A 57,671-nucleotide genomic window follows, 5' to 3' on the forward strand; every position below is an offset into this window, starting at 1 on the left:
CAAAAGAAGAGATTCTGAATATCATTGGAGAGGCTGGCGTAGTAGGTATGGGTGGAGCAGGTTTCCCTACCAGAGTGAAGCTTTCACCAAAAGAGCCAGACAAGATTGATTATATCATTGCAAACTGTGCGGAATGTGAGCCGTATATTACTGCCGATTACAGAAGAATGCTGGAGAATCCGGAACTTCTGGTAGAAGGTATGCGTGTGATCCTGAAGCTTTTTGACAATGCGAAAGGTTTATTTGCAATCGAAGATAACAAACCGGACTGTATCGCAAAATTAAAAGAGCTGACTAAGGACGAGCCTCGTATGGAAGTCAGAGAGATGATGACCAAGTACCCACAGGGCGCAGAACGTCAGCTGATTTTTGCAAATACAGGACGTGCGATCAATTCTACCATGCTTCCGGCAGATGCTGGATGTGTAGTAGACAACGTAGAGACCATCATCAGCATTTACAATGCAGTAGTAAAAGGCATTCCTTCTATGGAACGTGTCGTTACTGTAACAGGGGATGGAGTTGCAAATCCTGGTAACTACAAAGTACTCTTCGGAACCAACCAGAACGAACTGATCGAAGCCGCCGGCGGACTCAAAGAAGGCTGTGAAAAAGTTATTTCAGGTGGACCGATGATGGGATTTGCGATGTATACGACAGATACACCGATCACCAAGACATCTTCATCTATTCTTTGCATGTCAAAAGATGAAGTATCAGCCTGTGAACCGACAGCATGTATCAACTGCGGACGGTGCGTTGACGCCTGTCCAAGCCGCATTATTCCGTCAAGACTGGCTGATTTTGCAGAACGCCATGACGAAGAAGCGTTCCTCAAATTCAATGGTCTTGAATGTGTAGAATGTGGATCCTGCAGTTATGTATGTCCGGCTAAGAGACAACTGAAGCAGGCAATCGGATCGATGAGAAAAACCGCACTTGCCAACAAAAAGAAAAAATAGAATAGAGAGGAAGAGGTGAACAAAAGTGAGTGAACAGTTAAAAGTATCATCTTCACCACATATCCGTTCTAAAGAGACAACCGGCAATATCATGCTGTGGGTTATCATCGCTCTGTTACCGGCAACTTTCTTTGGGATTTACAACTTCCGTGACACACATGCATGGCTGCTTGTTATTGTGACAACAGCAGCAGCAGTTCTTACGGAGTACATTTACGAAAAACTGATGCATAAAAAGATTACGATCAAGGATTTCAGTGCCGCAGTTACAGGACTTCTGCTTGCACTCAACCTTCCGCCGACAGCCCCAATCTGGATGGGAATCATCGGAAGTGTATTCGCGATCCTGGTTGTAAAGCAGCTCTTTGGCGGATTGGGACAGAACTTCATGAACCCTGCACTTGGAGCAAGATGTTTCCTTCTTATTTCCTTCACAGGAAGAATGACAAGCTTCGTATATGACGGCGTATCCGGTGCAACACCACTGGCAACGATCCGTGCTAATATCGAAGCAGGAAATGCAGCACTTGACGGTGTGAACAGCATGGACATGCTGATCGGAAATATTGCCGGAACCATCGGTGAGACATCCGTTATCGCAATCGTGATCGGAGCGATCATCCTGATCCTCAAAGGAATCATTGATCTTCGTATCCCGGGTACATATATTGTGACATTTGCGCTTTTCATCGGAATCTTCGGTGGATTTGTAGATGGAATTGGATTCTTCAATGTTCAGTACATGACAGCAGAACTCTGCGGTGGTGGTCTGATGCTTGGAGCATGGTTTATGGCAACCGATTATGTAACTTCCCCGATCACCAAAAAAGGGCAGATCGTATATGGTATCCTTCTTGGATGTCTGACTGGTCTGTTCCGTCTGTTCGGTGGTTCAGCAGAAGGTGTATCTTATGCGATCATCTTCAGTAACCTTCTTGTACCGCTGATCGAGAGAGTTACTCTTCCAAAGCCTTTCGGTAAAGGAGGAGAAAAATAATGAATAAGATTATCAAAAATACACTGATCCTTGCAGCAATCACCGTTGTATCCGGTCTGGTACTTGGAGCTGCTTACGAAGTGACAAAAGGTCCAATCGCACAGACACAGGCAAAGCAGAAACAGGAAGCCTGTCAGGCCGTTTATCCGGAAGCAGATTCCTTTGAGGCAATGGACGTAGATCAGAAAGCTGCCAAAGAAGCAATCAAAAAGATGGGAACGAATGCAACAGTAGATGAAGTCTATTCTGCTGTTATGGATGGAAGCGAAGCTGGTTATGTTATAACAGTAACCGACAAAGATGGTTACGGCGGAGATATCCAGATCACAGTCGGTATCATGAGTGACGGTACGGTAAATGGCATTTCTTTCCTTTCCATCAGCGAGACAGCAGGTCTTGGTATGCGTGCGAAAGAACCAAGCTTTTACAATCAGTTTGCAGGACAGCAGGCTGAAAAATTCTATGTATCCAAAGACGGCGGAGACGGACAGCCGATCGATGCTTTGAGTGGTGCAACCATCACTTCCCGTGCAGTCACAGGAGCTGTCAACACAGCACTTGGATATTACCAGACAGCGTTAGGAGGTAGTGGAAATGAATAAATGTACAGAAAGACTTTATAACGGTCTTGTAAAAGAAAACCCGACCTTTGTTATGATGCTTGGTATGTGTCCGACACTGGCGGTTACAACATCCGCAATCAACGGTATTGGTATGGGACTTTCTACCACAGTGGTATTGATTTTCTCAAACCTTTTGATTTCCATGCTGCGTAAGATCATTCCGGATTCGGTTCGTATGCCGGCATTTATCGTAGTCGTAGCAACACTTGTTACCGTGGTACAGTTCCTTCTGGAAGGTTTTGTACCTAGTCTTTATGCATCACTTGGTGTATATATTCCTCTGATCGTAGTTAACTGTATCATCCTTGGACGTGCAGAAGCATATGCATCAAAGAACCCGGTCCTTCCATCTGTATTTGATGGTATTGGTATGGGACTTGGATTCACACTTGGTCTTACCTGCATCGGTATCGTCAGAGAGCTGATTGGTTCCGGAAAATTATTCGGATTTCAGGTTATGCCTGATATCTACGAACCTGTTACTATTTTCATCCTTGCTCCTGGTGCATTCCTTGTTCTTGCATTCCTTGTTGCGGCACGTAACAAGATCATGAAGAAACTGGAAGCAAAAGGAAAGAAAGTTGTCAAAGCGCAGGGATGCTGTGAAGGCGGATGTGCTTCATGCGGCGGATGCGACGGACACGTGTTCCCGACAGGTCAGGAAAAGGAATAGGAGGGAGATAAGAGATGAAAGAATTACTTATTATAGCAGTTGGTTCGGCGCTTGTTAACAACGTCGTACTCAGCCAGTTCCTCGGTATCTGTCCTTTCCTTGGTGTTTCTAAGAAAATTGAGACAGCAGCCGGTATGGGCGGCGCAGTTGTTTTCGTTATTACAATCGCATCTTTCATTACCGGTGCGATCTACCAGTTCATCTTACATCCGACAGGATTTGAGTATCTGCAGACCATCGTATTTATCCTGGTTATCGCAGCACTCGTTCAGTTTGTAGAAATGTTCCTCAAGAAGGTTATGCCTCCGCTTTATAATGCACTTGGTGTATATCTCCCGTTGATCACAACAAACTGTGCAGTACTTGGTGTATCACTGAACTGTGTAACAAAAGGATATAACATTCTTGAAGGTGTTGTATACGGATTCTCCACAGCAGTCGGATTCACGATCGCGATCGTGATCATGGCTGGTATCCGTGAGAAGATCGAATACAACGATATCAGTGAGTCTTTCCAGGGAACTCCGATCGTACTGCTTACAGCAGCACTGATGTCCATCGCGTTCTTTGGATTCTCAGGAATCATTTAACAGAAGGAGGACCGTGTTATGAGTATAACAGGAGTATTGATTGCTGCACTTATCGTAGGCGGTACCGGCGTATTCATCGGTGTCTTCCTTGGAATTGCAGGCAAGAAATTTGCAGTTGAAGTAGATGAAAAAGAAGAAGCGATTCTCGCAGAACTTCCGGGTAACAACTGTGGTGGATGTGGATATGCCGGATGTTCCGGTCTTGCAGCAGCTATCGCAAAAGGAGAAGCTCCGGTAGGACAGTGCCCGGTCGGCGGTGCTCCGGTAGCAGCAAAGATCGCAGCGATCATGGGCGAAGAAGCCGGTGAAAGCGTACACGAAGTTGCATTTGTAAAATGTGCAGGAACCTGCGAAAAAGCAAAACAGGCATATGATTATACAGGAATTACAGATTGCCAGATGGCAGCCATGATGCAGAATGGCGGACCAAAAGGATGTTCTTTCGGATGTCTTGGTTTCGGAAGCTGCGTAAAGGCATGTCTGTTCGATGCGATCCATATCGTAGACGGAATTGCAGTAGTTGACAAAGAAGCATGTAAAGCCTGTGGTAAATGTATCGCCACTTGTCCAAAACATCTGATCGAGCTTGTACCTTATGAACAGAAGCATCTCGTACAGTGCAGCTCAAAAGATAAAGGAAAAGACGTTATGAGCGTATGTTCCGTAGGATGTATCGGATGTAAGATGTGTGAAAAAGTATGTGAATCTGATGCAGTACATGTAGTAGATAACATCGCACACATTGATCCGGAAAAATGTACAAACTGTGGAAAATGTGCGGAGAAATGTCCGAAGAAGATCATTAAGTAAATAAATAATGAAAAAAAGGATCCGGATGCTGTTTCGGAGCCTGAGAACAAGTTTTTCTTAGGCTTCTGCAAATGCATCCGGATCCTTTTTTTATTGAGTTCATTCGACTGCGGAAGGATGAAAGGATGGAAAGAGAAAGTTAGGAAAATTTAATTTTTAGAATATCGTGGGGTATGTTATAATAGAAAAAATGGAGAAGGAAAAGAAAATTTATTGGTTGACGGTTAGGTGGAAAATCATCCAAAATAGAAATGAAAATAGAAACAAAATACGACATTGCATCATCTGTAAATATTGGCGCAGAGTATGACAAGGGCGTGAAGAAACTCTTTAAGAGCAAAGAGATCATTGTGCCGATTATGGAGATGGTGATTCCAGAATTTGAAGGGTGTTCTCAGGAAGAGATCTTGAATTGTCTGGACCTTGCATCGATTACATCAGATGAGGTTGTCAGTGATGCTCCAGTTTCGGAGACGGATGAATATCGGATACGGGGCGAAGATGCAGGGATATTTGATTATCTTAATCAGATATTTGTGGGAAATATAGAAGAAATAGAGACATATTCACATATTGAATGGGAAGAGGAATTTAAGGAGGATGTGGCTATGACGATGACGGGATTTAGTGATGTGTTGATTAGACGAGGAAGAGAAGAAGGAAGAAAAGAGGGAAGAGAAGAAGGTAGAATAGAAGGGCGAGAGATAGGACAGGAGGAGACAACGGTTAAATTTATCTGGAGTTTACATGAAATGAAATGCACAGATGAAATGATTTCGGAAGCAGTAAAAAGACCGATTGATTATGTGCAGGATATTTTGAAAAAAGATGCACCTCAATAAGAAAGTTGGGAACACTTTTGTGAAAAATAGATTAATAGCAGGAATAAAGATGCTTTTACAGGACTTATGGAATATCCGCATTGCGATTCTTCTATTTGCAATTTATTTTGTTATAGGAAGAAAGTTTTTATACAGTCTGTGTCCAATGGTGATCATGACGGGATTTCCTTGTCCGGGATGCGGGCTTACAAGAGCGATGTTTATGGTGCTGCGAGGGGACTTTGCCGGGGCATGGAAAATGCATCCGTTTATTTATGGTGTGATTATTCTGGTGGGATGGTTTGGCATGCGGAGATACATACAGAGAAAAGAAACGAAGAGTCTTGGGAAATGGGTGATTCTTCTGTGCGTAGGACTGATTCTATATTATGTGTACCGAATGGTAAGGTATTTTCCGGGAGATGCTCCGATGAGTTATTACTATGGAAGCGTGGGATACCGAGTGTGGGAGATAATTAGAAGTGGAAGAAATTATTTATAGTAGAGTATATAAAAGTGCCGCGAAGTCATCAAAACGATGATGAAGCGGCACTTTTTTGGATTAATCATAAAAACAAATGTCGCTTATCTTCCACTTAAGCGACTTTCTTTTTTACCCAGTATTTTTCTACAACATATGTAATGTTATCATTTTTAACATATTTCGTCAAGTTAGGCATAACGGATTTAGGTGCTTTAACTGTAAAACTTTATCAAAATATCGCAACTTTTTTACTATTTTGACACCCTAATCATATACGGAATGTTCTACCGGTTCGGTCTGATCGATGTACCGGACGAGGTTAAGGAGAATATGAGGAAAAATGATCGAAGCAATAAAAAACAGAAGAAGCATCAGAAAATATAAGAACAAAGCTGTGGACAAGGATGAGTCATTCATTCCGAGACGAAGAGGTGGAATTTAGAAATTTATTTTAGGATATAATTATTACTAAAAGATAATATTGAAAACAATCTTGGATAAGTGATAAAATCGTTTGGAGGCACAAAATGAAAAAGTATGCGATACCATTGTTGTAATTGAAGTGAGCCTGTTGAAGGAAGAAAGAATAAAAATATCTAAAATAATTGATTTGATATGATACTAAAAAGGAAGGTGATTAAAAATCAAGTTGTACAAAAAAATAATAATTCAAGATTTTAATCAACCAGTAATGTGGCTGATTCCGGCAATCATTTTTAGTGCTTGTCTTGTATTTTTTATTAGTTGGGTGTATAAGAAAGGTTCTCAAAAGCAGGAAAAGGATAATGGAATTAATAAAAAATATAGAATTGCGTGGATATTATTTATTGCCTATATTATTGTTACCTTTCAGACTGTCTTTTTTTCAAGAGAAGCGGGGAGCAGGAAAGAAATTAGTTTAGTGTTATTTGAAACATGGGGACATTCTTTCCATATGCATGCTATGTTTATTGAGAATATTATTATGTTTATTCCTTTTGGTGTATTGTTACCAATAGTTTTTAAACAAGTCAGAAGCGGTTGGAAATGTGTGCTGATTGGTTTTTTATGTTCCTGTGGTATAGAGATCACACAGCATATTACGCAGAGAGGATATTTACAATTGGATGATGTGGTAACAAATACAGTTGGGATGTTTATCGGATGGGCGATATGGAAGATCGTATGCAAGTGTCTCAGAACATGTCTGAGTGAAAAGTGCTGATATTATCCAGAAATAATTTCCTGGAATTTCAATATTCGATTTGCGGGGAGTACAGAGCATTCTGGATAATTGCGGCAGATATTTATGATGAGGAGCCCTTTTGATGTGATAGAACATCAGTGTCTGATTGAGAAGGTAAGTTCGTGATGTTATATCTGCTGGGAAGCTCTTCCTGCGCTAATCCTAGCGCAGGAAGCCTCTCAGCATTTTTTCTTTCCAGAACCGGTACTTCTGATACCGTATCGGCAGATCCATCCAGGTTTTCTTATCGACTATGCTTCTCTGATGTGTGAAGCATTCAAATCCTTCTTTTCCATGATAGCATCCCATTCCGCTTTCTCCGACACCGCCGAACGGCATCTGGCTGGTGGCGAGGTGGATGATGGTATCGTTGATGCAGCCGCCGCCAAAATGGCATCTGGCAAGGACTTTCTTTTTGGCAGCAGGATCTTCGGTGAAAAGATAGAGTGCAAGCGGGTGTGGATGGGATTTGACCTGCCGGATTGCATCATTCAGGTCAGAATAGGTAAGTACCGGAAGAATCGGTCCGAAAATTTCTTCGCCCATGACCGGATCGTCCCAGGTGACATCTTTTAGGATGGTCGGGGCAATGCGCAGGGTAGACGGATCGGACTCACCTCCACAGACTAGCTTGTCGGCAGCAATCAGGTTCTGCAGCCGGTGAAAATGTTTTTCGTTGATGATTTTCCCATAATCCGGATTTTGAAGAGGCTGTTTGCCAAACTGCCGGTGGATTTCTTTTTCCAGTGCCTGAAGCAGCCGGTCACGAATAGAAGCATCGCAGAGGATATAATCCGGGGCAACGCAGGTCTGTCCGCAGTTGAGGTATTTTCCGAATACGATCCGCCTTGCGGTGAGAGAAATTTTCGCCGTGGAATCCACGATGCACGGGCTTTTCCCACCAAGCTCCAGAGTGACGGGAGTCAGGTATTCGGCAGCATGACGAAGGACTTCTTTTCCAACCGTTTTTCCTCCGGTGAAAAAGATTTTGTCAAAACGCTGGTTTAAGAGCGCCTGATTTTCTTCCCGGCCTCCGGTGATCATCGTTGCATATTTCGGCGGATAACATTCCTTGAGGATCTGGCTCAGAATCTGACTGGTGTGTGGAGCGTAAGCGCTTGGCTTCAGGATGACGGTATTTCCGGCGGCGAGCGCATCGATCAGCGGTTCTAAAGTGAGGAGTACCGGGTAATTCCAGGGACTCATGATCAGTACGGTTCCGTAGGGGGATGGCGATTGAAAGCTTTTGGCGGCGAAGTGTGCCAGCGGAGTAGGGACGGTTTTACAGCGCATCAGCTTTGGTAAATGCCTTTGCATCCAGGTAAGCTCGGAAAGTGTCAGACCGATTTCGCACATATAGCTTTCCATCCGGCTTTTTCCAAGATCCGTTTTTAGTGCTGTATACAGATCTTGTTCATGGCGTTTGAGTGCAAGTTTTAGCTGTTCTAATTGTTTTAATCGAAAAGAAAGCGGAAGTGTTGCGCCGGTTGCAAAAAAATCACGCTGCGTGGAAATCCGCTGTCTGATTGTCTGTTCATCCATGTGTTTTAACCTCCCAGGTATCTGGATATTTAAGTTTCGATTCCTGTTTTCCAAATTGTGTTTATATTCTTGAAGAGTCTTTTATACTGAAAATAATGTATATTTCTTTTATGATAACGAAAATAAGAGAATTCTTCAACGGTGTGAGTGGCGAAAATGGAAAGAATGTGATAAAATATTTTTGTTTGCAGCAGCAGACTTACATAATTTTATCAAGACAGGAGCTTTAATATATATGGGATACGAGCGTTTGGAAAAGAGTTTAATCGATCTGGTAAAGGAAGAGCAGGCAAAGCTCGGATATCGGAAAGAGATGATCCGGCTTTATTATCCGCTCAGTTCACTGAATCATTTTATGGAGACGAATGCAGATTCGGAAGAAATGCAGGAGCTCCTTGCAGCTTTTCCGAAAGCAGCAGAAGATATTTTCGGGGAAGTCGGGATTACACATGCAAAGGACCGTTTTTGCTTTGCTTTATCGGAAAAAGCATCGGAATATGTGCATGAAAATATGAAACCGAATGAATTTATCAAAGAGCTGGTGGAACTTGTCGCAAAGCATGGCTGCACGATGGAAGATATCGAAGTATTGTTCCGTTCTCATTCAGACAAGATCGTGGCAGAACCTATGGACAATGGAGAATTTGACCGGATGATCCGGTTTGAAGAGGGAGAAGACAAGTATTATTATTGCTTTAAAGATGAAGGATGCCATATTATTTATCATCGTTTCCTGCCGGAAGATTATGCAGATTTTGACTTTTAAATCGAACATTGCGGGAATTGCATAGCAATGAAGCAATCCGGTTACATCAGTGAGTGGCAAAATTTACTTTTGACACTCACATCATTAAATTGAATAAAAATAGATACAGATTTTGGCTTTAAACCAGATAAGAAAATAAGAAATCGAGGTAACACCAATGAAAATCGGAATATATGATTCAGGGATCGGCGGACTTTCTGTGCTTCACCGCGCACTGAAAAAGATGCCGGAAGCAGAATTTATATATTATGCGGATACAAAGCATGTTCCATACGGAGAAAAGACGAGGGAACAGATCAAAGGATATGTAGAAGAGGTTCTGAATTTCCTGATCGCGAAGGAGGTTGATGCAATCGTAATCGCCTGTAATACGGCAACCAGCGTGGCAACGAAAGAATTCAGAGGCGAATTTGCCGTACCGATCGTCGGTATGGAACCGGCAGTCAAGCGCGCGCTCAAGCTATATCAGGATATGCAGAAACGGATTCTGGTAACAGCAACACCGGTTACGATAGCCGGAGAAAAATTACACAGCCTTCTGGAACGGGTTGACACAGAACACGAAGTAGATCTGGCTCCGCTTCCAAAACTGGTCCGCTTTGCCGAAGCCGGAAGATTCCAGGACCCGGAAGTAGATGAATACCTGAAAAACAGCCTTCAGAGCTATACACTCAACCAGTATGCTGCAGTCGTACTTGGCTGTACTCACTTCAACTACTTCAAACAATCCTTCCGCAAAATCTTCCCGGGAGAAATCCACTTTGTAGACGGCAACGAAGGCACCCTCCGCCAGCTAAAAAGAGTTCTCCCCGAACAAACCACCCCAGGAGAACCCAGCAAAGTCACCTATTACTTCTCCGGAGAACCTGCTGATGATGAGGGTATGAAGAAAATCCAGGCATGTATGACGCAGTTAGATAAAGTATATGAGATCAAGTAAATACTGATATCGAATAAAATCCACCCCATTCCTATCTTGTGCAATGGAGATGAGACTCAAGAATCGTGGAAGCCTTTGCTGAACACGATTCTCGCCCTAAGAGGCTCATCGGAATGCTTTGCACAACTTGGAATGGGGTGGATTTTATTCTTCTCTGGTGGTGTCACAACCTATCTTATTGTACTTCCTGAATCCCAGTAATATCACTATCTATCATCATCGAATAATTGGTATAATACACGACAAACCCAGGCTTGCTTCCATTTGGTTTCTTGACATGTTTTTTCTCTACATAGTCAACCTCCACCTTTTCAGCCCCGGAATTCTTCGAGTAATGCGCAGCAAGTCTGGCTGCCTCTTCAAAGGTCCGGTCCGGAAGTTCTTCCCCGTTCGTCTTCACGATGACATGGGAACCCGGTGCCTTTTTCGCATGGAACCACCAGTCCCCGCCATTTGCAAAATGGAAGGTGAGTTCTTCGTTCTGAAGATTATTTTTTCCAACATACATATGGAAACCGTCTGAAGAAATATAGTGGAACGGTTTGCTTGTGATCTTCACCTTTTTGGCGGACTGCTTTCTGCGGATAAATCCACTTTCGATCAGTTCTTCCTTGATCTGGATCAGGTCATCCTCGCTTCGTGCAATATCCAGGGATTTGCTGACGGACTCCAGATAATCAATCTCATCTTTCGTTTCTTTAATCAGTTCTGAAAGAGCCTCGAAAGTACGTTTCTGTTTATTATACCGGTCAAAATATTTCTTTGCATTTTCCTGTGGTGTTTTCTGCGGATCCAGCGGAATTTTGATCATTTCGTTAGTATAATAATTGAGTGCTTCCAGTTCTTTTGCACCTTCTTCGAGATTGTAACCGTAGGTGTGGATCAGTTCTCCGTATACCTTGTATTTATCGCGGCTTTCCGTATCGCGAAGCTGCTTTAACTGCAGGTCGTATTTCTTGCGGTTACGTTCCAGTGCTGTCTGAACCACACGGCGCAGATCCGAAGATTTCTGGCGGATCCTGGTGATCAGATCACGGGAAGAATAATAAGTCCGGATCACTTCGGAAATCGAATCATAAGATTTTATCTGATAGTTGGAAAAGTGGGTGAGCAGAAGAGATGAGAACTCTTTCGGCTCATTTCCATCGTAATAAATAGCAGGAGAGAATTTGCTTTCTGTCACCTGCTCCATAAAATAGGTAAACTGCCGGTACAGATGCGCCAGCAGATCACCGGACATCTCCGATGCCGGAACAGAAGAGTCGATTCCTGCCAGATAGCAGATCTCTTCGGCGACAACCGGACTGATTCCGGTAAAACTGTTGTAGATCGCTTTTCCGACCGGCATTGGTTTGGATAGAAGTTCCTGTGTGAAATTTTCCTCCGGTATGCCAAGTGGATTTTCTTTTTTCATAGTATCCGGGATAAAATATTCTCTTCCCGGAAGAACCTCACGCACAGAACTCATCTGCGCGGAAACATGCTTGATACTGTCGATGATCATTCCTTTTTCATTACAGAAAATAATATTGCTGTGCTTGCCCATAATCTCAACGATCAGGGATTTGCGGCACAGATCTCCAAGTTCATCCAGGTGCTCGATCTCGAAGCGGATGATCCGTTCCAGGGAAGGCTGAGAAATGCCTACGATGCGGCCATTTGCAATATGTTTTCTCAGAAGCATACAGAAATTCGGCGCAGTCATCGGACTTGGTTTGTTATCTCTGGACAGATAAATCAGCGGCAGGGATGCACTTGCGGAGATGACCAGTCTTACCTGCCCTTTTGCAGGTTTGATCGTGAGAAGCAGTTCATCATTTTCCGGCTGTGCAATCTTGGCGATCCGTCCGTTCAGGATGGTATCATTTAATTCTTTTACGATATTTGCGATTGTAATTCCATCAAAAGCCATTTTAAAAATTCACCTCATATTTATCCGGGAATATGCCAGGGCACATTCTTTTTTCAATGGGCTCATTATAGCATAGAGAGGCATGCATAGACAAGTGAAAATGCCCTGTCACCCGGTTGACGAGTAAGTGTAAATGAACTATAATAATCGATAGTAAAACGGCCCTTAAAAGGTCAGTAAGAAGAGGGAAAATCAAATGATAAAAAGTATGACAGGCTTTGGACGGTGTGAGATCGCCGAAGCAGACCGCAAATTTACCGTAGAGATGAAGGGGGTTAATCACCGTTACCTGGATGTGAATATCCGTATGCCAAAGAAGCTTAACTTCTTTGAGTCCGCGATCCGCAACCTGCTCAAGCAGTATGTGCAGAGAGGAAAGATTGATATTTTCATCGGGTATGAAGATATGACAGAAAGCCAGATGACTTTGAAATATAACCAGAAGCTGGCAGAAGAATATATGGCAAGCTTTAAGCAGATGGAAGAACAGTTTGGGCTTGACAATGATGTGCGGGTATCCACACTTGCACGCTGCCCGGAAGTCCTTACGATGGAAGAACAGTCTGTGGATGAGGAAGAACTGTGGAGTGGTCTTGAAAAAGCAATGAAAGGCGCATGCGAACAGTTTGTACAGACCAAGACTACAGAAGGTGAGAACCTGAAAAAGGATATCATTGGCAAGCTGGATGGAATGCTGGAAGTTGTTGCCAGGGTTGAAGAGCGATCTCCGCAGATCGTTGCTGAATACCGGGAGAAGCTGGAAACGAAAGTGAAGGAGCTTCTTGGGGACACCCAGATCGACGAAGGACGGATCGCGGCTGAGGTTGTGATCTTCTCTGACAAGATCTGTACAGATGAAGAAGTGGTAAGGCTGAAAAGCCATATCAAGCATATGAAGGAAACTTTGGAACAGACAGAGGGAATCGGACGCAAGCTTGATTTCATTGCGCAGGAGATGAACCGTGAGGCGAACACGATCTTATCCAAGGCAAATGATCTGGAAGTATCCAATTATGCGATTGATCTGAAGACTGAGATTGAAAAAGTCCGTGAGCAGATTCAAAATATTGAATAAAGCTTTGAAAAATGTAAAAAGATGTGTTAAAATAACATTTCAATGTCTGAGTATGCAGGAGAACTGATTATGAGAGAAAAAAAAGGAATCCTTATTGTAGTATCCGGATTTTCCGGAGCCGGTAAGGGAACACTGATGAAAAAGCTGATGCAGGACTATGATAATTATGCATTATCGATCTCTGCAACCACGCGACAGCCTCGTGTCGGGGAAGAAGATGGAAGAGAGTATTTTTTCAGAACCAAAGAAGAATTTGAAAAAATGATTGCGCGTGATGAGCTTATAGAGTATGCTAGATATGTAGAAAATTACTATGGAACTCCGAAGCAGTATGTTATGGAGCAGTTAGAGGCAGGCAAGGATGTGATCCTTGAGATTGAGATCCAGGGTGCGTTGAAAGTGAAAGAGAAGTATCCGGATACCCTGCTAATGTTCGTGACTCCGCCGAGTGCGCAGGTACTGAAAGACAGACTGGTAGGACGGGGAACCGAGACCGCAGAAGTGATCGATTCGAGAATGAAGCGGGCAGTAGAAGAATCACAGGGCGTAGAGAAGTACGATTATCTTGTGATCAATGATGACCTGGAGCGCTGCGCAAAAGAGATGCACAGCATTATTCAGGGTGAGCATGACCGGGTAAGCCGGAATGCTGACTTTATAGATGATATCAGAAAAGAACTAAAGGAACTGTAGGAAAGGAGCAGAATTTATGTTACATCCATCATATACCGATTTGATGAAAGTAGTAAATCAGGACGTGGAAGAAGGCGCAACTAAGATTGTCAACAGCCGTTATTCTATCGTTCTTGCAACAGCAAAGAGAGCGAGACAGATCATTGACGGCGAGATGCCGCTTGTTCCTGTTAAGGACGGCGAAAAGCCGCTTTCTATTGCAATTGATGAGCTGAACAGTGGAAAGATCAAAATTATTGCAGAAGATGCAGATAAATAAAAGAAGTTCGATACCCTGCAGCTGTCTGCGGGGTATTCTTATGATAGGGGATTTTATTTTCCGGTGAAGATGATTTCCCCTGCCGCCCAGAAATTATGCTTGAGGAGAAATTTATTTTATGAATATATTATTCATTTCATTAGGCTGTGACAAGAACCTTGTGGATTCGGAGGTCATGCTTGGGATTCTTGCAAAGGACGGTCACCAGATGGTGGACGATGAGACAATGGCAGATGTCATTATCATTAACACCTGCTGCTTTATCCATGACGCAAAGGAAGAGAGTATCCAGAATATTCTTGAGATGGCAGATCTGAAGAAGACCGGTAGATTAAAAGCCCTGATCGTAACAGGCTGTCTTGCACAGAGATACAAAGAAGAGATCATTCAGGAAATCCCGGAGGTTGATGCGGTTCTCGGAACGACTTCTTATGAAGAGATCGCACACGTGATCGATGGAGTTTTAAGCGACAGTCCGATGGAGCGCGGAGATGTGCGCCTGACTATGAAGGATGTGGATTATCTCCCGGTGACAGACACGCACCGTATGGTGACGACCGGCGGACATTTCGCTTATCTGAAGATTGCAGAAGGTTGTGACAAGCACTGTACTTACTGTATTATCCCGAAGGTACGAGGAGATTTCCGGAGTGTGCCGATGGAGCATCTGCTGGAGGAAGCGCAGAATCTGGTAGACGGAGGGGTGAAGGAGCTGATCCTGGTAGCACAGGAGACCACCATGTACGGAACCGATCTGTACGGGGAGAAGCGGCTTCCACAGCTTTTGAGAGCGCTTTGCAAGATCAGCGGACTTCGCTGGATCCGTATTTTATACTGCTATCCGGAGGAAATCACGGATGAGCTGATTCAGGTGATCAAGGAGGAACCAAAGATTTGCCATTATCTGGATCTCCCGATCCAGCATGCAAGCGATGGTATCCTGAAGAGAATGGGAAGACGGACTTCCAGAGCGCAGCTCATCGAGACCATTGAGAAGCTTCGACGTGAGATTCCGGATATCGCACTTCGCACAACTTTGATCACTGGATTCCCGGGAGAGACACAGGAACAGCATGAAGAGCTGATGGATTTTGTGGATCAGATGGAATTCGACAGACTTGGCGTATTTACCTACTCACCGGAAGAGGATACTCCTGCAGCATCTATGCCGGATCAGATCCCGGAAGAAGTCAAAGAGGAACGTCAGGCAGAGCTCATGGAACTTCAGCAGGATATCGTATTTGACCAGGCAGAAGACCGGATTGGGGAAGAGCTGCTTGTGATGATCGAAGGCAAGGTGGCAGATGAGAATGCCTATGTGGGAAGAACCTACCGGGATGCGCCGAATGTAGACGGACTTATTTTTGTGAACACATCGGAAGAACTGATGTCGGGAGATTTTGCAAGGGTAAAAGTGACCGGATCGGCAGATTATGATTTGATAGGAGAGTTATTATGAATTTACCAAATAAGTTAACGATTTTACGAGTGATTTTAATTCCGTTTTTTGTAGTGTTTATGTTATTTGATATTACCGGAGCAGCAGATAAGTGGATCGCACTTGTGATCTTCTGTGTTGCCAGCCTGACGGATATGCTGGATGGGAAAATCGCCAGAAAGTACAATCTGGTAACGAACTTCGGCAAATTTATGGATCCGCTTGCAGACAAGCTGCTGGTATGTACCGCGCTGATCTGTCTGACATCTATGAACAGACTGAATGTCATTGTTGTTCTGGTGATCATTGCCAGAGAATTTATCATCAGCGGATTCCGTCTGGTTGCTTCTGACAATGGAATCGTCATTGCGGCAAGCTACTGGGGCAAATTCAAAACCGTATCGCAGATGGCACTGATCATTGTGCTGATCATGGATCTGGGCGGTGTGTGGAATGTTGTAGGAACAGTCCTTACATGGGTAGCACTGTTCCTGACCGTCGTTTCACTGATCGATTATATTGCAAAGAACAAACAGGTATTAACACAGGGAGGCATGTAAAATGGTTGTAGAGCTGATTTCTGTCGGCACTGAAATTTTACTTGGCAACATTGTGAATACAAACGCAGCATACCTAGCAGAGAAATGTGCTCTGCTAGGTTGTTCTTTATATCACCAGACTGTTGTCGGTGACAATGAAGAGCGTATGGAAGAAGCAATCCGCCAGGCAATTGAGCGCGCTGATATCGTAATTCTGACAGGGGGACTTGGACCTACCAAGGATGATCTGACAAAAGAAGTAACTGCAAAGGTATTTGGCAGAAAACTTTATATGGATGAACATTCCAAAGCACGGATCCAGGATTATTTTGAAAAGATAAAGAGTAAAAAAGTAACGGAAAATAACTGGAAGCAGGCGTTGGTTCCGGAAGGCGCGATCGTGATCGACAATCTGAACGGAACGGCACCTGGACTGATCCTTGAGGATAAAGAGCGCGGCAAAGCAGCAATCCTGATCCCTGGGCCTCCGAATGAGATGAAGCCGATGTTTGAACACGACATTGCACCGTACCTCAATAAAAAGCAGCCGGAGGGAATCTATTCCCATATGGTAAAAGTGTGCGGGATCGGGGAAAGCAGGGCAGAGACCATGGTTGCTGATCTGATGGATGCACAGACCAATCCGACGCTTGCGCCTTATGCAAAGACAGGAGAGGTACATTTTCGTGTGACTGCAAGAGCATGCTCTGAAGAAGCGGCAGAAAAACTGATGGAGCCGATGATCGAAGAGATGAAGAAGCGTTTTGGTGATGCTGTTTATACGACCGAAGAGAATGTGACACTGGAAGAGTCAGTGATCCGTCTTCTGGAAGAGAAGAAGATGACTGTGACAACGGCAGAATCCTGTACAGGAGGAAAGCTTTCCGGCAGACTTCTGAATGTGTCAGGAGCTTCCGGCGTGTACAATGAAGGATATATTACTTATGCGAATGCATCGAAAGAAAAGATCCTTGGTGTGAAGCATGAGACACTGGAAACCTACGGGGCAGTCAGTGAACAGACAGCAGCAGAGATGGCGCTTGGGGCAGCAAAGGCGGCAGGTGCGGATGCGGCACTTAGTGTAACCGGAATCGCAGGACCTGGTGGCGGTACAGCGGAAAAACCGGTCGGACTTGTGTATATCGGATGTGCGGTAAAAGGAGAGGTAACGGTAAGAGAGTACCGTTTTACCGGCAATCGTGAGAAGAACCGGGACTATGCGGTTGCACGTGCGATCACGCTCTTGCGGGAAGAACTTTTAAAGAGGGCGTAAGAGAGAAAACCAGTTCATTCTGGAAAAGATGAGGTACAGAAAAATGATCATAAAAAGACTATATAGCAGTCAGGAGGTTGTGGAAGGTCTGCATCTGGTATGGGATGTATTTATCAGAGAAAACGCCAATTCCTGTACGCAGCGGGGAATTGAGGAATTTGCCCACTTTATCAAGATGGAGAATTTTATGCCTCTTGTCGAAAGCGGAGAGATGATCGTCTTTGGCGCGGTAGAAGGACAGGATCTTGGCGGTGTCGGAGCCGTGCGGAGGGATGGACATATTTCCCTTCTGTTTATCCGCCCGGATTTGCGGAGAAAAGGGATTGCGAAGGCTCTTGTTGGTGAAATGTGCAGATACTGTACGATGCAGTTTGCCCTGATGCGTATGACGGTCAATGCATCGGTTGTGAGTACGGAAGCTTATCACCATATGGGATTCCGGGATCTGGCACCGGTTCAGGAAAAGAACGGGATCCGTTTTGTTCCGATGGATTTGATGATATCACCGGCAAATGTAAGATCTTCCTATAATGGAAAGAAACATACGGGACTTTTTATCGGGATCGCAGTTATCGTACTTATTTTTCTGATATTCCTGGGACTGCTTTTCGGAAAAATCATCAGCAATTTTGCGAGTGGTGAAGGAAAACAGGAGGATTCGTCACAGATTTTTGAATATAACCCGGATGAGGACGGAGAAATTGACGATATCTTTGGCAGTAATGGAAATGAAGAGGATAATAAGGACAGCAGTTCTGAAGAAGCACAGGGAATCGAGGCAATTGAAGGCTACGAGGCAGAAAATCTGCCGTATACGATCACGGAGGAAAATTACACTTATTTTTCCAATGGAAATAAAGGCGAATATCCGATGCAGTTTGATGTCAAATATCCGCAGATCACAGGTGTGGAAGGTGAAAATATTGACAAGATCAATGAAATGCTGAAGGACTGTGCGATGAGTACGGTCAATACCTTATATCTGGCTCCGAGTGATTCTATGAAAGAGAAAATGTTGGAGGAATCGAACCCGTTTTTAGGGAGTCTTGTAACGTACAAGGTTTCTTATGCAGGAGAAGATTTTATCAGCGTAGCATTCAATGATATTTATTATGCAGGAAATACTTCTGCGCAGTATTGTGACCTCCGTACCCGCAACATCCGTATTTCTGACGCAAAGCAGTTTGAAGTGGCAGATATCGTGGATCTAAGCGATGCATTTATGCACGATTGGATGAAAAAGATGAAGGGTGAAGCACCATCGGCAGAGGTGTTAAGCAATGTGAAATTAAATGATTTCCGACAGATTTTAAATGGGGAAATCCTGGAGAACCGGTACTTTGATGCATTCTTTGTAGATAAGGATGGAATTGAGATCGGAATTACTTACCATTACCCGGGAGATGGGAAAAAATCATCTGCGGAGAGTGGATGGATCACAGCGCCGTTTACTATGAAAGAAATAATTGAATATAAAACAGATAGTGAGTTCTGGAATCTTGTACAAAGTAACAATTGACGAATGTCGAAAATTGTGCGAAAATAAATACATATGGTGTTAAAACAATCACAAACGCCTTATAAAAGAAAAACAGATGTATTTGAAAGGAGTTTTAACATGATTTATTCACATGAAGTAGAAATGATGTGTCCGGTAGCTCAGGGTGCAAACCACGGACCAGCTCCAATTCCGGAAGAAGCAAAATGGGTAAAGGCTAAAGAAATCAAAGATATTTCCGGTCTTACACATGGTGTCGGCTGGTGTGCTCCACAGCAGGGTGCATGCAAACTTACTTTGAACGTTAAAGATGGTATTATTCAGGAAGCACTTGTGGAGACTATCGGATGTTCAGGAATGACTCATTCCGCAGCTATGGCTTCAGAAATTCTTCCAGGAAAGACTATTTTGGAAGCACTTAACACAGACCTTGTCTGTGATGCAATTAATACAGCAATGAGAGAACTTTTCTTACAGATCGTATACGGAAGAACTCAGAGTGCATTCTCAGAAGAAGGACTTCCGATCGGTGCAGGACTTGAAGACCTTGGTAAAGGACTTCGTTCACAGGTTGGTACAATGTACGGAACTCTCGCAAAAGGACCACGTTACCTGGAAATGGCAGAAGGTTATGTAACAGGAATCGCTCTTGATGACCATGATGAAATCATCGGATACCAGTTCGTAAGTCTTGGAAAATTCACAGACTTTGTCAAAGCAGGCGATACTCCGAACGAAGCTTGGGAAAAAGCTAAAGGACAGTACGGACGTGTAGCTGATGCCGTTAAGATCATTGATCCGCGTAAAAACTAATTACATACATAAGTAATTAACGGGTTATATAGGCAACAATATTTTCAGGAGGACAATTAAATGGCTTTATTTGAATCATATGAGAGAAGAATTGATAAAATCAATGAAGTTTTAAACAGCTATGGCATTGCTTCACTCGAAGAAGCTGAAAAGATCACAAAGGATGCCGGACTGGATGTATACAACCAGATCAAAGGTATTCAGCCAATCTGTTTTGAAAACGCATGCTGGGCTTACATCACAGGTGCAGCAATCGCAATCAAAAAAGGATGTACAAGAGCAGCAGATGCTGCAGCAGCAATCGGAGAAGGACTTCAGGCTTTCTGTATTCCGGGATCTGTAGCAGATCAGAGAAAAGTAGGTCTGGGACATGGTAACCTTGGAAAGATGCTTCTTGAAGAAACAACAGACTGCTTCTGCTTCCTTGCAGGACATGAATCATTCGCAGCTGCTGAAGGTGCAATCGGTATCGCTGAAAAAGCAAACAAAGTTCGTCAGAAACCTCTTCGTGTTATCCTGAACGGTCTTGGAAAAGATGCTGCAAAGATCATTTCAAGAATTAACGGATTCACATATGTTCAGACAGACTATGACTATTATACAGGAGAACTGAAAGAAGTTCAGAGAATCGCTTACTCTGACGGACTCCGTTCTAAAGTAAACTGCTACGGTGCAAATGATGTACGTGAAGGTGTAGCTATCATGTGGAAAGAAGGCGTTGACGTTTCTATCACAGGTAACTCTACAAACCCGACACGTTTCCAGCATCCGGTTGCAGGTACATACAAGAAAGAATGCGTAGAAGCAGGAAAGAAATACTTCTCAGTTGCTTCAGGTGGTGGTACAGGACGTACACTTCACCCGGACAACATGGCAGCAGGACCGGCTTCTTACGGTATGACAGATACACTCGGACGTATGCACTCTGATGCACAGTTCGCAGGATCTTCATCTGTACCGGCTCACGTAGAAATGATGGGTCTTATCGGTGCAGGTAACAACCCGATGGTCGGAATGACAGTCGCTGTTGCTGTAAGTATCGAGGAAGCTCACAAAGCTGGTAAATTCTAAGAAAACCGCGTAAAATAAGGGCTTGTGAATGCAGTAGATGGTAGTAAAAAGTAGGAAAATGTAGTTAACTCATACATTACTCATACATTAGTCCTACACCTTACTCATACACTATACGAACTAACAATTTACTGTATTTTCAGTATTTCATTATGCAACCATTGTGGGTCACGCTTAGTATAGACTTTTTCAGTAATGTCGTATATTTCGTGACCCACCATTTTTTTAATAGCATATTCATCTACACCAGCATTTTTACACATCGTTATAAAAGTATTTCTACCGTCGTGAGCTCTGTGATCTGGATTCAATTCTAAAGCATCAACAAGTGCTTCTATTCTACGTCTATACTTATCATATGTTAGCATTAAATTAGATCTTGCTGTATTCGTATCAGTACAATTAAATAAGTATTCACTGTTCAACTCTTGTGCCTTATTGTACCATTTAATAACAAGAGGTCTAATTCTAGGATGAATAGGAACCGTTCGGTTAGTACCTGCTTTAGTCTTCATGCCACCAGTTATTTCTCAGTTTTCAAGATCTACTTTTTCAAGCTCAATCTAAACATTGATTTGATTCGTTCTTTTGTAGATGGAGATGGTGTTCTACTTTCACCCTTCTTATCTACATATATTCCATTTTCCATTGCATCTTTTAAATGAAGCACTCTTACTGAGCTATTTGTACGGTGATTTAGATTATGCACAAAGATTAGTTGATAAACACAGTGGAAAGGGAACCCCGTTACTTGACAAAAATGGAAATTGGTTACGGAAAGAAAAATTTACAGATACGAAAGCTATTGGTGTTCATTTAGATATAAACGGGAAGGAAGTAGAAACTGATGCCGGTATGATCGTATATTCTAAAACCGGAACTCATATATATCCAAGGAGATCAAATAAGTATGAAAATAACAAAGGATTTAGAAGAAAAAAGAGTAAAAATTACAGATATTGATAACGAAATATTTGAGGGAATTGTATCTGACTATATTTATCCTGAAGATAATGAGCCAGAAGGAGTAGCTGGAATTTGTATCGAAGATTGTCCTCAACGTTCTGGCGACTGGATAGGGTTTAATGAACACGATATTAAAGAAATTAAAATAACAGACTAAAAACATTACGGAAGACTTGGTTAATAGCTGAGTCTTCTATTTTTATGTATGGAGGTAAAAGCAGTGAGTGAAGAAAAAGTAAATTATTTTGAAGAGGAAATGAAAGCTCTTTTAGCCGGTTATATAAGTGATCAGGATACGCATTAAATCAATACGTATACAAAATTAAGCCACCAGGGCATTACTTTCTTTTGACACCAAATCCTATTTCTCACATATACTAATACCACATCTGATCGAATTATTTTTCAAAAGAAATCTTCCTTAAAATCCCCAAAAAGAAAGGCAGGCTATCCAGATAATGGAGCAACTTATGGATTATGTAAAACCGGAACTGCTTATTGTGACCGCAGTTCTATACTTTTTCGGAATTGCACTTAAACAAGCAGAATTTATCAAAGATAAATATATTCCGATCACGCTTGGGGCGACAGGCATTATCATCTGCGGGATCTGGGTGACATCTACCGCACATTTCGCAGGAGCACAGGATGTGTTGACCGCAGTTTTCGCATCCGTAACGCAGGGCATTGTTGTTGCAGGACTGAGTACCTACATCCATCAGATTATCAAGCAGGCAGGAAAAGAAGAGTAGGAGTAGAAGTGGTATGGCATTAAATGGAATTGACATCAGTAACTGGCAAAGTGGGATCAATCTTGCGGTTGTCCCGTGTGATTTTGTGGTGATTAAGGCGACAGAAGGAACCGGTTATGTAAATCCGGATTACGAAAGAGCCTACCGCCAGGCGAAAACAGCAGGGAAATGCCTGGGCATTTATCACTATGCGTCTGGTGGAAATATACAGGCGGAGGCAGAATATTTTCTGAAGAATGCAGGGAGCCGTGTGGGGGAGGCAATGCTTGTGCTGGACTGGGAAGGGCGGTCCAATCCGGCATTTGGTGTGAATGACCGGGAATGGGTGAAAGCCTGGTGTAATTATATTTCAACAAAGACCAGCGTCAATCCTGTGATTTATGTGCAGCAAAGTATGATGAGCCGATTGCAGAATATCGGAAACTATGGACTGTGGGTAGCGCAGTACGCGAGTATGGAGCCAATCGGGTACCAGGAAAATCCATGGAATGAGGGTGCATATGCCTGTGTGATGCGGCAGTACAGTTCTTCGGGAAGATTAAGCGGATGGAATGGCAATCTGGATTTGAATAAATTCTACGGAGACCGGCAGGCGTGGAGCCGGTATGCTGGAAAAGGAAACCAGACAACTCCAGAGAAACCTTCTGAAGAGGAAGAAAACCAGGAAGGAACTACGCTGGATCTGGTTTTTCGGACGATGCGTGGAGAATTTGGAAATGGGGAAGAACGGAAAAGCTGGCTTGGAACCAGATATGGAGAAGTGCAGGGGATGATCGACTATATTTCCGGTGCCAGTACAGAGACACTGGCAAAGGAAGTGCGTGCCGGGAAATATGGCAACGGGGAAGTGCGGAAAACGGTTCTGGGGAAACGGTATGAAGAAGTACAAAGCAGAGTCAATGCCGAAGAAAACAAGTATCATATCGTCAAATCCGGGGATACGCTTTCGAAAATTGCAGCGATATACGGAACATCTTATCAGGAAATCGCAAGGTTGAACAAACTACAAAATCCGAATCTGATTTATGTCGGTCAGAGGTTGCGGATCAAATAACCGGCTAATAGATTTGATATTCAGAATCTAGTCTTTGAATTCAGTAATTTGGCAAAAAGAGCTATTGTTTTCAGCTTTTTGGTGTGCTATGATGAAAAAAATGAATACACAGGAGGTTTTGGGATATGGATAATAACTTAAATGACCAGACAACTGAGAATAGTGAAGGGGAGGAAAAGAGTCCATCTTCTTACACCGATCCCAATGCAGGATATACAGAAGCAGAGCCGCAGGCAAAGAATGACAATAGCGTGCCAAAAGAGGCAGCGGACGATAATTTAAAGCAGGAAGAAAAAGGTCATCCGGCATATACTTACGGTGAAATGCCAAAGTCAGAAAACGGAAGCGGCTACGGACAGTCAGCACCGGGCGGAAGCGCTTGCCATTCCGGAACTTCGGATGGAACTTATGAAAATAATACTTACAACGGAAATTCGTATTATAACGGAACCAATCAGAGCGGAGCTTATACCAATGGGTACTCTGACAACCAGTATCAGAATAGCGGTTATAATACCGGATTTAACGCGAGCGGCTACAATAACAATTACAATAGCCAGAACAATTATCAGATGCCGCCGAAGCAGATGGATCTATCTCCGCTTTCTACCGGAGAATGGCTTTTAACGCTGATTGTCGGAATTATTCCATGTGCGGGACTGATCCTGTATATTATCTGGGCGTTTGGTAATAGTGGCAGTCTGAACCGGCGTAACTACTGCAGAGCGTCCCTGATTCTTCAGGTTATTTCGTATGTATTTGTGATCTTCTTTATTTTGATTGCAGTAGTTGGTGGTATTAGTTATTATGGTTATTAAATAAGTATCTGATGGGCTTTTCGGCAAGGCAGCAGTGCTTTGCTGAAAAGCTTTTTCGTTTTTTTAGAAATTCTTTAGAAATCTATTCCGGTTCTCTTTAGCTTTAGGAGATAGACTATAGTCAAGGATGAGAAAAAGAGGAGAAAAGCAGTTATGGAAATGAATCATGTACTGGTCGTTGAAGACGACAAGGAAATCAGAGAAGGTGTGGAAATATACCTGAAAAGTCAGGGATACGAAGTATTTCAGGCGGCAGATGGGATTGAAGGTCTGGAAGTGATCGAGAAAGAGGAAATCCATCTTGCAATCGTCGATATTATGATGCCGCGGATGGATGGAATCCGTATGACAATGAAGCTTCGGGAAAAATATGATTTTCCGGTGATCATGCTGTCAGCAAAATCAGAGGAAGTGGATAAGATCATGGGACTGAATATCGGGGCAGATGATTATGTGACGAAGCCATTTACACCGATGGAGCTTCTTGCAAGGGTGAATTCACAGCTCAGAAGATACCGGATGTTTGCAGAGAAGCTAAGAGACCGTGAAGAAAATCAGAATATCCATGTGATCGGCGGTCTGGAGCTGAATGAAGACACGGTGGAGGTATCGGTTGACGGAGAGCCGGTGCGCCTGACACCGATTGAGTACAAAATCCTGCTTCTCCTTATGAAGAGTCCTGGAAGAGTTTTTTCGGCAGAGGAAATTTACGAGCGTGTATGGAATGAAAAAGCGATCAATACCGATACGATCATGGTCCATATCCGGAATATCCGTGAAAAAATTGAGAGCTGCCCGAAAGAACCAAAATATTTAAAGGTGGTGTGGGGCGTTGGATACAAAATCGAAAAACAGGCATAAACTAGGGATTGTCCTGATTTTAGGCGTAATCTTACTTGCGACGGTGATCGTGTTAGGAAACTATAATACTTTTTATAAGAATGCAAAAAAGGAGCAGGACAGTCTGACACAGAACTACCGGACGAGTGAGTCCTTTATGAAGACATTTATCCGGGACTGCTATGTATTGTATTCCAAAGAATCCGGAAACGAATATAACGTAAAGTTTCTGGATGATTATTATCCGGAATTTGATGAGAAATTTAACCGGCAGATTGCATATATGAATTACCAGGTGCAGGATGCAAACGGAGAGGTAATCGATGGATACCGGTCGAATAGAGATTCCTGGGAAAAAGTGAAAGATACCGAGCTTGCAGATTATGCTCTTGGGATTAAGATCTCGTTTGACAAAAACGGTGAAATCAAGATTGATCAGGTGATGGGAACGGAAGTAACCAAACAGGAAGCTGTTCTGAAGATCCTGACCTCAAATCTGCCGGAAAAAATATTTGAATATGAAGATGAAAGTGAGATTGAAAATATTTCACCAAAAGACAGGACCTATTATTTCATGATGACGGAAGCAAAGCTGAATGCTTATGTTATGCGGGTGTATCCGATTACTTCAATGGTGGGAAACGCGGCGGTTTATACAATCTTGACCCTTATATTGTTGGTCGCACTTCTGGCATGGCTGATTCCGATGAAGAAAGATCTGCATACAGGAGATGAAAAAATTTTCCATGTACCATTTGAAATTGCGATAGCGACTGGTATTACTGGAATTAGCCTGATTTTCAGCTATCTTGGAGAACTGATTATGCACGCGAAAGGAAATGTGTGGCCAATCGATTTTCTGGTCTGGTTTGTTTTCTTTGCAGTTATGTACTGGGGATCCGGCTGTGTACGCCAGATCCGGCTTCTTGGAGTAAAGGAATATGTGAAAAAAAGAGTTCTGCTGATTTGGATCTGGAGAAGATTCGGAAACGGAATCCGAGGTGGTATCCACTGGTGCAAGGATAAGATCGAAGCATTTTATCATTCTCTGGATCAGTTCAATTTCAAGGAAAAGAATAATAAGATTATTTTGAAAATCGTGCTGTTCAATTTCGCAATACTGCTGGTGATCTGTTCATTCTGGTATTACGGAATTGCAGGACTGATCGTATATTCTGTAATCCTGTTCCTGATCCTGCAAAAATATTTTAATGATCTCCGGAAAAAATATGCATTGCTTTTGGAGGCAACCAATAAAATTGCAGACGGAAATCTGGATGTAGAGATTGAAGGTGATCTTGGTGTGTTCAGTCCGTTCCGTAATGAAATCCAGAAGATCCAGACCGGATTTAAGAAAGCGGTAAAGGAAGAAGTAAAAAGCCAGCGTATGAAAACAGAACTGATCACAAACGTATCACATGATCTGAAAACACCGCTGACTGCGATCATAACCTATGTGAATCTGTTGAAAGACGAGAAAGATGAGGAAAAGCGAAAGGATTATATTGATATTCTGGAACGCAAATCTATGCGCCTGAAAGTCCTGATCGAAGACCTCTTTGAGATCAGCAAAGCAAGCAGCCAGAATGTAAAGCTGAATTTGATGAACGTGGATATCGTCAATCTGTTTAAACAGGTAAAATTTGAGCTGGAAGATAAGTTCGAAGAAAAAGGTCTGGAGTTCAGGACCACTTTCCCGGAAGAAAAAGTGATTCTTTGTCTGGACAGTCAGAAGACCTACCGGATCTTTGAGAATCTTCTGAATAACATTGTAAAATATGCACTTCCGGGAACAAGAGTTTATGTGGAAATCGAAAAGACGGAGAAAGATGTATTTATCCGCCTGAAAAATATTTCCGCAACCGAGCTCACCTTCAATCCGGAAGAAATTACAGAACGCTTCGTCCGCGGAGATGAGTCCCGCAATACCGAAGGCTCCGGTCTTGGCCTTGCAATCGTAAAAAGCTTCGTAGGTCTCCAGGGTGGAAGCTTCCATATCGAAACCGAAGCAGACCTCTTCAAAGCCGAAATCCGCTGGGCTTTGCCGGGAGAAGAGACAGTGAAGCAGGAAGCATAAGAAAAATAAATGGTACCGGATTCAATTTTTTTTACAACTGAATCTGGTACCATTTATTTTTCTGATTTGTCTCACAACCTATATCATTCAACTTTTTTACTTTGGAAATCCGCTGGAGTAATGAATCTCATAATCATCCGTGATAAAGAGTGCTTCTGCCCCCTTGATTCCTTCGATATATTTCAATCCATCATCTAACCCCATCGCAAAGCAGGTCGTACTAAGTGCGTCCGCTTCCGTAGAAGAGTCACAGACAATACTCACCCCAAGCAGATCATTTTCATAAGGATACCCGGTTTTCGGATCTAAGATATGGTGATAAATCTTGTCGCCCACCTTAAAATATCGCTCATAAATCCCGGAAGAAACCACAGATTGATCCTTGATCTTTACACTGGTGATCGCTTCTCCATTCTGTGCAAATGGCTTCTGGATACCGATATTATAATCCGAGCCATCCGGTTTGCTGCCAAGAGCCAGCACATTTCCGCCTAGATTGATCAGCGCATGGGATACATTCTGCTCTTTCAGATATGCTTTCAGCTGATCCGCAATATATCCCTTTGCAATTCCGCCAAGATCAATAGCCGCCTCCGGATCCAGAAGCTGAACCGTATTTCCATCAACCCTCACATTCTCATATCCGATATGACGTTTCGCTTCCTGAATCGCCGCATCATCCGGAACGGTCCCCGTATTATTCTTAAAATCCCACAAGTCACTAAGTGGAGCGATCGTAATATCAAACTTTCCATCTGCCAGACAGCTGTATTCCACGCCTTTCTGAATCAAATCCACCGTATCACCCGAAAGTGTCACAGGCTCCCCGTTTGCATGGTTCAGCTCATAAATCTCGCTTCCTTCCGAAGTCCGGCTAAACCGCGCATTATAATCCTTGCATTTCGCCACACAAGCATCCAGAACATCCTCTGAATCCTTATCATAAACCGTAATCGTTACCACCGTATCAAACACCGTCACCGTCCGCGACACCGGCTGCGGCGAACTCCCAGAACATCCACCCAGACAAAAAGTCCCAAACAAACTCAAACAAATACCAATTCCCAAACTTTTTATTTTCATCGCAAACCTCCTCAAACCATAACCTACAGCATTGTTTTTTTCATAAACTTCCCAAAAGCGACATAATGAAAATTTACGAATCTCAGGTCTGTGCAACCAGCCAATGCACAGCCGTGAGGGAAGCGAAAGTCCTGCACGCCTCTATTTTGTGCAATGGAGATGAAACACAAAAATCGTGGAAGCCATTGCTGAACACGATTTTCGCCCTAAGTGGTTCATCGGAATGGTTTGCACAACTTGAGGCGTGCAGGACTTTCGCTTCCCTCACGGCGTCCCCATTCTCTTCTTCCACAAACCGTCCCATTCGTCAATTACCCCATTATACGTTCCCCTATGAAAAAAATCAATCGAACACTTGATTGCATTAGATAAAATGATGTGTTAGAATAAACAAAGAAAAAGGAGAACCCTATGAGCCATAAAGAAAATAAGAGCCATGAGGAGAAAGCATCCGGTTTCAAAAAGAATGATCTGATTCTTGTCCTCCTTGTATTTGCTGCGGCAGGCATTTTTTTTGCAGGACATCTATTCACGAGCCAGAAAAGCGCAGGCGTTGTAGAAATACAGATTGACGGGAAAGTGGTAGAGACACTGGATCTGCAGAAAGAGCGTGCATTTAAGATCAACGGAGGAACGAACACCGTGCAGATCGAGAACGGAAAAGTGAAAATGGCAGCGGCCAACTGTCCGGATCAGATCTGTGTACACCAGAAAGCAATTTCAAGGAACGGAGAGAGTATTATCTGCCTTCCGAATAAGATCGTTCTGAAAATTGTCGATGGAGAAGAAGCCGAACTGGATGCGGTGACGAATTAAGATATGAAGAAAAATACAGTCAGAATAGCGTGGTTTGGTGTATTTACTGCCCTTGCGCTGATATTTAGTTATGTAGAGACTCTGATCCCGTTTCAGATCGGGATTCCGGGGGTTAAGCTTGGACTGGCGAATCTGATCGTTGTGGTGGCACTGTACAAGATGGGTGGAAAAGATGCCCTGTTGCTTTCAGTGACGCGTATCGTGCTGTCCGGATTTATTTTTGCCAGTCTGTTTAGTATTTTATACAGTCTGGCAGGCGGACTTTTAAGCCTTGCAGTGATGGTGATTTTGAAAAAGCGGGGATCATTCAGTGTTTTTGGAGTCAGCATGGCAGGTGGTGTCTTTCATAATGTCGGTCAGCTGATCGTAGCGATGCTGGTCGTGGAGACATTCAGCGTCGCCTATTATGTGCCGGTGCTTCTGATCGCAGGAGTGATCACCGGATTTATTATCGGAGTTGTGGCAAATGAAATGCTCAAAAGACTTGGCAGCATCGTATTGTCATAGCGTGGGAGGAAGAGATGATTTCATATATAAGAGGGGAGCTTGTAGCTCTCGAAGAAGATAAAGCGATTGTAGATGTAGGCGGCGTGGGCTACGGGATTTTTATGTCCGGACAGGCGATGGGACAGCTTCCGCCGGTTGGGAGTAAAGTGAAGATCCACACCTATCTGAATGTCAAAGAAGATGCTATGCAGCTGTATGGATTTTTAAACCGTGATGCGCTTTCTGTGTTCAAGCTTCTGATCGGTGTCAGTGGGATCGGACCGAAAGGAGGTCTTGGGATTCTGGCGCAGCTTACACCAGACGAACTTCGATTTGCCGTGATGTCGAAGGACATCAAGGCAATTTCAGCAGCACCGGGAATTGGCAAGAAGACGGCGGAGAAGCTGATCGTGGAACTGAAGGATAAGCTGAAGATTGAGGACGTACTGGATCACCAGGTGGAAGCGGCAAATGGAGCCGCTGAAGATACGGTAAATGCACAAGGACTTCAGGCAGATGCGGTACAGGCACTTACGGCGCTTGGCTATGGAAGTACTGAGGCACTGCAGGCAGTACGAAAAGTGGAAATGGATGAGAGCACGACGGTGGAAGATCTGCTGAAGGGTGCACTCAAATATTTGATATAAGAGGATTAGGATGGGAAGAAGAATTATTACCACAGAGAATCTGGAAGAGGATGTAAAAATTGAGAGCCATTTAAGACCTCAGCTTCTGGAAGATTATATTGGACAGGCGAAGGCAAAAGAGACTCTTAAGATTTATATAGAAGCGGCAAAAAGCAGGGGAGAGGCACTGGATCATGTGTTGTTTTACGGTCCGCCGGGACTTGGAAAGACAACCCTCGCCGGGATCATTGCGAATGAAATGGGCGTAAATATCAAGATCACGTCAGGTCCTGCGATCGAGAAACCTGGGGAAATGGCGGCAATCCTTAATAATCTCCAGGAAGGAGATGTGCTTTTTGTAGATGAGATCCACCGGCTGAACCGGCAGGTGGAGGAAGTACTTTATCCGGCGATGGAAGATTTTGCAATCGATATTATGATCGGAAAAGGGGCTTCGGCAAGGTCGATCCGTCTGGATCTGCCGCATTTTACACTGGTAGGGGCAACCACCCGTGCCGGAATGCTGACAGCTCCGCTCCGGGATCGTTTCGGGGTTGTGAACCGTCTGGAATTTTATACGGAAAAAGAACTGCAGACCATCATCATCCGTTCAGCAGGCGTGCTGGATGTGGAGATCGATGAAAAGGGAGCCCTTGAGATGGCAAGACGTTCCAGAGGAACGCCAAGGCTTGCCAACCGGCTTTTGAAAAGAGTCCGGGATTTTGCCCAGGTCAAATATGAGGGGGTGATCACCGAAGAGGTGGCAAGGCAGGCACTGGATCTTCTGGATGTGGACCGGCTTGGACTTGATCATGTAGACCGTAATCTTTTGACGACCATGATTGAAAAATTTCAAGGAGGTCCGGTAGGACTGGATACCCTTGCGGCAGCGATCGGGGAAGATGCCGGAACCGTAGAAGATGTCTATGAGCCATATCTTTTGAAGAATGGCTTTTTACAGAGAACACCAAGAGGAAGGGTGGTCACAGATCTTGCGTATACCCATCTTGGATTTGACAAGAACGAAGAATAGAAAGGAAAGAGACGATGCTGAAGATAAAACAATATGTGAAAGCAGAGAGTCTGGAGCAGGCGTATGAACTGAACCAGAAAAAGACGAACCGGATCGTCGGTGGAATGCTCTGGCTGAAAATGAGTACTGCGCAGATCCAGACTGCGATCGATCTGTCCGGACTCGGACTGGATCAGATTGAAGAGACGGAGGATGCATGGAAGATTGGATGTATGGTATCCCTTCGTGATCTGGAGTTACACGAAGGATTAAATGAATTGAGCTGCAATATGATCAGAGAAAGTGTGAGAAGTATTGTCGGTGTACAGTTCCGGAATCTTGCGACGATCGGCGGAAGTATTTTCGGACGGTTTGGATTTTCGGATGTACTGACCTGTTTCCTTGCACTGGATACAGAAGTAGAACTTTATAAAGGTGGGATCATTTCTCTGGAAGAGTTTGCAAAGATGGAGAGAGATAATGATATCCTTGTTCGTGTGATCGTAAAGAAAACACCGGGAAAGGGAAGCTATCAGTCACACCGTAATACCAAGACGGATTTTCCGGTACTGGCGGTTGCTGCTGACCGTTATGGAGATGAACTGAAGGTGGCAGTTGGGGCAAGACCGATGAAAGCAGTCTGTATTCACGTTCCGGCAGAACAGCTGGATGCGTGCACAGATCTGAAAAAATTTGCAAAAGAGCTTGCAGCCCAGGTGCCGATGGGAGGCAATATGCGTGGAAGTGCAGCGTATCGTACCCATCTTGCAGAGGTTCTGATCCGCAGAGCATTAGAGAGAATCACAAACGGAGGTGAAAAGAATGCAGATTAGTCTGACATTGAATGGAAAAAAGATTACAGAAGAGATCGCAGCTGATCTGCTTCTGATCGATTTCGTGAGAAATCATGGATGTTACAGCGTAAAGCGCGGCTGTGAGACTTCCAACTGTGGACTTTGTACCGTATTTTTAGATGAGAAGCCGGTACTTTCCTGTTCCGTGCTTGCTGCAAGAGCAGACGGGCACAAGGTAGATACGCTGGAAGGACTGCAGGAGGAAGCAGAAGAATTTGGCTCTTTTATCGCAGGACAGGGGGCGGAGCAGTGCGGATTCTGTAATCCGGGTATGATCATGAATGCAATCGCACTTTTCCGCGAGAATCCGGATCCAAGTGATGACGAGATCCGGGAATACCTTGCGGGGAATCTCTGCCGCTGTTCAGGCTACGAGGGACAGCTCAGAGGAATCCATGATTTTCTGGAGTACAAAAGAAAAGGAGGAGCCAGATGAAAGCAGTAGGAGTACCATTTGTAAAAAAAGATGCGAAAGCACTGGTGACTGGAAAGCCGGTATATACAAATGATCTGGCACCAAAGGATTGTCTGATCGTTAAGCTTCTAAGAAGTCCGCATGCCAATGCGATGATCCAGGAGATCAAGACAGATGTGGCAATGCGTGTGCCGGGAATTGAAGCAATCTATACCTGGAAGGATGTACCGCAGCAGCGTTTTACAATTGCAGGACAGACCTGGCCGGAGCCTAGTCCGTATGACCGGTTGATCCTGGACCAGCATGTTCGCTTTGTAGGAGATCCGGTAGCGATCATTGCCGGAGAAAATGAAGCCTGCGTAGAACGTGCAATGAAGATGATCAAGGTCAAATACGAGGTCCTTCCGGCAGTATTAGATCCTGAGGAAGCGCTGGATGGTCCAATTCTGGTGCATCCGGAGAACAGCTGGAAGGCATTGTGCCCGGTAGGAGCAGATAACAAGCGGAATCTTTGTGCACAGGCAGAAGATGGACATGGGGATGTAGAGAAAGTTCTTGCAGAATGCGATGTTGTTGTAGAACATACATATCATGTCAAAGCGGCACAGCAGGCAATGATGGAACCATTTCAGACGGTCTGCTTTATGGATATGTATGGAAGACTGAATGTGATGAGTTCTACGCAGATCGTTTACCATGTGCGCCGTATTGTTTCCAATGCACTTGGTATACCAAAATCCAAGATCCGTGCGTTTAAACCGAGGATCGGTGGTGGATTTGGGGCAAAACAGACGGCGGTAAGTGAGGTTTATCCGGCGTTTGTAACCTGGAAAACCGGAAAGCCATCGAAAATTGTATTTACAAGAGAGGAATCCCAGATTGCATCCTCACCGCGTCATGATATGGCGGTGACGGTTCGCATGGGAGCAGATAAAGAGGGAAATATCCGGGCAATTGATCTGTATACACTTTCTAACACAGGAGCATACGGGGAACATGGACCGACAACGGTCGGACTTTCCGGACATAAGGCGATTCCGCTTTATGGTTCATTAGATGCATACCGGTTCCGTTACGATGTGGTCTATACCAACCGGATGGCAGCAGGAGCTTATCGTGGATATGGAGCGACGCAGGGAATCTTTGCGGTTGAGACATCTGTTAACGAACTGGCAGAAAAACTTGGCATGGATCCGATGGAGATCCGTATGAAGAATATGGTCAAAGAAGGACAGTTCATGCCGGCATATTATGGGGAGACAGCGAATAGCTGTGCACTTGATAAATGCCTTGCGAGAGTAAAAGAAATGTCCGGATGGGATGAAAAGTATCCAAGAAAAGTTATGCCGGATGGCAAAATCCGCAGCGTCGGAGTAGCACTTGCCATGCAGGGATCCTGCATTTCCAATGTAGATGTCGGATCTGCAACGATCAAACTGGGCGAGGATGGTGTCTACAATATGTCAATCGCGGCAGCGGACATGGGAACCGGGTGTGATACGATTCTTGCACAGATGGCAGCAGAATGTCTGGACTGTGATCTGGATGATATTGCAGTATCCGGAGCAGATACCGATACTTCGCCGTATGATTCAGGCTCTTATGCATCAAGTACGACTTATGTGACTGGTATGGCGGTGACAAGAGCCGGTGAGGAACTGAAAAAGCGGATCGTCAGACAGGCAGCGAAGATGCTGAAATGCGAAGTGGATGAGATTGATTTCGATGGACACATTGCAAGAAGCGATAAGACCGGAGAAGAGGTGACACTTGCGGCAATCGGAGCAGGGGCAATGTGCGGAAGTGATATTGCGCTTCAGGTAACAGAAAGCCACAGTTCGCCGGTATCTCCGCCGCCTTATATGGCAGGCGCTGTTGAAATCGAATTGGATCCGGAGACAGGACATGTCGAGATCCTGGATTACTATGCAGTGGTTGACTGCGGAACTGTTATTAACCCGAATCTTGCGAGGGTACAGGCGGAAGGCGGAATCGTGCAAGGAATCGGCATGACTCTTTATGAGAATATTCAGTACACGGAAAAAGGACAGCTTCTGAACAATTCATTTATGCAGTACAAGATTCCGACCCGAATGGATATGGGAAATCTGCATGTGGAATTTGAGAGCAGCTATGAGCCGACCGGACCGTTTGGTGCAAAATCGATTGGCGAAATCGTCATCAATACACCGGCTCCGGCATTGACGCATGCAATCGCAAATGCAACAGGTCTGTGGTTCCGTGAACTTCCGATTACAAGTGAACAGATTGCAATGGGAATTATGGAAAATGAAAATTAAACTGATTTATCTGGCGGCTGGAAACAGCCGCCGTTTTAACAGCCAAAGGATGCAAAATACAGAACCGCCACAATCAGAAGCAGAGAACAAACTGCTTTATTTGTTGGATGAAAAGCCGATGTTCCGCTATTTATTCGACCGTCTGGTAAAAGTCTGTCAAAGGCATCCGGAATGGGAAATGATTGTGGTAACACAGTATCCGGAGATTGAGCATCAGGTAAAAGCACTTCAGGAAAACGAGCAGCAAGGTGAACGTTTCCCGGTAAAAACAGTGATTTCAAAAGACAGCTATAAAGGAGCAGCCTATTCGGTAAAAGCAGGGATCCGTGCGGCAGGAGATGCTGATGCCTATGCATTTTTTGTGGCGGATCAGCCTTATTTTACAGAAGAAAGCGTGGAAGGATTCCTGGAAAAGATGGAGCGGGAGGCAAAAGTTGTACCGGGATGTGTGACCTGGAATGGACAGGAAGGCAATCCGGTCTGGTTTCCGGCAAAGTACGGGAAAGAACTTCTGGAACTGGAAGGAGATGCCGGAGGAAGAAAGGTGTTCCGCAGATACCGGGAAAAAGCAGTATTTTACGAGGTGAGCCTGGAAAAAGAGCTGGAAGATATTGATTATATGCCGGAAATAGAAAAAATGCGGATAACAGAAGGAGACACAGAGAAAACTTTCCATGTATATGTTATCGAAAATGGAAAGCTTCAAAGGAAAGAGTCTCTGCTTATGGCACTTGGACTTACGGAGCAGATGGTACCGAGAATTGCTGCCGTGGGTGCGGGAGGTAAGACTTCTCTTTTGAAACAGCTGCTTGCTGAATACCAAGAGAAGGGTGCCCTCCCGGTTCTGGTGACTACAACCCATATGAAAAAAGAGACTGCCCCTTATTTTGTAATGGAGGATTCTATCGGAAAAATTCTGGAAGTGCATAAAAGAGAAGGCATGGTGATCGCCGGTCTGGATGCAGGAAGAGGCAGGATCAAAAGCCTTTCTTTACCGGTAATGGAAAAGATCTGGGAGCTTCCTGCGCCGGTTCTTGTGGAAGCGGATGGTGCACGGATGCTTCCGGCGAAAGTGCCGGGGGAGAAAGAACCGGTTATTCCAAAGCAAATCCAGATAGTCCTTTCTGTATATGGACTCGATGCCATCGGACAAAGGATAAAAGACTGCTGTTTCCGACCTGAGCTTGTGGCACAGGTACTTGGAAAAGCAGTGGAAGAGGTTCTGACGGAGGAGGATCTGGCAGGGCTGGCTGTTTCGGCAAAAGGCGGGAAAAAGAATGTCCTGCCGGAAATGGATTTCTATATTGTGCTAAACAAAGCAGATGACGAAAAACGTCTGAAAATGGCAGAGAGAATCGCCTTAAGAGTAGAACGGGATTCTGGTGAAAAAGTACGGATTACATCGTTTCGTTAATATTTTGGAAAAATAAAGCAATTGTGTGTTGAAAAATGGAACATTGCCGAATTGTCATTGGAAACCATTCGTGCTATCATAGATACGATAGCTTTGACAACGAAAGTTGTAAGTGGGTAGAGAAGGAGGCAAAAAAGTGGGTACGAAGAATAGTAATACTTCACAGGAACTATTTAACCTTAACGGAAAACCATCCTTTGGTCAGGCACTTCCGCTGGCATTCCAGCATGTAGTGGCGATGATCATTGGCTGTGTTGCACCGGCGATCATTCTTGCTGGTGTGTCCGGACTTTCAGAATCAGATACGGTTGTCCTGATTCAGGCATCTCTTGCAATGTCAGCGATTTCGACATTCATCCAGCTTTTTCCGTTTATCAAATTTAAGTCTTATCAGATAGGAGCCGGGCTTCCGGTTATTATGGGAATCAGCTTTGCGTATGTGCCGATCATGCAGTCAATTGCACAGGATGCAGATGTTGGAACAATACTTGGTGCACAGATCGTGGGCGGTATTGTTGCGATTATTGTAGGAATATTTATCAAGCAGATCCGTCATCTTTTCCCGCCGCTGGTTACGGGAACGGTTGTATTTGCAATCGGACTTTCGCTGTATCCGACCGCAGTCAATTATATGGCAGGTGGAGCAGGAAGTGCGGATTATGGTTCATGGCAAAACTGGCTTGTTGCGATCATCACACTGGCAGTCGTAACAGGACTGAATCATTTTGGAAAGGGCTTTTTAAAGCTTTCTTCCGTTCTGATCGGAATCATAGTTGGATATGTAGTTGCGCTTGGCTTTGGAATGGTGGATTTTTCTTCCGTATTAACGGCAAAATGGGTACAGTTCCCACAGCCGATGCATTTCGGAATTAAATTCGAGCCATCCTCATGTGTTGCGATTGCGGTATTGTTTGCAATCAGCTCTATTCAGGCAATCGGAGACTTTTCAGCAACGACGACCGGAGGAATGGACCGTATGCCGACGGATGAGGAATTAAGCGGTGGTATCATTGGTTATGGAGTCAGCAATATTGTCTGCGCATTTTTCAGCGGACTCCCGACAGCAACCTACAGTCAGAATGTCGGAATCGTAAGTTCTACGAAAGTAGTAGCAAAGAGAGTATTTGGAATTGCAGCGATGATCATGCTGGTTGCAGGAATCATGCCAAAGATCGCATACATTCTTCTAACTATTCCGTCATGTGTGCTTGGAGGCGCAACAATCTCTGTATTTGCAATGATTTCCATGACGGGTATCAAACTGATCAATAATTCAAAGATGAATTATAGAAATACATCCATCGTAGGACTTGCCATTGCACTTGGAATGGGTGTGACACAGGCAAATGCAGCACTTGCGCAGCTCCCTGCATGGGTAACAACCATTTTCGGTAAATCACCGGTTGCACTGTCTACTCTGGTTGCAGTGTTCCTAAATCTGGTTTTACCAAAGGAGAAAGAAGAGTAAATGAAGATCCTGATAAGAGGAGCCGGGGATCTTGCCACAGGAATTGCGGCAGAGCTGTGGGAAAGAGGACATCAGATCCTGATGACGGATGTTGCCATCCCACTCACCGTCAGACGTGAGGTGGCATTTTCAAGAGCGGTGTACGAAGAACATGCAGTGGTAGAAGGAATAGAAGCAGTTCTTGCCGACAATTTTGAAGAAGCAGAAACAATTATGGCAACACGGAAAATTGCTGTCATGGTGGATGAAAAAGCAGAAGTGCGGAAAGAATATCTGCCGGATGTACTGGTTGACGGGATCATGGCAAAAAAGAATCTTGGGACCCGGATCAGTGACGCTCCTCTTGTTATCGGTATCGGACCGGGCTTTACGGCAGCCGGAGACTGCCATTTTGTGATTGAAACGCAAAGAGGTGAGCATCTGGGCGAGGTGATCCGCGAGGGAAGTGCAATCCCCAACACCGGAATTCCGGGAAATATTGGCGGCTATACGGTGGAACGCCTTTTAAAGGCATCCGCAGACGGAATCATGCATCCGGTCGCGAGAATTGGTGATGTGGTGAAAAAAGGGCAGATTGTTGCAAGGTGCGGAGATGAACCTGTCTATGCGAGGCTCCACGGGATTGTCCGTGGGATGCTCCAGGAAGGGGTACCGGTCAAAAAAGGATTGAAGATCGGAGATGTGGATGCAAGGATAGAGGGAAAACTTTGTTATACGATTTCGGATAAAGCACGAAAGATCGGAAACGGAGTTGCGGAAGCAATCGATCTTGTCTATAAAACAAAATAAAAAAGTTGTCTGGACAACTTATTTATCCATCCTTTTTATGGTAAAATATAAAAAGGTTTGGGCAGAATACCTGCCGCAGTGACGGCAGGTATTTTTATGCCATAATCCATATAAAGTGAGGAACAAAAAATGAAACTGGTAAGAACAGAAGATGCAGTGGGGCAGGTGCTGTGCCATGACATTACACAGATTATTCCGGGAGTTGTAAAGGATGCTGTTTTCCGGAAGGGACATATTGTTACCGAAGAAGACATTCCGGTACTTTTATCTGTGGGAAAAGAGAATCTTTATATCTGGGAAAAAAAGGAAGGTATGCTTCATGAAAATGAGGCAGCTGAGATTTTGCGTCAAATCTGTCAGGGTGAGCATATGCATCCTTCCGGGGTGAAGGAAGGAAAGATCGAACTGATCGCCGACTGTGAAGGGGTATTGAAAATCAATACCGAAAAGCTGAATGCGGTGAACAGTCTTGGTGAGATGATGATCGCATCCAGACATGGAAATTTTCCGGTGAAAACCGGAGATAAGATTGCAGGAACAAGGATCATTCCGCTTGTGATCGAAGAAGAAAAGATGCAGAAGGCCTGTGAAGTGGCAGGAAAAGAACCGATTTTCCGGATTCTTCCGTACCAGAAGAAAAAAGCGGGAATCGTAACGACGGGAAGCGAAGTGTATTATCACCGGATCGAGGATAAATTTACTCCGGTTGTGATCGAAAAACTGAAAGAATGTGGCGTTACAGAGGTGAAGCAGATCCAGTGCAACGATGATCATGAGATGATCACAGAAGCAATCCAGACTCTGATCGAGGATGGTTCTGACCTGATCGTCTGTACCGGTGGAATGAGTGTAGATCCGGATGACAGGACTCCGCTTGCGATCAAAAATGCCTGTACGGAAGTGGTGACTTATGGGGCACCGGTTCTTCCGGGAGCCATGTTTATGCTTGCTTATTGTGAAAAAGAAGGCAGACAGATTCCGGTCATGGGTCTTCCGGGATGCGTGATGTATGCAAAACGGACGATTTTTGATCTGGTTCTTCCGAGGATTATGTGTGATGAAAAGCTGCATGAAAAAGATTTCCGGCTTCTTGGACAGGGAGGACTTTGTCTGTCCTGTCCGGTGTGTACTTTTCCAAACTGTGGATTTGGAAAAGGAGGATATTAAAATCATGAGAAAGAATAACTTATTTAAGAAAACAGTGGCAGCAGGTCTGGTTCTGCTGATGACAGCATCACTTGCTGCATGTGGCGGTAAAAAGACCGACACAAAAACAGAAGACAAAAAGACAGAAACAAAGGCTGACAAAGAAGAGGATGTAGAGCTTCAGGTATTTATCGCAGCCAGCCTGAATACGGCAATGACAGATATTGCAGAGCGTTATGAAAAAGAGCATCCGAATGTGAAGATCGTCTACAACGCAGACAGCTCAGGAACTCTGCTGACACAGATCGAAGAAGGATATGAGTGTGACCTGTTCTTCTCCGCAGCACAGAAACAGATGGATCAGCTTGAGGCTGACGGACTGGTAGTAGAAGGAACCCGCCATAATGTAGTTAACAATCAGGTAGTTGTTATCACATTAAAGGACAGTGATACAGCAGTAACCGGGCTTGAAAACTTAAATGAGGCAAAGAGCATTGCACTTGCAGGCGGAAGTGTACCAGTTGGAAAATACACTCGTCAGGCGTTGATGAATCTCGGAATTCTGGACAAAGTAGACGATGCGTCTACCATCACAACAGAACAGGTTTCTGAAGCTCTTGGTGGAGCAGAAATCAGTGAGCAGGCAAATGTAAGCAAGGTGCTGATCGCCGTTACAGAGGGTGCATGCGAAGTTGGAACAACTTATTATTCTGATACATACGGATATGAGGATCAGATCAAGATCCTTCAGACAGTAAGCTATGATCTGACAGGTAACGTGAGTTATCCGATCTGCCGTGTGGAAAATAAAGAGGCAGATGATGCAAAGAAAAAAGCAGCCGATGATTTCCTTGCATATGTAACATCCGATGACGCAAAGAAGATCTTTGACAGCTACTATTTCGATACAAACGTAGAGTAAAAGAGGAACGATATGGAAGAAATAAGACAGATCCTTGCAGGACTTGACTGGAGTCCGCTTTTCATTTCAATCAAAACAGGAATCGCAGCAACGATCGTGTCATTCTTCCTGGGAATATGGGCAGCAAGAAAGGTGCTGAAAGCGAAGACGGGTCTCAGGGCTGTGCTGGATGGGATTCTGACACTGCCGCTGGTGCTTCCGCCGACGGTTGCAGGATTTTTCCTGCTGCTCATTTTCAGTACGAGAAGAACCGTTGGATCGTATCTTTATACGACATTTGATATCAAGATCGTACAGTCCTGGGCAGGATGCGTGATCGCGGCAACTGTGATTGCATTTCCACTGATGTACCGGAATGCAAGAGCAGCATTTGAACAGGTGGATGTGAACCTGATCTATGCGGCGCAGACGCTCGGTATGCCGGAGTGGAAAATTTTCTGGAGGGTGATCATGCCGGCGGCAGGTCCTGGAGTTGCATCCGGTACAATTCTTGCATTTGCAAGAGCGCTTGGAGAATACGGTGCGACCTCCATGCTTGCGGGCAATATTCCAGGAAAGACGGCAACCATTTCCCAGAGGGTTGCAATGGTCATCCAGGACGGTGATTATCAGACGGCAGGCGTGTGGGTCGGAATTGTAATCCTGATCGCATTCGGAATAGTAGTGCTTATGAATCTGGCATTTGGAAAGGGAATGAAACATACAAAGCAATGGTAGAACTAGAGATAAAAAAACAGTATGGAAAATTCAGGCTGGATGTCGCCTTTAAAAGTGAAAAAAAGCGGATCGGAATCCTGGGCGCTTCCGGATGTGGGAAAAGCCTGACCTTGAAAAGTATTGCCGGGATCGAAAGACCGGAAAAAGGGCGGATCGTGATTGACGGAGTTACCCTTTTTGATGCCGGAAAAAAGATTTTTCTGAAGCCACAAAAAAGGAAAGTCGGTTATCTTTTTCAGAATTATGCGTTGTTTCCGAACATGACCGTGGAGCAGAATATCGGGATTGGATTTACCGGAAACAAAGAAGATAAGCAGAAAATGGTAGAACAGTTGATCCATCATTTCCAGCTGGACGGACTGGAAAAGCTTTATCCGTCAAAGCTTTCCGGCGGACAGCAGCAGAGAACGGCACTGGCACGGATTATGGCATATGAACCGGACGTGATCCTTCTGGATGAACCATTTTCGGCACTGGATGCGTATCTTCGGGAGCGGATGCTAACCGAGCTGATGGAAATGCTGAGTGATTATGAAGGTACGGTGATCATGGTGTCCCACAGCAGGGATGAAATCTATAGCTTCAGTGAAGAGGTTCTGGTAATTGAAGATGGACATGGAATCCGCCTGGGTCCGGTAAAAGAAGTATTTAATGCACCGCGCTATAAGACAGCGGCAAGACTTACCGGATGTAAAAATATTGCAGATGTTTACCGGATGGATGCGCAGACGGTGTATGTGAAAGACTGGGATGTGCAGCTGATTTTTAAAGGACGTAGTGTGCCGGAGAATGTGAAGGCAATCGGGATCCGAGCTCATGATCTGATTCCGGTGTATGGAACGATATCCGGGGCTATGCTGAAAGTTAAAGAATGGAAAAGTGTGGATTATCCATTTGAACGAAAATATTTTATCCAATGCGAGTCGGGATGTGAGGACTTCTGCTGGTTTGTCCAAAGAGAGATTTCTGCCACTCTGGAAGAAAAAGGAATGCCGGATGCACTCGCATTTCCGGAAGAAAAAGTGCTGTTCCTTGAAGGATAGCGTGGCAGATGCTATAATGGACAAATAGAGAAAACGGGCAGAAGGTGGCAGCATAAATGCAGAAAGAACAAGACAGGGAAGCGATTTACCGGAGCATTTTCTTTTGTGATATGGATCGGAAGAAGGCGGATGAGATCATTAACCGGTTAGACGGCAGAACCGTAACCTATGACAAGGGCGAAATCATCATAAGAGAAAGAGAAAAACTGAACAATATCGGAATCCTGCTTGACGGGGTACTCTGTAAAGTGCAGTATTACCGGGATGGAACTGAGCAGCTGGTCCAGAAGCTTGTCAGCTCGTTTGTTGTGGGAGTGGAGATTGCGGTCAGTGAAAAAAAGACGAGTCCTTATGATGTTTATGCATCGGAACAGGCACACATTTTCTGGTTTCCTGTACGGGCGATGGAAGAAGAGGGCGTTCTGGATATGCGTGAGAGGATTGAGTTTTACAAGAAAACGGTTCATTTCCTTGCAAATGAAGATATCCGCAAGTGCAGGAAGATTGAATTGCTGTCGATTAGAGGAATCCGGGAAAGAATCGAGCAGTATCTGAGAATTCAGCAAAGACGCCATAAAAGCAATGCCTTTGATATTGAATTTAACAGAGAACAGATGGCAAATTATCTGGGGATCAACCGGAGTGTGCTGTCACATGAGTTGAAAAAAATGGAAAAAGAGGGGATTTTGAAGGTCAGAAAGAATCATTTTGAGCTGGCTGATAAAGAATAAAACAGAATTTCTGCTGAAAATATCGAAAAGTGGTTGGTTTTTATCAGAATATAGTTTATAATGAAAAAAGGATTAGGCGGCAAGGAGGTTCTTTATGGCATCGTCAAAAAATTATACAGAAGTTTTGATAGGCGGCAAAGTATTCACCCTGAGCGGATTTGAAAGCGAAGATTATCTGCAGAAGGTATCCACTTATCTGAACCATAAAATCGAGGAATGTACAAGCAGCGATGGATATCGCAAGCAGAGTGCGGAAGCCAGAAGTGTGCTTCTTGCTTTAAATATAGCAGATGATTATTTTAAAGCCAAGAAACAGGGCGGCGCATTAGAAAGCGACATCGAGGCAAAAGACAAAGAGATGTACGATTTAAAGCATGAACTGATCTCAGTACAGATCAAGTATGAGAATGCTGAAAAAGCACTGGATAAACTCAAGGCAGAGAACCAGGAACTTCAGATGAAGATCGTACAGCTTGAAACAGAAATGAAAAATCACCGTACAAAATAGACTGTCCTGAGGCAGTCTATTTTTGATACTCCGGTATACAAAGAGAAATGTTTGCAACACAGGGGCTTTGTATACAGGTTATTTAAAGATAGAGGAGTTATATGAAAGACAGAGTTGAAATCCTTGCACCGGCAGGGAGTATGGAGTGCCTGAAAGCGGCAATTACAGCAGGAGCTGATGCGGTATATACAGGGGGAGCCCTTTTCGGGGCACGTGCTTATGCACATAACCTGACGGAGGAAGAACTTTTAGAGGCAATTGATTATGTGCATTTGCATGGAAGAAGACTGTATCTGACCGTGAATACACTGATCAAAGACCGTGAGATGGAAAAACAGATGTATGATTATCTGCTCCCTTATTACCGGCAGGGGCTGGATGCGGTGATCGTGCAGGATATTGGACTCTTCCGTTTTATCCGGAAGCATTTTCCAGATCTTCCGATCCACGCAAGTACCCAGATGACGCTTACGGGAGTGGATGGGGCGAAGTTTCTGGAAAAGGAAGGTGCACAGCGGATTGTTACATCCAGAGAACTGAGTATGGCAGAGGTGAAGAAGATTGCCGATGAGACAGAGCTCGAGATTGAAAGCTTTGTACATGGTGCACTCTGCTATTGCTATTCCGGTCAGTGCCTGTTCAGCAGTTTTATCGGCGGCAGAAGTGGCAACCGTGGACAGTGCGCACAACCGTGCAGACTGCTTTACCGGACACCGGAAGCAAAGAGACCACAGTATCTGCTGAGTCTTAAGGATATCTGTACATTGGAACTGATCCCGGAGATGATCGAGAGCGGGATTTATTCTTTCAAGATTGAAGGCCGGATGAAGAAGCCGGAGTATGCGGCAGCAGTCGCTTTCCAGTACCGGAAATATGCCGATCTTTATCTGAAATATTACGAAGAATGTCCGGCAGAAGAGGATCCGGCAGCGTATGCGATGAAGAAATACCGTGTCCGCGAGGAGGATCGGCAGATGCTGTTGGATCTCTATAACCGTGGCGGTTTCCATACGGGTTATTATCATACACAGAATGGACGGGAGATGATTTCCTTAAACCGTCCGAACCATGCAGGAGTGCCGGCAGTAAAGGTACTTGCTAAAAAAGGCAGAAATGTGACTGCAAAAGCACTGACAGACCTGTATCCGCAGGATATTATTGAACTCCCGATGCGCAAAGGCAGGGAAAAAGCAGATAATTATACCTGTAAGGATGCAGTCAGAAAAGGAATGAATGTGCAGATCCTGGTATTTGCAGATACCCCGTTCAAGAGGGATGAAATCTGGATGCGTACAAGAAACAGCACATTGATTGACACGCTGCGTGAAGAGTTTGTAAATGGAAAAATAAAAGAACGGATCTGCGGAACTTTCCGGCTGTATCCGCAGGAAAAGGCAACGCTTACGGTGAAGTGCCGGGATGCCGAGATTACGGTTGCCGGTGAAAAAGCACAGGAAGCACTGAGCCAGCCGATGAGCAGAGAGCGGATTGAAAAGCAGCTGCGCAAGACGGGAAATACGGAATTTGAATTTTCCTTTTTAAAGGTCGAGATCGGAGAAAAAGTATTTCTTCCAATGCAGAGTCTGAACGAACTTCGAAGGGAAGCACTGGAGACACTGGAAAAAGTGCTCTGTGAGAAATACAGAAGAAGTGGTGAAGTGAAAGATCCGGAAGAAGATAAGACAGAGCTTTCAATGGAAGAAGAGGTACTTTCCGGATGGACGGCATCGGTAAGAACCGCAGAACAGATGGAAGTGATTCTGGAAGAAGAAGCAATCGGAAGAATCTATGTGGATTGTACCATGTTCCCTCGCATCTGGGAGAAGGACAGCTATGTGGAGTGGATTACAAAAGTACATGCAGCAGGGAAAGAAATTTATCTGGTCATGCCGTATATTTTCCGGGAAAGAACCCGAAAACAGTATGAAGCTGCATATAACCGGATATTTGGAGCCGGATGGGACGGCATTCTGATCGCCAATTATGAAAGTTTTGCGTTTCTGAAAGAGCATGGTTATACCGGAAGGATTATGACCGATTACAATCTGTATGAATTTAATCAGGAAAGCAGGAAATTCTGGAAGGAAAAGGGAGTTTTTGAATTTACAGCGCCCGTGGAACTGACAGAAAGAGAACTCCAGGATCTCCGGGTAAAGGATGGAGAAGTGATCGTATATGGTTATCTTCCGATGATGATATCTGCAGGATGTATTCAGAAAACGACCAGAGGATGTCTGAAAAAATCCGGACAGACGACAATAACTGACAGATATCGTAATCCATTTGTGGTAAAAAATGAATGTGATTATTGTTATAATATCCTTTACAATTATGTGCCATTATATCTGGGAGACCGGATGGAAGAGGTATATCAGATCGGTCCTGGGCGGATCCGACTGATGTTTACTACTGAAAGGCAGCAGGAGGTAAGGCAGATTTTAAGTGCGTATTTTGAAGGAAAAGAGCTTCCGGAGGGAACGTACACCAGGGGACACTGGAAAAGAGGAATAAAGTAGGTGGAATTTTGATCAATATAATTGTAGAGCTGTCAAAATATCTGATGATAGCCCTGATGCTGGTCTATACATTTGAATGTTTTGCAGTATTTAATTACACAGATGAGTATACACAGAGAAGTATTTTCAGAAAGCAGAATGTGCTGATGTTTCTGCTTCATATGATTGCATTTCTGGTGATGTATCTGCAGACAAATGAAACAAAAATGATCGGATTTTACGGGATGCAGGTGGTACTGTTTCTGGCGATCATTTTGCTGTATACAATAATTTACCCGCGGGTGTCGCGACTGGTTGTAAATAATATGTGTATGCTGATGGCAATCGGCTTTATTATGATCACCAGACTTTCGTATTCGCTTGCGGTAAAGCAGTTTCTCATTGTCAGTGCATCTGTAGCGATAAGTCTTGTGATCCCGGTCATCATCCGAAAGGTAAAAGCTCTGTCGGAATGGAAAATATTCTATGCAATTGCAGGTGTTGTAATGCTTGGGGTCGTTATCATTGTAGGACGTGTGACTGGAGGAGCGATGCTGAATGTTGCAATCGGAGGTTTTACCCTTCAGCCATCTGAGCTTGTGAAGATCATTTTTGTATTTTTCGTTGCGGCGAGTCTGAAGGATGATACTTCATTTAAGAATATTGTGATCACAACGGCAGTGGCAGCAATGCATGTGCTGATCTTGGTTGTATCAAAAGACCTTGGTGCGGCGCTGATCATTTTTGCTGTATATCTGGTGATGCTCTATGTGGCAAGCAGACAGCCACTTTATGTACTTGTCGGACTGATTGCAGGAAGTGGGGCATCAGTTGTGGCATATAAATTATTTAACCACGTCCGTGTGCGTGTACTGGTATGGAAGGATCCATTTACCGTTTACAATGAAGGTGGTTATCAGGTGGCACAATCCTTGATGGCGATCGGCACAGGAAGCTGGTTTGGAATGGGACTTTTTCAAGGGGCGGCAGATCAGATACCTGTTGCAGAGTCAGATTTCATTTTTTCGGCAATTGCGGAGGAAATGGGACTGATTTTTGCACTTGGTCTGATCCTGGTATGTGTCAGTGTTTATATGATGTTTCTGAATATTGCGATGCAGCTTCGGGACAGCTTTTATAAACTGGTGGCACTGGGACTTGGAACCTGTTATATTTTTCAGATATTCCTGACGATCGGAGGTGTGACAAAGTTCATTCCGTCTACCGGAGTGACACTTCCGCTGGTAAGCTACGGTGGAACCTCCGTCCTCAGTACGATCATTATGTTTGCGATCATTCAGGGACTGTATGTATTAAGAGAAGACGAGGAAGAAGACATTGAAAGAAAAAAATTACAGAGAAGACGAACTTCCAGATCTGGATCAGCAGCTGGAGAGCCTGCCAGACGAGAGCGGATATCACGACCAAAAGAAGAAGGCAGAAGGGAAAAGCCGCAGCAGACGAACGGATGGCGAACCGAAGAAAAAGGCCGAACGCAGCCGCCTAAAAAACGGACAGCGGCGTCCGAAAGAAACACAGGCAGAAAGAAGCGGAGCCAGTAAGAAAAAAGAGAAGCAGATGACCAATAAAGAACTGACGAGAGTTACTTATATTTTTGTAACACTGTTTTTGGTACTGATGGGATATCTGGTTTATTTTAATGTGGTAAAAAGTAAAGAGGTTGTCAACAGCACGTACAATATCCGTCAGGATCTTCTTGCGGACCGTGTGCTGCGTGGCAGTATTACAGATAAAAATGGAGAAGTGCTTGCACAGACTGTGACAAATGACGATGGATCGGAAACACGGGAATATCCGGAAGGAGAAGTGTTTGCACATGTTGTCGGATATGCCGCAAAAGGAAAATCCGGACTGGAATCCTCACAGAATTTCAATCTTCTGACTTCAAATGCCTTTTTCCTGGAAAAGCTGGCGAATGAATTTAAAGACCAGAAGAATACGGGAGATACGGTGGTCACAACCTTGGATGCGAACCTGCAGAATGCAGCATATAATGCACTGGGAGATAACAAAGGTGCAGTTGTCGTGATGGAGCCAAGTACAGGGAAGATCCTGGCAATGGTATCGAAGCCGTCTTTTGATCCGAATAATGTTTCGGAAAACTGGGATGCACTGAACAATGACGAGAACAGTTCGCTTCTTAACAGGGCTACACTTGGACAGTATACACCGGGGTCGACATTCAAGCTGGTGACAACACTTGCTTTTATGCGGCAGAATCCAGATTATAACAATTATTCGTTTGAATGTAACGGAGAATTCTCACAGAATGGGGCAACGATCCACTGCTATAACAGCACTGCCCATGGAGAAGAGAATCTGACGGATTCGGTTGCAAATTCCTGCAATTCTTCGTTTTCAAATATCGGGCTGCAGCTGGATAAGGCAGAATGGAGAAAGACTGCCAAACAGATGCTGTTTAACAGCAAGCTTCCGGGTGATGTGAAATATAATGAAAGCAGTTTCCGCCTGAAAACAGATGCAGGAGATGCAGATACGATGATGACTGCAATTGGTCAGGGAAAGACACAGGTCAGTCCGTACCATATGGCGATGCTCGTTTCGGCGATCGCAAATGGTGGAAAGCTGATGAAGCCGTATTTGGTGGACAAGATTACAAATTATGCAGGCACAACGGTGAAAAAATATATGCCGGAAAGCTACAAAGAGCTGATGACATCATCTGAAGCTGCACAGCTTACGGAATACATGAAGGCGGTTGTGGATTATGGTACCGGAGCTGCGCTTTCAGGTGCGTCTTATACAGTGGCAGGAAAAACCGGAACTGCTGAGGTCAGTGAAGATGGAAATACAGTACATTCCTGGTTTGTCGGATTTTCCAATATGGATAATCCGGAGCTGGCGATCAGCGTCTGTGTCGAGGATGCGGATACGGCGACCATTACTGGTGTCAGTGTCGCAAAGCAGGTGTTTGATTCTTACTATAATAATTAAAGGTCGGGGAGACAGCGCACATGAGGTTTTACAAAAATCTTTATGTCAGTGAGAGCATGGCAAAAAAGAAAGAAAAAGTGATTGCAAAACTGAATAAAAAAAAATATCCGTTGAATACTTATGTGATCGCACTGATCGAAGAAGGGGAAAATCAGCTGGAATTTTATTCGATGTTGATGTTCCGCCAGGGAAGTGTGATCGATGATGATATTTTCGCAGTTGGTCTTGCAAGCGGATATGATGATGCGCTGTATCTGGTAGAAGAGATCGCGAAGGAAGTTTATGAAAAAACAGGGGATCTGGATATCCGGTCCTACATCAGAGAGCGGGAGAGGGAAGAAGCATGATTCTACATATCATTGGATTGATTTTGAAGATTATCGGGATTCTTCTTCTGGTGATTCTTGGAATCCTGCTACTTGTGATCGGTGTCCTTCTCTTTGTACCGCTGAGGTATGAACTGCGTGCCGAGTTTCCGGGGAAGCTGGAAGATGCAGAGGGGAATCTTAAGATTTCATGGCTGCTTCATCTGATTGCAGGAAGAGTGGAGTATCGGAACGGCGATGTGAAATGGCAGGGGCGGATTGCCTGGAAGAAGTTGGGAGATGTTCTGGAAGCGGAAGATAAACCGGTGAGAAAGAAGGAGAAAAAGCCGGATGGCGGAAAAAAAGCCGGTGCGGAGAAGGCCAGTGAGAGAACGGCAGAAAGAAATGATGCGGCAGATGTAAAGAAGCCGCAGACGCTGCCGGAAAAGAGAGCCGAAAGCGGAACGTATGCAAAGCCAGAGCATACGGACGTGAAAGATGAGAAGTCCAAAACAGAAACACAGGGAAGTCCTGACACGAAGGTGAAAACATTTTCAGAAAAAAAAGAAGAGAATGCTACACCGGAAAAGGAAAGTGAATCCAGAGAAAAAAAGGATGTTCATGGCGAGAGAGGATTCGGAAAGGCTCACAAAACTCCACGAAAGCGGAAGAAACCAGTCAAAGCATTTGGAAAACTGATCCGAAAGCTCAGTCAGAAGCTTCGTGAGATCCTGGAAAAGATCAAATGTACATGGAAGAATTTATGTGATAAAATAAAAAATATCGCAGATAAAAAAGATAAAATTCTGGAGTTCCTGGAACAGGAAAATCATAAAGCAGCTTTTGCACGTGGCAAAAAGGAACTGGTCTGGGTGAAGCGTTTTCTGAAGCCGAAAAAGCTTCGCGTAAAACTGCATTTCGGTTTTGAAGATCCTTACCATACCGGACAGGTACTGGCACTTTGTGGAATGTTTTATGCATTTATCGGAGAAAATATGGATCTGGAACTGGATTTTGAAAAGCGGGTACTGGAAGGTTCCGTTTATGTAAAAGGAAGACTAAGAACAGTTCATATGGCAGTATTTGCAGCAAAGATGCTGCTGGATAAGAATATCCGCAGCACTTACCATGATATCAGGGAGTTTAAATGGTAAAGCATTTGATAGAAAATAACAGGAGGAATCGAAAAAATGGCAGTAGATAATCAGTTTAAAGAGACAGTAGATGCATTGTTTAAGGGGATGAACGGTGTGGTATCATCCAAAACCGTTGTAGGAGATGCAATCCACATCGGAGATACGATCATTCTTCCGCTTGTTGATGTATCTTTTGCAATCGGAGCAGGGGCATTTCATGCGGACAAAAAGGACAGAGGAGCCGGCGGACTCGGCGGAAAGATGATCCCGAGTGCGGTGCTTGTGATCCAGAACGGAACAACCAGACTGGTCAACATCAAGAATCAGGATACCATGACCAAGATCCTGGATATGGTCCCGGATGTGATCGACCGTTTTAAATCCCCATCTGAGGATAAAATGACCGAAGAGGATGTGGCAGATCTGTTAAATGAAGCAGATTCTCCGGAAAATCAGGAATAGACGTAGGTTTCTGGCATATATTTATTGTAAAAGAGGAAAAAGCAGGAACGAAGATGAAACGGGTATTTGGTTTTGCACTGTTTTTTGTGGCACTTGGTATGGTGATCATGATGTTCATTCCGAGCATATTTATCGGAATTCTGATCGTTCTGCTGTGCCTCCTTGTCGGATATCAGCTTTTTTGCTGTTGATTTTGAAAAAATATGAGAACCTGCAGGGGAAACCCTGAAAAAAGCCTTGCGTATGCAGGGCTTTTGTGATACAATGCTAACGTTGCAAAAAAACACGTGTGTGGTTTATCCCGGTGGTGCCAAAGCTGACAAGCATGGTTCGCGGACATAAGCACACGGAAGTAAAAAACCAATGGAGGAAAGAAACATGAGCGTTATTTCAATGAAACAACTTTTAGAAGCAGGTGTTCATTTCGGACATCAGACAAGAAGATGGAACCCTAAGATGGCAGAGTACATCTACACAGAAAGAAATGGTATCTACATCATCGACCTTCAGAAATCTGTAGGAAAAGTAGATGAAGCTTACCAGGCAGTATCTGACATCGCAGCAGAAGGTGGAAAGATCCTTTTCGTAGGAACAAAGAAACAGGCTCAGGACGCTATCAAGACAGAAGCAGAACGTTGCGGAATGTACTATGTTAACGAAAGATGGCTTGGAGGAATGCTTACAAACTTCAAGACAATCCAGAGCAGAATCGCTCGTCTGAAAGAAATCGAAGCTATGTCAGAAGACGGAACATTCGATGTACTGCCGAAGAAAGAAGTTATCGAAATCAAGAAAGAATGGGAAAAGCTTGAAAAGAACCTTGGCGGAATCAAAGAAATGAAGAGAATCCCGGATGCTATCTTTGTAGTAGATCCTAAGAAAGAAAGAATCTGTGTTCAGGAAGCTCACACACTTGGAATCCCGCTGATCGGTATTGCTGATACAAACTGTGATCCGGAAGAACTTGATTATGTAATTCCAGGAAACGATGATGCTATCAGAGCTGTAAAACTTATCGTATCTAAGATGGCTGATGCTGTAATCGAAGCAAACCAGGGCGAAGCAGAAGAAGTTTACGAAGGCGAAGACGTAGAAACAGCTGAAGAAACAACAGAAGAATAATTCGAACAATCCAAAAGATCATATTGAAAGATGGAGGAAAAAATCATGGCAATCACAGCAAGCATGGTAAAAGAATTAAGAGAAATGACAGGCGCTGGTATGATGGACTGCAAAAAAGCTCTGAACGAATCTAACGGAGATATGGATGCAGCAATCGAATACCTCAGAAAGAACGGCGAAGCTAAGGCTGTTAAGAAAGCCGGACGTATCGCAGCTGAAGGTATTGTTATGGCAGACGTTAAAGAAGATAAGACAGCAGCTATCGTAGAAGTTAACTCTGAGACAGACTTCGTTGCTAAGAACGCTGATTTCCAGGCATTCGTAAAAGCAGTTGTTAATCAGGCACTTACTACAAAAGCTACAGATATGGAAGGATTCATGGCTGAAGCTTGGAACGAAGATGCTTCTAAGACAGTTAACGATGCACTTACAGAAAAGATTTCTGTAATCGGAGAAAAGCTCAGCATCAGAAGATTCGAAAAGATCGTTACAGATGGTTGTGTAGTATCTTACATCCACGGTGGCGGACGTATCGGTGTTCTTGTAGAAGCTGATACAGCAGTTGTTAACGACGCTGTTAAAGAAGCTCTGAAAAACGTAGCTATGCAGGTAGCAGCTTTAAATGCTAAGTATGTAAGCCAGGCAGACGTAGATGCTGATTACATCGCACATGAGAAAGAAATTCTTCTTGCTCAGATCATGAACGACCCGAAAGAATCTCAGAAACCGGAAAAGGTTATCCAGGGAATGATTTCCGGACGTATCAACAAAGAGATGAAGGAAATCTGTCTGTTAGATCAGGTATATGTAAAAGCTGAAGATGGAAAACAGTCTGTAGCTAAATACCTTGACGAAGTTGGAAAAGCTAACGGAACAACTATCACTCTGAAGAAATTCGTTCGTTTTGAGACAGGTGAAGGTCTTGAAAAGAAAAATGAAGATTTTGCAGCTGAAGTTGCAGCTCAGATGAACGCATAATCTTACAGTTCGCATAAGAATTTGAACCGTATCATTATCATGTAAATCAACGAAAAACCTTGAATTTCCTATGAAAATGGGATGATTCAAGGTTTTTTTGCGTATTGGGGAATAAATTTTGACTTATCGTAAATTATCGCTATTTATGCATGGAATTGGGTAAAAGTTGGGGAGTGAGTTGGGGAATTTCAATTCCCCAACTGTCGTATGAAACTTCGCCTCATTCTTCTGAAATAAGTAGGCGAAGATTGCCTGTTTTATTTTGTTGGGGAGTAGTGTAATTACCCAATATTTACCCAACTTTTAACGTATGATAGCGTAAGATTCCCCAACTTTTCATAAACTATCGTGGAAATATTTTCCGATTGATGAAAGGAGAAATGGAGAATATAATAAAAAGAAAAATATTTTCATATGAAAGGAATGAAAGAATGAATAATATATTGATTGGTAATGGATTTGATATCGAAATAGGTGGAGTAAAAGAATGTAGTAATGCGGCTATCATTGAAAGAGTTCATAAAAATATTGAAAAAAAGACTACAAATACCATATTAAAGATATAACGGCTAGTGAGTTAAAGGACGTTATTGAGGGAATAGAAGGAGTTATATTGAAGGACATATTGTCTGGAAAATATAATTCACACTGTGAAACAGAAGAGGAAAGAAGTAATTTAAAAAGATTTGTGGATAATTATGATCCATCTCAGTCGATTGGTATGGAAGATTATTTTTTAATATTGCGGTTATTTCATAAAAAATATGGGGATAGCGAGGAGATGATTCATGCTACAGCAGTTGGTCTGGAAAAATTGTTTTTAGATGCAATTTTTAATGAAGGAGAACTTCAAAAATTGTATATGAATTTATCTGATGAGCGAAAATTGGAATTGCAAAATAGTTTAAATAAATTTGATAATATTTATACAATCAATTATGACTGGAATATTGAAAAAATAACAAATACAAAAGTAAAACATCTTCATGGACAGTTCGATCAGCTTAATCAACAATTTAGAAAAGACACTGCATTGAGTAAGTATGCAAAGATGACTGGGATTGATTATACTGCAAGAGAAGAAGATTTGTATCTGTTTTGTAATGCAATTATGGGATTTAGCGGTAGATTGAAAGAACGGCAGATAAAAATTTTTTCAGGTTTAGAAAACAATGATGAATATTATTACAATGAATTTAAAAATCTAAAAGGAACAATGTCTTTGGCTGGAATGTCACCGAATAATGATGGTCATATTATGAGATTAATTTTTGAAAATAAGAATATTGATAGCGTGATTTTCTATTATCACTCTGAAAAAGATAAAAAAGCTGCGGAAGATTCATATGGAATGAAAGGAATAATTTGCAGACCAGTGTCTGAGATTTGGTAAAAAATAATTTTAATATATATTGTTACATAGCCGATTGATTCAAATTGAAAGTCAGTCGGCTTTTTTCATGCTCATTTTTATACATAGCCAGTTTCGTAAAACAGATTGGCTATTAAATTTTTCAAGGAAGGAGGAAATCATATGACAAAATGTAAAGTAATCGCCCTTGCAAATCAGAAGGGAGGAACAGCCAAGACCACAACAACATTAAATCTGGGAATAGGTCTTGCACATCAGGGACGAAAAGTATTATTGGTCGATGCTGATCCACAGGGAGATTTAACAACTGCATTGGGTTGGATAAATGCAGATAGTCTTCCGATTACATTGGAAACACAAATGAAGAAGATATTACAAGACGAACCGTTTGTGTATAATGAAGGCATTTTGCACCATGAAGAAGGAGTAGACATTATTCCAACCAATATCGAGCTATCGGGCATGGAAATCTCACTAGTAAATGCCATGAGCAGAGAGCAGACTTTAAAGCTGTATCTGTCAGATTTGAAAAAGGATTATGATTATATCCTGATTGATTGTATGCCTAGTTTGGGAATGTTGACTATCAATGCATTAGCTGCCGCAGACAGTGTAATTGTTCCAGTTCAGGCTCATTATCTTCCATTAAAGGGTATGACGCAGTTAATGAAAACAATCGGTAAGGTACAAAGACAGCTAAATCCTAATCTGAAGATTGATGGAGTATTGCTGACACTTGCAGATATGAGGACAAAACTGGCAAGGACAACAGAGGATAGCCTTCGAGAAAATTACGGGAAACATATCCGAATTTTCAAAACGGTTATTCCGGTGGCTATCACAGCGGCAGAAAGCAGTGCAGCAGGACAGAGCATTTATGAGTATGACAAGAATGGAACTGTTGCAAAGGCGTATGCAGAATTTACGAGGGAGGTGATTCAGTGTGGCGAAAAGCAAAGAAATAAACATGAATCTTCCCTCAGCCGATGACCTTTTTACCACGCAGGAAGAAAGAGACCAGAAGAATCAGGAGCATGTGAAAAATATTTCTGTTTATGACATCAGTGATTTTCCGAATCATCCATTTAAAGTAAAAATGGATGACAAAATGGTGGAGACCATTGAAAGTATTCGAGAACATGGTGTATTGGTTCCTGCTCTTGTCAGAGAGAAGCCAACAGGTGGGTATGAAATGATTTCTGGACACCGTAGAAAAATGGCAAGTGAACTGGCAGGGTTAGAAAATATACCTTGTATTGTAAGAAATCTCAGTGATGACGAAGCAGTTATTGTCATGGTTGACAGCAATCTTCAAAGGGAAGAAATATTACCATCAGAAAAAGCATTTGCTTACAAAATGAAGTTAGATGTCATGAAAAGACAGGGACAAAGAACTGATTTAACTTTGTCGCCACTGGCGACAAAGTTGAAAGGGAAACGTTCTGATGAATTATTGGGTGAGGAGGTTGGAGAAAGTAAAGACCAAATCAGAAGATATATTCGATTAACCTACTTAATACCGGAAATTCTTGATATGGTCGATAACAAGAAAATTGCCATGCGTCCGGCGGTGGAGCTGTCTTATTTGCCAAAAGAAGAACAGGAGATATTGTACGATACCATGGAATCGGAAGATTGCACTCCAAGTCATGCACAGGCAATCAAAATCCGCAAATTTTCAGCAGAGGGCAGATTGAATGAAGATGTTTTGTTGTCGATTATGGCAGAGGAAAAGCCAAATCAGGTAGAGCAATGGAAAATCCCTAAGAACCGACTGAAGAAATATTTTCCATCGGGGACTTCACAACAAAAAATGGAAGAAACCATTATCAAAGCACTGGAATTATATCGGAAACGGGAAAAAAGCAGGGAACGATAGGCGTTTTGACACCAAGGGAGAAGTCTATCCGTTGGCGGTCAATGAGAAATCAGTCTTTTTCTGTTTCCCCTCCCCACACCCTACCCCTTTGGTTTACCAGCAGATTACCAGCCGAAAAGACAATAAGGAGCCGGGAACATCTTCTCTTTCGGCAGGTCAGAGATTCCACACCCTGCATGACAGCAGGGAGCAAACAACATAAAGTAACAGCAGGCGTTCCAGAGTGACGTCTTTTTTTGATTGAAAAGAAAGGAATTGTAGAAAATGAAGAAGATATGGAAACGAGTGTGTACAGGGATTCTTGCCCTGACCACGATTTTAACTGCATTACCGATCACATCGGTTCAAGCAGCGGAAACACAGTATTGGACAGAATCCGCAGAGAGAGTTGGACATGTAGAACATTTGATGAATGACGGAACAATTAAAAGCACTTTCAACGAAGGACACATGCGAGTAGAGGGTGAAACTGCCTATTGTGTAGATATTAACACCGGATTCAAAAATGGATATAAGACCAGGCATGATGCAAGTGCCAGTATGAGTGCGGATCAGATTGAAGATGTGGCATTATCGCTTGAGTATATGAAACAGTATGCAGTCAGTCACAGTAACCTGAGTGCAAATCAGGCATATCTTTTAGAACAGTGCCTTGTGTGGCAGCGTTTAAGTGAGCATTTAGGCTGGCAGTGCGATAATGTCCGGGCAGTCTATTCCGAGATTTCACAGGATATTCAGAATGAGGTGTATGCAGGAGCAAAATCATTTGTGAAGGCAAATAAGGGACGATATAAATGTGGCGGTTACATTTACACCGGAGAAGGACAGGATATCGGACAGTTTTGGGCAGAACTGAATGTCGGAAATGCGAAAGTAAAGAAGACAACCGCCAATGAGATTGTCACAAATGGAAATGCGATGTATTCCATTGCGGGAGCAACCTTTGGTATATTCTCAGACCAGAATTGTGGTAATCAGATTGGAACACTTACAACAAACGAAAATGGAGATACAAATGAGGTTGAAGTAACTGCCGGAACTGTTTATATCAAAGAGCTTTCTGCACCGAAGGGATATAAGCTGGATACGACAGTACGCAGTCTGA

At 43.7% G+C, this 57,671-nt stretch carries 61 protein-coding genes (2 of these 61 running past the window's edge); 57 read left to right on the top strand and 4 right to left on the bottom strand.

The features are described 5' to 3' along the window. The 9 genes from rsxC to AB5213_RS05425 form a co-directional block, all read left to right on the top strand. On the top strand, window positions 1–962 hold the 3' portion of the coding sequence (gene rsxC, locus AB5213_RS05385) for an electron transport complex subunit RsxC (protein WP_215633954.1). 358 nt of this gene lie to the left of the window's left edge; 962 of the gene's 1,320 nt are visible here — the last part of the coding sequence; the start codon falls outside the window, past its left edge; it ends in the stop codon at window positions 960–962. A gap of 25 nt (window positions 963–987) precedes the next feature. Continuing rightward, window positions 988–1,959, top strand: a complete 972-nt coding sequence (locus AB5213_RS05390) for an RnfABCDGE type electron transport complex subunit D (protein WP_022220470.1) — start codon at window positions 988–990, stop codon at window positions 1,957–1,959. Then, entirely contained in the window at window positions 1,959–2,561 is a 603-nt protein-coding gene (locus AB5213_RS05395; protein ID WP_022220471.1) for an RnfABCDGE type electron transport complex subunit G, read from the top strand. The genes AB5213_RS05390 and AB5213_RS05395 overlap by 1 nt, the downstream gene beginning before the upstream one ends. Next, the gene (gene rsxE, locus AB5213_RS05400; protein ID WP_022220472.1) at window positions 2,554–3,255 is read left to right on the top strand and encodes an electron transport complex subunit RsxE; all 702 of its coding nucleotides are present in this window, start codon (window positions 2,554–2,556) and stop codon (window positions 3,253–3,255) included. The genes AB5213_RS05395 and rsxE overlap by 8 nt, the downstream gene beginning before the upstream one ends. A gap of 14 nt (window positions 3,256–3,269) precedes the next feature. After that, window positions 3,270–3,845, top strand: a complete 576-nt coding sequence (locus AB5213_RS05405; RefSeq protein WP_008375114.1) for an electron transport complex protein RnfA — start codon at window positions 3,270–3,272, stop codon at window positions 3,843–3,845. Window positions 3,846–3,863: 18 nt separating this feature from the next. Further along, complete coding sequence (locus AB5213_RS05410) at window positions 3,864–4,655, top strand: RnfABCDGE type electron transport complex subunit B (RefSeq protein WP_368276404.1); 792 nt, start codon at window positions 3,864–3,866, stop codon at window positions 4,653–4,655. Window positions 4,656–4,906: 251 nt separating this feature from the next. Beyond that, window positions 4,907–5,497 (top strand): hypothetical protein, encoded by a 591-nt coding sequence (locus tag AB5213_RS05415; protein WP_215633953.1) that lies wholly within the window; start codon window positions 4,907–4,909, stop codon window positions 5,495–5,497. A gap of 19 nt (window positions 5,498–5,516) precedes the next feature. After that, the gene (locus tag AB5213_RS05420; protein WP_368276405.1) at window positions 5,517–5,978 is read left to right on the top strand and encodes a DUF2752 domain-containing protein; all 462 of its coding nucleotides are present in this window, start codon (window positions 5,517–5,519) and stop codon (window positions 5,976–5,978) included. A 631-nt stretch (window positions 5,979–6,609) separates the two neighbouring features. Then, window positions 6,610–7,164: a VanZ family protein gene (locus AB5213_RS05425; protein ID WP_195509060.1), complete on the top strand. Its 555-nt coding sequence runs from the start codon at window positions 6,610–6,612 to the stop codon at window positions 7,162–7,164. A gap of 183 nt (window positions 7,165–7,347) precedes the next feature. On the opposite strand, the gene AB5213_RS05430 is transcribed toward AB5213_RS05425, so the two are convergent. Continuing rightward, window positions 7,348–8,748 (bottom strand): aldehyde dehydrogenase, encoded by a 1,401-nt coding sequence (locus AB5213_RS05430; RefSeq protein ID WP_270475933.1) that lies wholly within the window; start codon window positions 8,746–8,748, stop codon window positions 7,348–7,350. A 214-nt stretch (window positions 8,749–8,962) separates the two neighbouring features. Here AB5213_RS05430 and AB5213_RS05435 point away from each other — a divergent pair, with 214 nt between their 5' ends. Together AB5213_RS05435 and murI are read left to right on the top strand one after the other, a co-directional pair. Next, window positions 8,963–9,493 (top strand): DUF3877 family protein, encoded by a 531-nt coding sequence (locus tag AB5213_RS05435; RefSeq protein ID WP_173689794.1) that lies wholly within the window; start codon window positions 8,963–8,965, stop codon window positions 9,491–9,493. A 157-nt stretch (window positions 9,494–9,650) separates the two neighbouring features. Further along, entirely contained in the window at window positions 9,651–10,433 is a 783-nt protein-coding gene (gene murI, locus AB5213_RS05440; RefSeq protein ID WP_270475849.1) for a glutamate racemase, read from the top strand. A gap of 175 nt (window positions 10,434–10,608) precedes the next feature. Here murI and AB5213_RS05445 read toward each other — a convergent pair whose 3' ends face one another. Continuing rightward, window positions 10,609–12,345, bottom strand: a complete 1,737-nt coding sequence (locus AB5213_RS05445; protein ID WP_368276406.1) for an NFACT family protein — start codon at window positions 12,343–12,345, stop codon at window positions 10,609–10,611. A 196-nt stretch (window positions 12,346–12,541) separates the two neighbouring features. On the opposite strand from AB5213_RS05445, the gene AB5213_RS05450 reads away from it, so the two are divergent. The 9 genes from AB5213_RS05450 to AB5213_RS05490 all read left to right on the top strand — a co-directional run bounded on the left by AB5213_RS05450 (window position 12,542) and on the right by AB5213_RS05490 (window position 21,004). After that, on the top strand, window positions 12,542–13,420 hold the full coding sequence (locus tag AB5213_RS05450; RefSeq protein WP_008375132.1) for a YicC/YloC family endoribonuclease: 879 nt from the start codon (window positions 12,542–12,544) through the stop codon (window positions 13,418–13,420). Between the two features lie 69 nt (window positions 13,421–13,489). Beyond that, a complete protein-coding gene (gene gmk / locus AB5213_RS05455; RefSeq protein WP_022220477.1) occupies window positions 13,490–14,113 on the top strand; it encodes a guanylate kinase in 624 nt (207 codons plus the stop codon). Window positions 14,114–14,129: 16 nt separating this feature from the next. Continuing rightward, window positions 14,130–14,372 carry a DNA-directed RNA polymerase subunit omega gene (gene rpoZ / locus AB5213_RS05460; RefSeq protein ID WP_022220478.1) on the top strand — a complete coding sequence of 81 codons (243 nt, stop codon included), beginning with the start codon at window positions 14,130–14,132 and terminating at the stop codon, window positions 14,370–14,372. A 118-nt stretch (window positions 14,373–14,490) separates the two neighbouring features. Continuing rightward, on the top strand, window positions 14,491–15,831 hold the full coding sequence (gene rimO, locus AB5213_RS05465) for a 30S ribosomal protein S12 methylthiotransferase RimO (protein WP_055155590.1): 1,341 nt from the start codon (window positions 14,491–14,493) through the stop codon (window positions 15,829–15,831). Beyond that, entirely contained in the window at window positions 15,828–16,370 is a 543-nt protein-coding gene (pgsA, locus tag AB5213_RS05470; protein WP_173684994.1) for a CDP-diacylglycerol--glycerol-3-phosphate 3-phosphatidyltransferase, read from the top strand. The genes rimO and pgsA overlap by 4 nt, the downstream gene beginning before the upstream one ends. Window position 16,371: 1 nt before the next feature. Continuing rightward, window positions 16,372–17,622, top strand: coding sequence for a competence/damage-inducible protein A (locus tag AB5213_RS05475; RefSeq protein WP_195487918.1), 1,251 nt, complete (start codon window positions 16,372–16,374; stop codon window positions 17,620–17,622). A 43-nt stretch (window positions 17,623–17,665) separates the two neighbouring features. Continuing rightward, on the top strand, window positions 17,666–19,141 hold the full coding sequence (locus AB5213_RS05480) for a GNAT family N-acetyltransferase (protein WP_173684992.1): 1,476 nt from the start codon (window positions 17,666–17,668) through the stop codon (window positions 19,139–19,141). Window positions 19,142–19,240: 99 nt separating this feature from the next. Further along, window positions 19,241–19,933, top strand: a complete 693-nt coding sequence (locus tag AB5213_RS05485) for an iron-sulfur cluster assembly scaffold protein (protein ID WP_022220480.1) — start codon at window positions 19,241–19,243, stop codon at window positions 19,931–19,933. Window positions 19,934–19,993: 60 nt separating this feature from the next. Beyond that, window positions 19,994–21,004, top strand: a complete 1,011-nt coding sequence (locus AB5213_RS05490; protein WP_008375150.1) for a GGGtGRT protein — start codon at window positions 19,994–19,996, stop codon at window positions 21,002–21,004. A 128-nt stretch (window positions 21,005–21,132) separates the two neighbouring features. On the opposite strand, the gene AB5213_RS05495 is transcribed toward AB5213_RS05490, so the two are convergent. Next, window positions 21,133–21,519 carry a tyrosine-type recombinase/integrase gene (locus tag AB5213_RS05495; protein ID WP_173691884.1) on the bottom strand — a complete coding sequence of 129 codons (387 nt, stop codon included), beginning with the start codon at window positions 21,517–21,519 and terminating at the stop codon, window positions 21,133–21,135. Window positions 21,520–21,604: 85 nt separating this feature from the next. On the opposite strand from AB5213_RS05495, the gene AB5213_RS05500 reads away from it, so the two are divergent. The 7 genes from AB5213_RS05500 (at window position 21,605) to AB5213_RS05530 (ending at window position 27,511) form a co-directional block, all read left to right on the top strand. Continuing rightward, window positions 21,605–21,967 (top strand): polymorphic toxin type 50 domain-containing protein, encoded by a 363-nt coding sequence (locus AB5213_RS05500; RefSeq protein WP_368276423.1) that lies wholly within the window; start codon window positions 21,605–21,607, stop codon window positions 21,965–21,967. Beyond that, window positions 21,915–22,127 (top strand): hypothetical protein, encoded by a 213-nt coding sequence (locus tag AB5213_RS05505; protein ID WP_368276407.1) that lies wholly within the window; start codon window positions 21,915–21,917, stop codon window positions 22,125–22,127. Before AB5213_RS05500 ends, AB5213_RS05505 begins: the two co-directional genes overlap by 53 nt. A gap of 301 nt (window positions 22,128–22,428) precedes the next feature. Beyond that, window positions 22,429–22,722 (top strand): phage holin family protein, encoded by a 294-nt coding sequence (locus tag AB5213_RS05510; protein WP_172676441.1) that lies wholly within the window; start codon window positions 22,429–22,431, stop codon window positions 22,720–22,722. Window positions 22,723–22,735: 13 nt separating this feature from the next. Then, window positions 22,736–23,776 (top strand): GH25 family lysozyme, encoded by a 1,041-nt coding sequence (locus tag AB5213_RS05515; RefSeq protein ID WP_368276408.1) that lies wholly within the window; start codon window positions 22,736–22,738, stop codon window positions 23,774–23,776. 125 nt (window positions 23,777–23,901) lie between these two features. Beyond that, on the top strand, window positions 23,902–24,594 hold the full coding sequence (locus AB5213_RS05520; RefSeq protein WP_368276409.1) for a hypothetical protein: 693 nt from the start codon (window positions 23,902–23,904) through the stop codon (window positions 24,592–24,594). A gap of 153 nt (window positions 24,595–24,747) precedes the next feature. Next, entirely contained in the window at window positions 24,748–25,455 is a 708-nt protein-coding gene (locus AB5213_RS05525) for a response regulator transcription factor (protein ID WP_055155580.1), read from the top strand. Then, on the top strand, window positions 25,427–27,511 hold the full coding sequence (locus AB5213_RS05530) for a sensor histidine kinase (RefSeq protein ID WP_368276410.1): 2,085 nt from the start codon (window positions 25,427–25,429) through the stop codon (window positions 27,509–27,511). The genes AB5213_RS05525 and AB5213_RS05530 overlap by 29 nt, the downstream gene beginning before the upstream one ends. A 96-nt stretch (window positions 27,512–27,607) precedes the next feature. On the opposite strand, the gene AB5213_RS05535 is transcribed toward AB5213_RS05530, so the two are convergent. Beyond that, a complete protein-coding gene (locus AB5213_RS05535; RefSeq protein WP_368276411.1) occupies window positions 27,608–28,594 on the bottom strand; it encodes an FAD:protein FMN transferase in 987 nt (328 codons plus the stop codon). Between the two features lie 411 nt (window positions 28,595–29,005). Here AB5213_RS05535 and AB5213_RS05540 point away from each other — a divergent pair, with 411 nt between their 5' ends. The 30 genes from AB5213_RS05540 to AB5213_RS05685 all read left to right on the top strand — a co-directional run. Next, a complete protein-coding gene (locus AB5213_RS05540; RefSeq protein ID WP_118198345.1) occupies window positions 29,006–29,410 on the top strand; it encodes a NusG domain II-containing protein in 405 nt (134 codons plus the stop codon). Window positions 29,411–29,413: 3 nt separating this feature from the next. After that, a complete protein-coding gene (locus tag AB5213_RS05545) occupies window positions 29,414–29,917 on the top strand; it encodes a Gx transporter family protein (RefSeq protein WP_055155576.1) in 504 nt (167 codons plus the stop codon). Between the two features lie 14 nt (window positions 29,918–29,931). After that, window positions 29,932–30,543: a Holliday junction branch migration protein RuvA gene (gene ruvA / locus AB5213_RS05550; protein WP_055155575.1), complete on the top strand. Its 612-nt coding sequence runs from the start codon at window positions 29,932–29,934 to the stop codon at window positions 30,541–30,543. Window positions 30,544–30,553: 10 nt separating this feature from the next. Next, window positions 30,554–31,555, top strand: a complete 1,002-nt coding sequence (gene ruvB / locus AB5213_RS05555) for a Holliday junction branch migration DNA helicase RuvB (protein ID WP_117556028.1) — start codon at window positions 30,554–30,556, stop codon at window positions 31,553–31,555. Window positions 31,556–31,569: 14 nt separating this feature from the next. Then, entirely contained in the window at window positions 31,570–32,367 is a 798-nt protein-coding gene (locus tag AB5213_RS05560) for a xanthine dehydrogenase family protein subunit M (protein ID WP_368276412.1), read from the top strand. Beyond that, entirely contained in the window at window positions 32,357–32,824 is a 468-nt protein-coding gene (locus AB5213_RS05565; RefSeq protein WP_008375171.1) for a (2Fe-2S)-binding protein, read from the top strand. Before AB5213_RS05560 ends, AB5213_RS05565 begins: the two co-directional genes overlap by 11 nt. Beyond that, complete coding sequence (locus tag AB5213_RS05570) at window positions 32,821–35,103, top strand: xanthine dehydrogenase family protein molybdopterin-binding subunit (protein WP_368276413.1); 2,283 nt, start codon at window positions 32,821–32,823, stop codon at window positions 35,101–35,103. The genes AB5213_RS05565 and AB5213_RS05570 overlap by 4 nt, the downstream gene beginning before the upstream one ends. After that, a complete protein-coding gene (yqeC, locus tag AB5213_RS05575) occupies window positions 35,093–36,517 on the top strand; it encodes a selenium cofactor biosynthesis protein YqeC (RefSeq protein ID WP_368276414.1) in 1,425 nt (474 codons plus the stop codon). The genes AB5213_RS05570 and yqeC overlap by 11 nt, the downstream gene beginning before the upstream one ends. 136 nt (window positions 36,518–36,653) lie before the next feature. Continuing rightward, entirely contained in the window at window positions 36,654–37,985 is a 1,332-nt protein-coding gene (locus AB5213_RS05580; RefSeq protein WP_256171076.1) for a uracil-xanthine permease family protein, read from the top strand. Next, window positions 37,986–38,774, top strand: coding sequence for a selenium-dependent molybdenum cofactor biosynthesis protein YqeB (gene yqeB / locus AB5213_RS05585; protein ID WP_022221060.1), 789 nt, complete (start codon window positions 37,986–37,988; stop codon window positions 38,772–38,774). 129 nt (window positions 38,775–38,903) lie between these two features. After that, entirely contained in the window at window positions 38,904–39,941 is a 1,038-nt protein-coding gene (locus AB5213_RS05590; protein ID WP_368276415.1) for a molybdopterin-binding protein, read from the top strand. 58 nt (window positions 39,942–39,999) lie between these two features. Beyond that, window positions 40,000–40,842 (top strand): molybdate ABC transporter substrate-binding protein, encoded by an 843-nt coding sequence (gene modA, locus AB5213_RS05595; RefSeq protein ID WP_368276424.1) that lies wholly within the window; start codon window positions 40,000–40,002, stop codon window positions 40,840–40,842. A 12-nt stretch (window positions 40,843–40,854) separates the two neighbouring features. Beyond that, complete coding sequence (gene modB, locus AB5213_RS05600; RefSeq protein ID WP_368276416.1) at window positions 40,855–41,559, top strand: molybdate ABC transporter permease subunit; 705 nt, start codon at window positions 40,855–40,857, stop codon at window positions 41,557–41,559. Continuing rightward, window positions 41,553–42,602, top strand: coding sequence for a sulfate/molybdate ABC transporter ATP-binding protein (locus tag AB5213_RS05605; RefSeq protein WP_055247203.1), 1,050 nt, complete (start codon window positions 41,553–41,555; stop codon window positions 42,600–42,602). The genes modB and AB5213_RS05605 overlap by 7 nt, the downstream gene beginning before the upstream one ends. 56 nt (window positions 42,603–42,658) lie before the next feature. Further along, complete coding sequence (locus AB5213_RS05610) at window positions 42,659–43,333, top strand: Crp/Fnr family transcriptional regulator (RefSeq protein WP_195255298.1); 675 nt, start codon at window positions 42,659–42,661, stop codon at window positions 43,331–43,333. 94 nt (window positions 43,334–43,427) lie between these two features. Then, window positions 43,428–43,841, top strand: coding sequence for a cell division protein ZapA (zapA, locus tag AB5213_RS05615; protein WP_008375194.1), 414 nt, complete (start codon window positions 43,428–43,430; stop codon window positions 43,839–43,841). A gap of 101 nt (window positions 43,842–43,942) precedes the next feature. Beyond that, window positions 43,943–46,357 (top strand): DUF3656 domain-containing protein, encoded by a 2,415-nt coding sequence (locus tag AB5213_RS05620; protein ID WP_368276417.1) that lies wholly within the window; start codon window positions 43,943–43,945, stop codon window positions 46,355–46,357. Between the two features lie 8 nt (window positions 46,358–46,365). Next, entirely contained in the window at window positions 46,366–47,898 is a 1,533-nt protein-coding gene (locus AB5213_RS05625) for an FtsW/RodA/SpoVE family cell cycle protein (protein ID WP_368276418.1), read from the top strand. Window positions 47,899–47,974: 76 nt separating this feature from the next. Then, window positions 47,975–49,312, top strand: coding sequence for a peptidoglycan D,D-transpeptidase FtsI family protein (locus tag AB5213_RS05630; protein WP_368276425.1), 1,338 nt, complete (start codon window positions 47,975–47,977; stop codon window positions 49,310–49,312). Between the two features lie 20 nt (window positions 49,313–49,332). Further along, window positions 49,333–49,659 (top strand): hypothetical protein, encoded by a 327-nt coding sequence (locus AB5213_RS05635; protein ID WP_368276419.1) that lies wholly within the window; start codon window positions 49,333–49,335, stop codon window positions 49,657–49,659. After that, window positions 49,656–50,771, top strand: coding sequence for a DUF2953 domain-containing protein (locus AB5213_RS05640; protein ID WP_368276420.1), 1,116 nt, complete (start codon window positions 49,656–49,658; stop codon window positions 50,769–50,771). The genes AB5213_RS05635 and AB5213_RS05640 overlap by 4 nt, the downstream gene beginning before the upstream one ends. Window positions 50,772–50,807: 36 nt before the next feature. Continuing rightward, window positions 50,808–51,215 carry a GerW family sporulation protein gene (locus AB5213_RS05645; RefSeq protein WP_055155563.1) on the top strand — a complete coding sequence of 136 codons (408 nt, stop codon included), beginning with the start codon at window positions 50,808–50,810 and terminating at the stop codon, window positions 51,213–51,215. 53 nt (window positions 51,216–51,268) lie between these two features. Then, a complete protein-coding gene (locus AB5213_RS05650) occupies window positions 51,269–51,406 on the top strand; it encodes a hypothetical protein (protein WP_008375213.1) in 138 nt (45 codons plus the stop codon). 187 nt (window positions 51,407–51,593) lie between these two features. After that, complete coding sequence (rpsB, locus tag AB5213_RS05655) at window positions 51,594–52,337, top strand: 30S ribosomal protein S2 (RefSeq protein WP_044999249.1); 744 nt, start codon at window positions 51,594–51,596, stop codon at window positions 52,335–52,337. 45 nt (window positions 52,338–52,382) lie between these two features. Continuing rightward, entirely contained in the window at window positions 52,383–53,315 is a 933-nt protein-coding gene (gene tsf, locus AB5213_RS05660; RefSeq protein WP_044999250.1) for a translation elongation factor Ts, read from the top strand. A gap of 380 nt (window positions 53,316–53,695) precedes the next feature. Then, window positions 53,696–53,881: a hypothetical protein gene (locus AB5213_RS05665; RefSeq protein WP_215637118.1), complete on the top strand. Its 186-nt coding sequence runs from the start codon at window positions 53,696–53,698 to the stop codon at window positions 53,879–53,881. 122 nt (window positions 53,882–54,003) lie between these two features. After that, entirely contained in the window at window positions 54,004–54,708 is a 705-nt protein-coding gene (locus AB5213_RS05670; protein WP_215637119.1) for a hypothetical protein, read from the top strand. 141 nt (window positions 54,709–54,849) lie between these two features. Beyond that, complete coding sequence (locus tag AB5213_RS05675) at window positions 54,850–55,677, top strand: ParA family protein (protein WP_064786785.1); 828 nt, start codon at window positions 54,850–54,852, stop codon at window positions 55,675–55,677. Next, window positions 55,631–56,566, top strand: a complete 936-nt coding sequence (locus AB5213_RS05680; RefSeq protein WP_215637121.1) for a ParB/RepB/Spo0J family partition protein — start codon at window positions 55,631–55,633, stop codon at window positions 56,564–56,566. Before AB5213_RS05675 ends, AB5213_RS05680 begins: the two co-directional genes overlap by 47 nt. A gap of 264 nt (window positions 56,567–56,830) precedes the next feature. After that, window positions 56,831–57,671, top strand: partial view of a VaFE repeat-containing surface-anchored protein gene (locus tag AB5213_RS05685; RefSeq protein WP_368276421.1) — the 5' portion only. 2,234 nt of this gene lie beyond the right edge of the window; only the first 841 of its 3,075 coding nucleotides appear in the window; it begins with the start codon at window positions 56,831–56,833; its stop codon lies beyond the right edge, outside the window.

The organism is Coprococcus sp. RTP21204st1_G4_RTP21204_210225 (genome assembly GCF_040915385.1).
Taxonomy (GTDB): domain Bacteria; phylum Bacillota; class Clostridia; order Lachnospirales; family Lachnospiraceae; genus Allocoprococcus; species Allocoprococcus comes.

Coding starts and splice junctions, on each gene's coding strand:
- AB5213_RS05395 (WP_022220471.1), top strand. CDS start 1,959: ATGAATAAGATTATCAAAAATACACTGATCCTTGCAGCAATCACCGTT.
- rsxE (WP_022220472.1), top strand. CDS start 2,554: ATGAATAAATGTACAGAAAGACTTTATAACGGTCTTGTAAAAGAAAAC.
- AB5213_RS05405 (WP_008375114.1), top strand. CDS start 3,270: ATGAAAGAATTACTTATTATAGCAGTTGGTTCGGCGCTTGTTAACAAC.
- AB5213_RS05410 (WP_368276404.1), top strand. CDS start 3,864: ATGAGTATAACAGGAGTATTGATTGCTGCACTTATCGTAGGCGGTACC.
- AB5213_RS05415 (WP_215633953.1), top strand. CDS start 4,907: ATGAAAATAGAAACAAAATACGACATTGCATCATCTGTAAATATTGGC.
- AB5213_RS05435 (WP_173689794.1), top strand. CDS start 8,963: ATGGGATACGAGCGTTTGGAAAAGAGTTTAATCGATCTGGTAAAGGAA.
- murI (WP_270475849.1), top strand. CDS start 9,651: ATGAAAATCGGAATATATGATTCAGGGATCGGCGGACTTTCTGTGCTT.
- AB5213_RS05445 (WP_368276406.1), bottom strand. CDS start 12,345: ATGGCTTTTGATGGAATTACAATCGCAAATATCGTAAAAGAATTAAAT.
- AB5213_RS05450 (WP_008375132.1), top strand. CDS start 12,542: ATGATAAAAAGTATGACAGGCTTTGGACGGTGTGAGATCGCCGAAGCA.
- gmk (WP_022220477.1), top strand. CDS start 13,490: ATGAGAGAAAAAAAAGGAATCCTTATTGTAGTATCCGGATTTTCCGGA.
- rpoZ (WP_022220478.1), top strand. CDS start 14,130: ATGTTACATCCATCATATACCGATTTGATGAAAGTAGTAAATCAGGAC.
- rimO (WP_055155590.1), top strand. CDS start 14,491: ATGAATATATTATTCATTTCATTAGGCTGTGACAAGAACCTTGTGGAT.
- pgsA (WP_173684994.1), top strand. CDS start 15,828: ATGAATTTACCAAATAAGTTAACGATTTTACGAGTGATTTTAATTCCG.
- AB5213_RS05475 (WP_195487918.1), top strand. CDS start 16,372: ATGGTTGTAGAGCTGATTTCTGTCGGCACTGAAATTTTACTTGGCAAC.
- AB5213_RS05480 (WP_173684992.1), top strand. CDS start 17,666: ATGATCATAAAAAGACTATATAGCAGTCAGGAGGTTGTGGAAGGTCTG.
- AB5213_RS05485 (WP_022220480.1), top strand. CDS start 19,241: ATGATTTATTCACATGAAGTAGAAATGATGTGTCCGGTAGCTCAGGGT.
- AB5213_RS05490 (WP_008375150.1), top strand. CDS start 19,994: ATGGCTTTATTTGAATCATATGAGAGAAGAATTGATAAAATCAATGAA.
- AB5213_RS05495 (WP_173691884.1), bottom strand. CDS start 21,519: ATGAAGACTAAAGCAGGTACTAACCGAACGGTTCCTATTCATCCTAGA.
- AB5213_RS05500 (WP_368276423.1), top strand. CDS start 21,605: ATGGTGTTCTACTTTCACCCTTCTTATCTACATATATTCCATTTTCCA.
- AB5213_RS05505 (WP_368276407.1), top strand. CDS start 21,915: ATGAAAATAACAAAGGATTTAGAAGAAAAAAGAGTAAAAATTACAGAT.
- AB5213_RS05510 (WP_172676441.1), top strand. CDS start 22,429: ATGGAGCAACTTATGGATTATGTAAAACCGGAACTGCTTATTGTGACC.
- AB5213_RS05515 (WP_368276408.1), top strand. CDS start 22,736: ATGGCATTAAATGGAATTGACATCAGTAACTGGCAAAGTGGGATCAAT.
- AB5213_RS05520 (WP_368276409.1), top strand. CDS start 23,902: ATGGATAATAACTTAAATGACCAGACAACTGAGAATAGTGAAGGGGAG.
- AB5213_RS05525 (WP_055155580.1), top strand. CDS start 24,748: ATGGAAATGAATCATGTACTGGTCGTTGAAGACGACAAGGAAATCAGA.
- AB5213_RS05535 (WP_368276411.1), bottom strand. CDS start 28,594: ATGAAAATAAAAAGTTTGGGAATTGGTATTTGTTTGAGTTTGTTTGGG.
- AB5213_RS05540 (WP_118198345.1), top strand. CDS start 29,006: ATGAGCCATAAAGAAAATAAGAGCCATGAGGAGAAAGCATCCGGTTTC.
- AB5213_RS05545 (WP_055155576.1), top strand. CDS start 29,414: ATGAAGAAAAATACAGTCAGAATAGCGTGGTTTGGTGTATTTACTGCC.
- ruvA (WP_055155575.1), top strand. CDS start 29,932: ATGATTTCATATATAAGAGGGGAGCTTGTAGCTCTCGAAGAAGATAAA.
- ruvB (WP_117556028.1), top strand. CDS start 30,554: ATGGGAAGAAGAATTATTACCACAGAGAATCTGGAAGAGGATGTAAAA.
- AB5213_RS05560 (WP_368276412.1), top strand. CDS start 31,570: ATGCTGAAGATAAAACAATATGTGAAAGCAGAGAGTCTGGAGCAGGCG.
- AB5213_RS05565 (WP_008375171.1), top strand. CDS start 32,357: ATGCAGATTAGTCTGACATTGAATGGAAAAAAGATTACAGAAGAGATC.
- AB5213_RS05570 (WP_368276413.1), top strand. CDS start 32,821: ATGAAAGCAGTAGGAGTACCATTTGTAAAAAAAGATGCGAAAGCACTG.
- yqeC (WP_368276414.1), top strand. CDS start 35,093: ATGAAAATTAAACTGATTTATCTGGCGGCTGGAAACAGCCGCCGTTTT.
- yqeB (WP_022221060.1), top strand. CDS start 37,986: ATGAAGATCCTGATAAGAGGAGCCGGGGATCTTGCCACAGGAATTGCG.
- AB5213_RS05590 (WP_368276415.1), top strand. CDS start 38,904: ATGAAACTGGTAAGAACAGAAGATGCAGTGGGGCAGGTGCTGTGCCAT.
- modA (WP_368276424.1), top strand. CDS start 40,000: ATGACAGCATCACTTGCTGCATGTGGCGGTAAAAAGACCGACACAAAA.
- modB (WP_368276416.1), top strand. CDS start 40,855: ATGGAAGAAATAAGACAGATCCTTGCAGGACTTGACTGGAGTCCGCTT.
- AB5213_RS05605 (WP_055247203.1), top strand. CDS start 41,553: ATGGTAGAACTAGAGATAAAAAAACAGTATGGAAAATTCAGGCTGGAT.
- AB5213_RS05610 (WP_195255298.1), top strand. CDS start 42,659: ATGCAGAAAGAACAAGACAGGGAAGCGATTTACCGGAGCATTTTCTTT.
- zapA (WP_008375194.1), top strand. CDS start 43,428: ATGGCATCGTCAAAAAATTATACAGAAGTTTTGATAGGCGGCAAAGTA.
- AB5213_RS05620 (WP_368276417.1), top strand. CDS start 43,943: ATGAAAGACAGAGTTGAAATCCTTGCACCGGCAGGGAGTATGGAGTGC.
- AB5213_RS05630 (WP_368276425.1), top strand. CDS start 47,975: ATGGGATATCTGGTTTATTTTAATGTGGTAAAAAGTAAAGAGGTTGTC.
- AB5213_RS05635 (WP_368276419.1), top strand. CDS start 49,333: ATGAGGTTTTACAAAAATCTTTATGTCAGTGAGAGCATGGCAAAAAAG.
- AB5213_RS05640 (WP_368276420.1), top strand. CDS start 49,656: ATGATTCTACATATCATTGGATTGATTTTGAAGATTATCGGGATTCTT.
- AB5213_RS05645 (WP_055155563.1), top strand. CDS start 50,808: ATGGCAGTAGATAATCAGTTTAAAGAGACAGTAGATGCATTGTTTAAG.
- AB5213_RS05650 (WP_008375213.1), top strand. CDS start 51,269: ATGAAACGGGTATTTGGTTTTGCACTGTTTTTTGTGGCACTTGGTATG.
- rpsB (WP_044999249.1), top strand. CDS start 51,594: ATGAGCGTTATTTCAATGAAACAACTTTTAGAAGCAGGTGTTCATTTC.
- tsf (WP_044999250.1), top strand. CDS start 52,383: ATGGCAATCACAGCAAGCATGGTAAAAGAATTAAGAGAAATGACAGGC.
- AB5213_RS05665 (WP_215637118.1), top strand. CDS start 53,696: ATGGAGAATATAATAAAAAGAAAAATATTTTCATATGAAAGGAATGAA.
- AB5213_RS05675 (WP_064786785.1), top strand. CDS start 54,850: ATGACAAAATGTAAAGTAATCGCCCTTGCAAATCAGAAGGGAGGAACA.